The following is a 55,716-nucleotide window of genomic DNA, read 5'->3' as shown; positions in this document are numbered from 1 at the left end:
GTTGATTCAAGCGTATCGCAATGATGGCCACACGGAAGCAAACATCAATCCGCTCTACCCTGCGCAAGCTTCTGAACTTGTATCTTTGAAACGTTTTGGTTTGAGCGAAAAAGATTTGAATGCAAAATTTCAAATCGGCTCATTGGTTGGCAAAGCCGGCGCGACTCTTTCTGATATCATCGCACAGCTCAAAAAAATCTACTGCGGCACTTTGGCTTTGCAAGCGGGCGACGCTTCTCCAAAAGAGTACGCGTGGCTGACAAAAGAATTTGAAAACAACAATCACAAACTTTCTTTGGATGAAAAGAAAAACGCTTTGGCTTCTTTGACGAAGGCGGAGTCCTTGGAAAAATTCATCCACACACGTTATGTCGGAACAAAACGTTTCTCTGTTGAAGGTGCGGACTCTGTTCTGCCGATGATGGAAACTTTGGTTAACAAAGGCACGGGCTTGCAAGTGCAAGAAGTGTTCATGGGTATGGCTCACCGTGGTCGCGTGAACATGCTTGTGAATTTCTTTGGTAAAGGCGAAGAGTACGTTTTCGGAGATTTCAACGGACCTCTGCAATTGGCGGAAGCGATCGAGGATTTCGACAACGACGTGAAGTACCACTTGGGTTACGTGACTGAAAAGAAAACAGCGACGGGCTCTTGCAAAGTGACTTTGGCTTACAACCCTTCGCACTTGGAAACTGTGAACGCTGTGGCTTTAGGTATGGCGCGCGCGGCTCAAGATAAATTGGGCGCTAACGGACGTAAGAACGTTGTGCCAGTTTTGATCCACGGTGATGCGGCTTTCGCAGGCCAAGGTATCGTGCAAGAAGTTTTGCAAATGGCGGCGGTGAAATCTCACACGACCGGCGGAACGATCCACATCATTCTTGATAACCAAGTCGGCTTTACAACAAACGGCTTCGACACGCGTTCAACTCGTTATGCTTCAGATACAGCAAAGATGACATTCACGCCGGTTCTTCACGTGAACGGCGATGACGTTGAAAGTGCGGTGCGTGCGATGGATATCGCCTTGAGATACCGTCAAGAGTTTGGCAAAGATGTTGTCATCAACTTGATCTGTTACCGTAAATTCGGTCACAACGAAGGTGACGAACCTGCGTTCACGCAACCGCAAATGTACGAATTGATCAAAAGCCACGCGACAGTGCGCGAGCTTTACGGCAAAAAACTGGTTGCTGAAGGCAGCCTTGAGCAAAAGTACATCGACGACTTGTACACGCAAGCGATGGATCGCCTGCAAAACATTTACGAAGAGACAAAAAAGAATCCTCCGAAACTTAAGAACTTTAAGTTTGAAGGAAATTGGAAAGGTCTTCGCAAAGCGACTGAGGCTGATTTTGAAAAAACAGCAGACACTTCTTTTGATCTGAGTGCCCTTAAAAAAATCGGTGAGAAGATTGGCTCTTATCCGTCCAGCTTCACCCCCCATCCAAAACTCATCAAACTTCTTGAGACTCGCAAAGCGATGGGCACGGGCAAAGAGATGATCGATTGGGGCATGGGTGAGCTTTTGGCTTACGGTTCTTTGCTACAGGAAGGCACTTCAGTGCGTTTGACAGGTGAAGACGTTGTGCGTGGCACATTCACTCACCGTCATGCCGGCATGTACGATTTCAAAACGGGCAACTGCTTCTTCCCTCTTGCCGACGTAAATCCGAAAGCACAGCTTTTGGTGGCGGAAAGTATTCTTTCAGAGTACGGCGTGATGGGATACGAATATGGTTACTCTGTGCAAGATCCTCGCTCGCTTGTGATCTGGGAAGCTCAGTTCGGTGATTTCGTGAATGGCGCGCAGATCGTGATCGATCAATATCTTGCAGCCGCTGAATCCAAGTGGCAGCAAATGAGCGGCTTGGTGTTGTTGCTTCCGCACGGCTACGAAGGTCAAGGGCCTGAACACTCTTCCGCACGTCTTGAGCGCTTCTTGCAACTTTGTGCACAGAACAATATGCAAGTCTGCAACTTGACGACGCCGGCGCAGATTTACCATGCCATGCGCAGACAAATGCACAGAGACTTCCGTAAGCCTCTTGTGATCATGTCGCCGAAATCTTTATTGCGTCACCCTCGCGCTGTTTCTTCGATCGAAGATTTGGCGAAAGGCAGCTTCCAAGAAGTGATCGCAGACACGGTCGATAAAACAAAAGTGGACACGGTGGTTTTCGTTTCCGGCAAACTTTACTACGAACTTTTGGAAGAAAGAGAAAAAACGAAGAAGGATAATGTCGCACTTGTACGTCTTGAGCAAATTTATCCATTCCCTGCAAAACAAGTGACTGAGATTTTAAAATCTTACAGCAAAGCGAAAACTTTGATCTGGGCACAGGAAGAACCTAAGAATATGGGTGCATTCCAAAATGTGTACTTCAAGTTCAGCGATGTGGTTGCGAAGGCAGGTTTGAAATTGGCGTTTGAATATGTAGGCCGCCCAGAGAGATCTTCTCCTGCGACGGGCTCTATCCACAGACACAAGGTAGAACAAGCGGATATTATTAAAGCGATCTTCAACTAAACCGCGCATTGAATTGATTTTTTAAAAGAAAAGGACGTTGCAACATGAAACAAGAGATCAAAGTTCCCGCAGTTGGGGAATCCATCACGGAAGCAACTATCGGAAGCTGGACGAAAAAATCCGGCGAATTTGTAAAACGTAACGAAGTCTTGATGCTTCTTGAGACTGACAAAGCCAGTGTTGAAGTGGTTGCAGAGAACGATGGTGTTCTTACAATCCTTCCTGGCAACGATGCTGGTGCCGTTGTAAAAATCGGCGCAACGGTCGCAACGTTGGATACAGACGCAAAACCTTCTGCAGCAGCAGGCGGCGCTGAGGCAGCCAAACCAGCAAAAGCGGAAACAGCAACTCCAGCACCAAGCGCCCCTGCGGCACAACCTCAAGCGGGTGCAAATCAACATCTCTCCCCTGCTGTGCAAAGAATCGTGACTGAAAAAGGTTTGGAGCCTTCGGCCATTGCCGGAACTGGCAAAGACGGTCGCCTTACAAAAGGTGATGTCCTTGCTGCAGATGCAAGCACTGCTGGAGCCGGCAAGGCAGCACCAGCGGCAGCAGCTCCTTCAGCAAAAACGGCCGCTCCGCAAGTTTCTGCAGCGGAAGTTATGGCAGCTCGCGGCCCTTCCAAACAAGGCGACAAAAAACTTGTTCCTATGACGACAATCCGCAAGCGTATCGCAGAGAAATTGAAAGAAGCGCAAAACACGGCCGCTCTTTTGACGACTTTCAACGAAATCGACATGGGTAAAGTCATGGAGCTTCGTGGAAAGTACAAAGACAAGTTCAAAGAAAAATACGGCTTGAACTTGGGCTTCAACGGTTTCTTCGTAAAGGCTGTTGTTGAAGCTTTGAAATCCTACCCAGCTGTGAATGCTTGGATCAACGGCACTGATCTTGAGTACCATAACTACTACAACATCGGTATCGCGGTTTCTACAGAGAAAGGCTTGATGGTTCCCGTTGTGAAGGACGCGGACACTCTTTCTTTGGCTGGCATCGAAATGGCCGTTCGCGATTTGGCTTTGAAAGGCCGCGATGGAAAAATCTCTATCGACGATTTGAGCGGTGGAACTTTCTCTATCACAAACGGTGGCGTGTTCGGTTCTCTTCTTTCAACTCCGATCTTGAACTTCCCGCAATCGGCAATCTTGGGTCTGCACAAAATCCAAGACCGTCCGGTGGCCCTCAACGGTAAAGTTGAAATCCGCCCGATGATGTACGTAGCTTTGACTTACGATCACAGAATCATCGACGGAAAAGAAGCTGTGAGCTTCCTTGTGAAGATCAAGGAACTTGTCGAAGATCCTGAAAGACTTCTTCTTGAGGTATAAAGATTCGATTAAAAAAGCCCGTTTTGAAACGGGCTTTTTTATTGGCCCGCATGTTAACAGAAAATTGTTTGCAGAATAATTGATATCTCACCGATTTTTAAGCCATGAAAAAAATATTTCTATTGGCGATTTGCATCTTAACTACGGCGTGCGGTAATGAATTCGGTGAACCCTCGTTAGACAATTTATTTACGACACCTCCGCTGGAGGGTGGCATTTGGAAAACATCCTGTGGGTATACCTCGTCTGGAACATCCTTCATGATGACGACCTCTTTCTCAACCCAAGGAGAATACACTGCCACTGTAAACGTTTATTCCGACCCTATTTGTGCCGTTCCGGATTATAAACTCACGCAGACTGGGACCTATGTCATTCCGGGAGGTGTTGTTGAAAACTCCGGCATGAAGCATATCAATATGACCCTTCAGACCCTGGATATGACTGTGTTTAACGCTTCAACAGCCTCTGATTTTAATACCACTCAACACTGCGGCATCAATGATTGGACGCTAGGACAATCTCGAAATCTTTTAAACGCCACTTGTGGGGGTGAGGTTATGCCGTCAGCAAACACACCCATTTATGATATCTACTACATAGAGCCCATTAGCACGGCTTGGGGCAGCCAACCAGGGAGCCTTATGTTCGGATACAATGATGCCTCTCACGATGGAAAAACGGAGGCAACGCGCCCTGAAGTTCTTAGCGGCAACGTCGTCTATAGTAAATAAACCCGACCTTGATCGGCCTAATGCAAGGCTTCCTACGTGACCAATGATGCTAAGATAACGTATAAATCTTGGTGTATTCATACTCTACAAAGGACGCTTCTATGGCTGACACACAATTCGATCTTATTGTCATTGGTTCCGGTCCCGGTGGTTACGTGGGCGCGATTCGTGCCGCGCAATTGGGTCTTAAAACGGCTGTTATTGAAAAAGATAAAACTTTCGGCGGTACATGCCTTAACGTTGGCTGCATTCCATCCAAAGCTCTTCTTGAAAGTTCCGAGCACTATCAGGCGGCACAACATGATCTTGCCGCGCACGGTGTGAAAGTCGCAAAAGTCGAATTGGATTTCCAAACGATGATGTCTCGCAAAGACAAAGTTGTTAAGCAAAACACAGAAGGCATTGCGTTCTTGTTCAAGAAAAATAAAATCACCTCGTTCCAAGGCTTCGGCAAAATCGTCGCTCCCGGCAAAGTGGAAGTGAAAGCGGAAGATGGCAATACACAAGTTCTAACAACAAAGAATATCATGATCGCGACTGGCTCTGTACCGGTGGAGCTTCCTTTCTTGAAATACGATGAAAAGCGCATTGTTTCTAACACAGGTGCCCTGGCTCTTTCACAAGTGCCGAAGACAATGATCGTTGTCGGTGGCGGCGTGATCGGACTTGAACTGGGTTCTGTGTGGCAACGTCTTGGCGCGCAAGTGACAGTCATTGAGTACACGAATCGTTTGGGCGGTCCGATGGATCAAGACTGCATGAATGTTCTTAAGAAAAATCTTGAGAAAGAAGGTATGAAGTTCCTTCTTTCAACAAAAGTTACGGGCTCCAACGTGCAAAACAACGGCGTAGAGGTCACTTATGAAGCTCTTGCCGATGGCAAAGCGGCCTCATTGAAGGCCGATGTTGTTCTGGTTTCTACAGGTCGCAAACCTTTCTCAACAGGATTGGGCTGTGAAGAAATGGGAATTCAAAAAGACCAACAAGGTCGCATCACGGTGGACTCTCACTATCAAACCAACATCCCTGGCATTTATGCGATTGGCGACGTGATTCAAGGACCGATGCTTGCGCATAAAGCGGAAGAGGAAGGTGTGGCGGTTGCAGAAATGCTGGCAGGACATGCAGGCCACGTGAACTACAACACAGTTCCGGGCGTCATCTACACTCATCCAGAGATTGCCTCTGTGGGTATCACAGAAGAACAAGCAAAAGAAAAAGGTCTTGAGATCAATGTGGGTAAGTTCCCATTCATGGCCAACGGCCGCGCTCGCGCAAAAGGTTTCACGGAAGGTTTCGTGAAAATCATCGCGGATAAAAAGACCGACCGTCTTTTAGGCGCTCATATGGTGGGACCGAACGTCTCTGAATTGATTCATGAAGTGATCGTTTGTATGGAATTCGGTGGAAGCAGCGAAGATCTTGCGCGTTCATTCCATGCCCACCCGACTCTCAGCGAAGTCGTGCGTGAAGCCGCACTGGCCGTTGAAAAACGCCAAAGACAAATGTAATTTTCCCAAAAAAGGGAGCCACAAGCTCCCTTTTTTATTTTTAGTTACAGAGTGATTGTAAGACCGTCCATCCGGGTTTAACGGCGGGCTCTGCCGGAGCTTCTTCCGCCATCGGTTCATACTGATTGATCAAATCATTTTCATAGCGAAGGCAGTCTTTGCGTTTGAAACTTTTTTCCTGAGGAATAGATTCTAAAACAGAAACTAAAAGATCCATGTGAGCTTCGTCCTTAGCGCCTTGCGGGACGCTGTTTTCGCGAAGAGATTTGATTTCTGACAGAACTCGATTGAGAGCCGTATAGCGTTGCCGGTTGTTCTTCGATTGTGCGACCTCTTTTTCCAAGAGCTCTGCATAGCTATCCACTTGCTGCCGCACGCTGCGAGGACTTCGAATAGCGTCGCTACTCGGTATCGCTCCATGAGCATCCAAGACCAATAGCCATATTGCCACCGCTAAAATGGAGACTTTCATGCTCACCTCCAGCCCTTTTATCTAATGTTCACGCGACTTTTTCAATCTCGACTGGGTCTATCATCCCAATGCTGATATTTTTTTAATCAAGAACGTTGAGGAACCACATGAAAAATCTTTTTATTCTCGCAACCTTGTTATTTTCACTGGACTCTTTTGCATCTGGCAAAATGGAGATGGCTTGTATTACAGAATATCCAACTACGAGTTTCTTAATTCGCGAAGTCAACTCGACGGTTATTGTGGAAGTCTTTCACCACAATGGACCGAAATACATGCCGATCTTTGATGGCGTGGCTACGCCCAACGACGTTTCCCTGCTTGCTAAAAAAGCATCCGTGCTGACAAGTCTTCCCACGATTCTGCGCTTTGAATGGCCCCGCTCAAAATGCGCCATTCAAAATGGCCTTATCATGAACTGTCTGGGTTCTACCGAAGCACAGGATATCAACGGCCACAAAGTAAAAGCCTGGAGCTTCCATTCCTCCGAAACGGTAGATACAAGTTTCGCGGGAAAATATCTTTCTTATAAATTGGCTTTGGATTTGGACATCGACGGCCAAAGTTATTCAGTGCCGATGAAGTATCAGGAAGCTGAGTGTGCTCCTGATGTTCGTTTGGCCTCGAAAATTCGAGGCCTCTAAAAATTACTTACAGATAAGATCAACAATGCCTTGAGCCTTTTCCACGAAAGGCTCTTTTTGGTCCTTGGCGTAGGACTTCATCATTGAATTCACTTCTTTCTTATATTCGGGACATTGAGCCGCTTTAAAATCCTTCTTTTCCGGAAGATAAGACAACGTATCCATGAAAAGACTCATGTTGATTTCTTTTTCTTCCGCTTGACGAGGATTCTTTGCGCGCAAGTCGCTCAATTCCTTATAACTTTGCAAAAAAGCATCATAGCGTTTATCCGCATCTTTTTCTTTTTTAAGATCGGATTCCATTTTAGTGATCTTTTTTTGAAACTCAGAATAAACGTCCACTTTCGCTTTTGCAGCGACCGCCACAGACCCTGCAAAAATGGAAGAAACGATTACAGTTCTAAGAAGTGATTTTCCGTACATGTGCCTTCTCCCAATCCTTTATCCAAAACCGTCGCCTGAGCTTTCACCGCCGCGATATACACAGAGTCTTTATATGCAAACATATATTCAGCCAACGTCAACGGTTTGCCTTTTTTATTCATCGCTTTAACACGCGCTTCGCCTGTTTTTGCTTTCATTTGATCGCGCTCAGGCCAATAGTTCATATTGAAATCCGCTTTCGTAATCGGATACTTTTTGATCGTCGCAAGACGATACTTCAACCATTCACGATAGAAAACTGCAGGACGACCCGGGCCCGCGTTGTAAGCCATCACAAAAAGCATCTCTTTCACCGTTTCGATATCGTAAGAACCGATCCCCGCCTGCTTCATAAGCTCTTCAGCACTTTTGAAGTTCGGATCTTTAGAATCCGCTGACTTGTTAAACGCATTGTTCGCGTTTCTTTTTGTCGAGTGATAGAAGATTCCATAGTAAACCAAACTTCTAAGAGGGTTTGGCGGCGTTGAAATCGCATGGCAACGGTTCGCATCCGCTGTCATGATATCGTCCGGAGAACTTGGAACTGCGCCCGGGAACGACTTCAAACGCTGACAGGATTCTTTCGTGCTATTAAGGATACGGCCTTTAAAATTGTTGAAGTTTTGAGCCACGTCGACAAGGGCTTGATCTGTGAATTGGCCGATACCACCGTCATTCACAAGACCGAACGCATTGACGTGCAAACCGCTTTCGTTAGAAAGTTTGGGCGCAATAAATTTCGCCGGCACATCCAAACAATCGGCAACATCAATCAAAGAGTTGTACACCAAGTTCACATAGTCTTCAGTCACACAAGCTTTGTGACCGTAACGCTCGGGCGTGCCATTCGCGTCTTTGTCGCACTTTGAAAACAAATGCGGGTCGTGTTTGTAATCTTTCAGATCTTTGACGTCACGCTGTTCTTTGGGACCTGCCGTACGGTTGTGCTCAAGATCGGCTTCTCTTTTCTCTTCAGGAGTGCGGGCGCGGTCTCGCCAAAAACGTCTCATGATATAAAGAGCACACTTACGAGGCAAAATGCTCGCGGTTTTTGAATAATCTCTCGGTGCAGAGAAAAGACCTTTTGTGTCGGCCTTTTTAAACGCCACGAACTTATCTTGCAAATAGTTGCGCTCGGGTCCGCAGTCTTCAGGTTTTTCAAAACTCAAGATGTTCGGTTCACCGCCAAATTGGCAGGAACAACTCATGTCATCTTTTGGCGTGCTCAAAGACACCAAAGACTTATTTACCTTGTTCAACTGTTGAATGACTTGTTCTTCTGCGGAAGAAGCCAACTCGCTGCTATCGGGAGAGTTATAAGCGCTGTACACGCCGAACATCGCAAACGAAGCGAAACAAAAGAATGTATAAAACCAAAAGGATGCCCTAGAGTGCTTCACCGATTTTCTCCTTTTCCAATTCTTATCAACTCCTTATCTGTTTATTTCACTGAAAACTGAAGGTCCTAAAGTCCAGATTGGCCGGTTCCGATAAGTCTCATGTGAAAACATTTATTTTAGGACTCTTCATAACAGCAGGACTTTTGAGCGGGTGTTCCGACGTAACACCACAAGTGACCATGCTACGAAGTAAAACTCCTGCGGCAGGAGATTCAACTTTACGTACGAGTCTTAGCGTTGAAAATGCCGTCGCCAGCACCGCGCAAACGGCCGAAGGGTATCAGCTTGAGATTTCTGTTTCAAAAGAGGACACGGGGAAACCTCGTCGTTCTGCCGGTGGCTACAGTCTTATTTTGAACTCTCACGTCCAATAAATTTCGAACAAATTTTCTACAAATAACTTCGGATTTATACGAATCATTCCGAAAAGATAAGGGAATGAAACCGAGGAACTTTGCGTCTTCTCTTTTACTACTCTTTTTCTTGATGGTCTCGCAAGCAGAGGCCTCTGGTTATCATGTGAGTGGAAGAATCTTAAAGCCCGACGACACACCGTTTGACAACTCCGCCGTCAGTTTTCTTCTTTCGGTTACAAGCCCCGATGGGCAATGTACACTTTATCGCGAGCAGATCATAAACGTGAATCTGGCTGAAACAAAGGGACGATTTAGCTTATCGCTAGGTTCAGGCACGCGCGTTTTCCCGACAAGCCCGGTTGCGACAGTTGAAGCCGTTTTTTCCAACAAAAGTCTTCTTAACTGTGAGGGCGGTACAACGTACACCCCGGCTCTTTCTGACGAACGACTTTTAAAAGTTTCTTTTTTTGACGGAGCGAATTGGCAGAGTTTCTCTCCAGACCATGTGATTAAGGCCGTCCCGTACTCGACGGAAGCCAAAGAGGCGCAAAATGCTTCGCAAGTTTCCGGTTATACAGCCCCAAACCTTCTTCGAGTTGACGGCGGCACAGTGCCGTCTCTTACCGTTGCGGAAGCGACGCAGTTAATGAACTTAGCCAATGGCAGTTCTTCTGCTTATTTAAAAAATGAAACGGATCCGACCGTCGCGGCGTTTGCAAAACAACCGCTTCCCGCTTGTAGTAACGGAAATATTCTAACTGCAAATGGATCAACACTTTCATGCGTGCCGGCTCCGGCCGCGGCTTCACCACTTCCGACCGGAACTGCCAATCAGTTTTTAAAATATGACGGTGCAAATTGGATCAGCTCTGAAATCACGATCGGGAATATTACGGGACTGGCGACAAGTCTTAATAACAAAATTGACGTCTCGCAAATGCCGGCATCGTGCGGAGCAAATCAGACTTTGGGTTTCGTCTCTGTGACAAATACGTGGCAGTGTAACAACATCAATATCAATTTAAGTGGCGACGTCACGGGCGCGACGGGAGCGACCACTGTCACAAGAATCCAAGGCGTGCTCGTAGACACTGTTGCTCCGTCGACAGGTCAGGTTCTAAAATATGATGGTGCAAAATGGAAAGCGGCGGCTGACACGACTAACGCGGGAACGGTTGTCTCCGTTGCTGCGGGTACGGGTCTAACTGGCGGTACGATCACAAACTCAGGCACGCTCTCTCTTGCGAACACCTCCGTAACACCGGCGACTTATGGCGGAGCGACCATGGTGCCTACGATCACCGTGGATCAGCAAGGTCGGATCACAGCAGCAAGCAATACTTCGATTTCATTCCCCACATCTCTGCCACCGAACGGAACGGCCTCGGGAGATTTGGGCGGCACTTACCCATCCCCGACAGTCGCGAAAATTCAAGGTAAGATGGTCGACGTTTCTGCGGGTTATGCCGATGGCGACTCGTTAGTTTTCGACGGCGCAAATCAAAAATGGGTCTTGCGCAAAAGAGGCTGTGATTCAGGTTGGCTGCTCGTCGATCGCGGCTCGCAATTCTGTATCAAGAGACTGGGAATGACAGGAAACTTCACACAGACATTAGATAACTGCTCCGCCAACAAAGGAGATCTTTGCAGTGCGGGCCAAATTATCAATGCTTGTAAGAATGGAAAAATGACTGTGGGTGAAATGACGTTCATCAATGCCGTCTTCGGCGGAGCGACAGCAACAGCCATATCTTGCGACACAGTCGGTGGCGCTTACGGAGTGAACGAGTACACTATTACGAACACTTACATGCAGTACTGCTGTCGCCCTGTAAATAATAATTAAAAACTATAACTGATTGCTAAAACCGTATTTGCTCCACCCAAAAAATAGAAAACGGAACGCAAATCCGCGCTTTCTTCCCGGGAAGCACTATAAAAATTGGCCGCCGCAATCAAAGCGTAGGTGGCCACGCGAATCCAGCGACGTTTTCTTTTTTCTTCACGATCCTTGAAGAGATAGCGCTGTAAAACTTCGTTTTTCTCCGCCAAAGACAAAGACGATCCGTCAATGGCGTAAAAGAACGAATCGACCTCGTTCCCCGTCCAATAATAGCTGGCCCCCAGGCCCATCGCCGCCAGACCTACGTTCGAAGTGATCGCAAAAATCGTGCGGCTGAAAAGTTCTTCCGATTGATAATACCCGATAGTTCCGCCGACCGCTGCCACAGCGCCGGAAATCATATAAGCCAAACCCATTTTTTCGTCTTCGTATTGTTGCTCTAAAACAAAATGACGAAACTCATTCCAGTTCGGTGATCCGTCGTAACTCACTTCTCTTTCAAGAGCCCAGGATGGGGAAACGACCCACAAGATAAAAAGAAAAATGCCGACCAACTTCACAGCGTCGCTCCTAGCTGAATAAAGACGGCGCGACTCTCGCGTTCTTGTTCACTCCAGTATGTAAGGCCACCGGTAAAATGTTTGTAGCCAACAAGAAAACCTGCAGAGTGATCGTACTCCGAAACACTTAATACCGCCTGCAAAATCCCCAATTGATAGCTAAAGGCCGCGCGAAATGCGTCGCGGGCATTCTTGGTTTCGGAGTTCACTTCAAACTGAATTCCGACTTCAAAAAGTCCCAAAGGAACGAGCGGTTTAACGGAAGCGCCCAGCAGACCTTGAGGAGTAATAGGATACTCATCGGATTTTTCACTCGTGACTCCCCACTGCGAAAGCATCGCGGAAATCTGCGGTTGCCATGCGAGATTTTCCCACGCGTACAAGAAACCGGGCTCCACATAAAAAAGTTCTTGAGTGCGAGTGCTAAAAAGTTCCGCTTTATCTCCTGCAAAGGCTTCACTGACGGCGAAGTACTCGCCGATAAATTTGACGTGCGTGTAACGCAATTGCAGTCCCGCATAAAAGTTATCATTAACGTAAGACCCGATTTGGCCTTTCACGCTTTTTTCTTCAGCGATCACCATGTCCATCATCGGCAAAGCAGGATTTTCAATTCGTGTGATAGACACCAAACGATAAGGCTCGACAGACACACCCCAATTAGAACTTTGAAAAGAAGCTTCTAAAGAAATCTCGCCGTCTATGGAATCTCTTCGCGCAAGCAAACGCGCCACCGTGCCCTCTTCGTCATGGCCATTTAAAAGATTTTCGGAGTCTTTGATATTTTGGATGTCGCTTCCCAAAAAAAGATCGAGGTCAAAGCGCGGTTTACGCTCTTTTGCAATAGCCGCCGGATTACAGGGAAGGCCTCTTTGCACGCTGTCCAGAGTGTAACAAGCGCTTCCCAAAGAACGAGAAAGAAAACGCGTACTCCCCTCGCGCAATACCGGAGACAACGTCGCAGCACTACACAGAGAGCTCAAAAACAAAAAAGGAAGACATTTCAAAAACACGTCTCCTCCTCAGGCCAGGAAATGTGTTGGGCTTCGTCTTTTAGTTTTTGCAGATCTTGCTGCCACTGCTGCAATACCGCCCGTTTTTCAGGAAAAGCGATTTGCAAATCTTCGCTGAGAACACGCAGTCCTTCGACAATTCGAAGTGACCACTCCACATAGACTTTTAGATCTTCAAGGCAAACGCGACGCTTCTCTTTTATTTCCCAATTCTGCATTCCCTCTTGTATCGACGACTTCAGTAAAATCACACGCAAAGTGGCGGCATAAAGACGAGCGCCAGGAGCTTTTTCTTCCTGCAAAACTTTAAGGGCTGCGTGAATATCGCGACGACCGCTTTTTGCCAAGGCCGGGATCTTTTCCCAGTGTGCAGAAAAGCGAGAGACTTCTTTCAATAATTCCCGCGTTTGTTTGTCGAGCGGCAGAGACGACAACGAAACTTGTTTCACTTCAAAACTTCTGACGGTAACAAAAGAATAGATCTCTTGAATCTTCACTCCGGCTCGAGCTGCCAATGCGGATGCCAAAGCCAGCTTCACGTGAAAATGAGGATCCTTTTGCACAAGATCTTCAAAGTAAGAAATGGCTTCATCGTTTCTTCCCTGATCCATCATCGCAAAACCTTGCGACAGAAGTTTTTCGCGAGTGACGACCTCTTCCTTCGGCTGACAGCTCGAAAGCAGAAAAATGACCACGATAAGAGGGATTTTGAGACGTTTTTGCATAAACAAGGCGGATACTAACGCTATGCATTGGAAAATTCGACAGAGCACGCAATGCAGTAAAAAGAATTCATTGATCCTTACTAGGGAGCAATATACCCCTGCGATCGTGTAACACTTCCAAGGAGAGTGACATGTTTCGTCCCGGTTTATTCTTAATCTCCCTACTTCTCGGCTTCTCGGCACAGGCGGCCGTTTGGTCTGACGTCAACGCGTGGTCCCCTGCTTACGAAAATCGTTTTGCGGAATGGGTTCGCACAGAGTGGCGCACGGATTTCTTTTCGCGCAAGACTTTGCCGAACGGACAAAACAATCCTTATTATGGTTTGCGCGTCGACTGCGCTGATACCGTTTATTCTATGCGTATTGTTTTCGCCTATGAAAATCGTTTGCCGTTTGTCGCACAAGATCCGACGTCTTCAGGCAAAACTCTTTCAAATAAAATGAGCCGTTGGGACAGCAAAAGCGAGATCGAACGCGTTCGCAATTTCTTGGTATTCATTTATCAAACAATGAGCACGCGTTCACTTCCGAACGATACATATCCTATCGCCATCAGCCGCGACACAGTTCGCAGCGGCGCTTTGATTCTGACGACAAAAAAGAATCACCACTCTTGGACAATTAAAGAAATTCTTTCTATCGGTGTACCGCACTTGGTTTACAACTCTGTTGTCGGCGCCACTTCAGGTTTTGGTTTGCAAGAACGTCAGTCTTGGCCAAATCCAGAATGGGTGTTTGAAGGCGATTTCTCTCCTGCAGGCCACGCGGGTCTGCGCGGTTGGAGACCGGCAAGTCATATCAACAAACCCGTTTGGGAAGTTCCGGGATATAGCGAGGAGCAATATCGCGTTCCATTGAACAAATGGAATCGCTACGTGCAAGGCCGTTTGGCTCTTCGTCAAGAGACCGACAACCAAATGATCAGTCGTCTGCTTAAGATGAGCTGCGTGGGCTTTACGGAGCGCATTCCTTCGGTGAATGAGGGTCTTGCCTACATTAAGAAAAATTCCCGCTGCATGGACTATGCGACTTACGACACGTACTCCACCCCTAACAGAGACCGTCGCGTTTATGACGACTTGATGTCTTTGCGTCGTGCTTATCGCGAGATTCTGCACATCAACGGTGGCAATCAGTTGAGTGCTGAGATTGTTGCTCAATTGAACAAGATCTTCCCTGCGATCCAACAGTCTGCAGCCAATGAAGCTCGCATGATGACAGCTCAAGGCGTTTCTTCTGCGTCCGTTTGCGTGACTGAATATCTGCCTGGCCGTCGCATAGACTTGGCTGAATTCAAACGCCGCATGTTTGCGGGACTTATTTCCAACAATCCACATGAGACTGCGGAATATCGCTGGGGCGAGGCGCGTGGGCCTTCGCAGCGTGCAAGATCATGTCAATCATGGGACGCTTGGAGTCCGGATCTTAAAGATTAAGAGTATAAGGAACTATGAAATCGATTTCTTTTAAAACGTGGATTACTTGGGCCCTTGTCCTTTTCGGGTTGGGCCTTCTTGCGGACTATTACTTCTTGCATATTTTGTTTCACCAAAAGCAAGCAGCGATCAACGGCGCGGTTGCACAGGACGTACAAACTCCGGAAGAGGATCAAGAGTCCAGCGAAGCCGACGATTCTTTCTTGGGAGAAAAAGGACAAGCTCCGGAAGCGTCTGCAACAAACAAAGACAATTTCTTAGAGTCCTTGCAAAAATGCGCGCCTGAAGTGGCAGCACAGGCCATTGCGACTCCCGAAGCTCTTATTGAATATCTGCAAAAAAGTGTCGGCGTTAAAACAGAAGAAATTTCTTTAGAGAATTATCATCTGACTTTGGCGGACGGTTCAAAACGCCGTGTGCATGTGATCACTTCCGATAACAGCAACAGCCCCAACACGAAAGAAATCCGCTTTTTCAAATTAGATGAAGAGGGTTATCCCGAGCGTTTACCTCTTAAAGGCAATGAAACTGTGGAGTCTCTGCTCGCGCAGGGAACAGTCACAAAGCACGAAGCTAAGTCCCAATTGCTTCTTAAAGACGGATCTACGGTCAGTTTGGAAATGCACGACAAGAAAGTTTTCGAGTTCCAATTCAACAACCACGGAAAACTTCTTTCTTGCCGATTCAAAGACTGCCATTGCCCTCAGCCCTAGGTCCAGGGAACTATTAAGTTACGGTCACACTGTTTCAATCCACAGAGCCTCTGTTAAGATTTCTATAAAGGAGTGTTAACAGATGGCAAAAGACGGGTCATTTCTGCACTGCCGGAATTTGTGGGTTTACTACGTTCTCTTCTTTTCCGGTTCTGTGGTTCTCGTTTATCAGTCTTACAATTGGGATTTTGTCGGAGATTCTGTCAATTTCCTCTGCCTGCTTTTTTTAGTGAACGGCTTTCTCGCTAAAAAACCTCTGCATATCCTGGAAAATTCTTTCTTAATGACCTTGGGGTATATCCTTCCGCTTCTTATTCGCAACTCCTTGAAGCTCTCTTACACGGAAGCCCCTTCGATGTTGCACTTTTTAAAATTAGGAGCGATCTCGACAGGAACGACTTTCGCTTTGGGCTGTGCCTTTACGTGTATCGGATTTCTAATTGCACAAATGAGTCTGCGCGCGATGCAAATGAGTCGCAGCAAAATCACGACAAACGTTTATCACGAAGATTAATCTCCGGTGGTGCTCTTTAATTGCGCTTCTTCAAAACGCGACTGCTCGGCCATCACGAGTTGGGATATTTCTCTTTTTAAATCATTGAACTCCGGAGACGCCGGGTTGCGCGGACGCGGAATATTGACGGTGATATCTTTCTTCACAGTTCCCGGGCGATAACTCATCACGATGATTCGGTCGGCCAGATAAATGGATTCCTCAATGGAGTGCGTGACAAAGACAATTGTTTTCTTCACTTGGCTCCAGAGCTTTAAAAGCTCATCCTGCAGGCTTCTTCGAGTCAATGCATCCAAAGCTCCGAAGGGTTCATCCATTAGCATAATCTGTGAATCTAAAGCGAGAACCCGTGCGATAGCAACCCGTTGCCGCATTCCGCCCGAAAGATCTTTAGGATAACGATCGCGAAAATCCGAAAGCTTCAGCATCTGCAATAACTCGTTGAGTTTCTTTTCTATCTTTTCCGGTGCGTCTTTGCGAAGCTTCAAGCCAAAAGTGATATTGTCTTCCACTGTCATCCACGGAAACAACGCGTATTCCTGGAAAACCATACCGCGATCAGGCCCCGGAGCTTCAATCACTTTTCCTTCGACCCGAACGGTTCCTTGCGTGGGTAATGAAAATCCCGCGATCGCATTAAGCAATGTCGACTTCCCACAACCCGACGGTCCTAGCAAACACAAAAACTGACCCTGTGGGATTGTAAAGTCGATATCTTTCAGAGCCACCACGTCCTGCCCCTGGCCCTTAAAAACTTTATGGACGTGATCAATTTCAATCTGGGATTGCGTATTCATTCCAGACCTCGATGCCAGCGCAAAAGATAATTGTTAAGACGGCTCACACCTGTATCAATCGCTAAACCTAAAAGACCGATGGAAAACATACCCGCAATAATTTTGTCGGACCAAAAATATTCCCGGGCTTCTAAGATACGATAGCCAAGACCGTTATTAACGGCGATCATCTCCGCCACAATCATACAGATGAAACCCGTTCCTATACCGATGCGCACGCCGCTGAGAATGTAAGGCATCGCTGCCGGAAGAATAATCTTAATAAACATCTGCGTGCGCGACGCCCCCAAATTGCGAGCGGCCCGCACGTAAATATTGTCGACGGCTCGCACTCCGACGATTGTGTTCATCAGCACCGGAAAAAAAGCGCCCAGAGCGATCAGAAAAACAGCGGGAGGATCGCCCAAGCCAAACCACAAAATTGCCAGCGGAATAAAAGCAATAGGCGGGATTGGACGAAGAACTTGAATCAACGGATTCATGTAGTCGTAAATATGAGTGCTGCCGCCCATCAACAGACCGAGCGGCAAAGCCAGTCCCGCACCAATTAAAAATCCAACGGCCACACGATAGAAACTTGAAATCAAATCGCGAATGAGTTCGCCGGAAAACATCCAGCCGGCATAGGAACTCACTTGCGGATCATACGCTTCCGTCGGAAGGAGATAATGATACCACCTGATCACGACGGCGGAGGGAGAAGGCAGAATCTGCGGATTCACAAAGCCAAAACGGACGACCGCCTCCCACACAATGATGATAAGAGCCGGTACCCAAATTCCTTTTAATGTCGAAGCCCAATTCATCTTCAACTGAACTCTCCTAAGGAACTCCTAAAGATTTTTTCGCTTCCGCCAAAAGATCCAATTTCACCCAGTCTGTTGCTTTAGGCGGATTTCTCATTCTGCCGACGCCATACTTCACCATAAAATCCGTGGTGATTTGCATGTGCTCCACCGTCAAATCATAAGTGTAATCGGCGTTATCCATTGCATCTTTGAAGTCTTGCGGAGTGATTTGGCCCTTGAACATTTTTTCAATGACGTATTTCTGCGCAAGATCCGGTTTTTCGATAAATGTTTTTGTCGCCTCGACGAAACATTTCATAAAGCGCTCGGCCACCGGTTTCTTCTTGTTGTACATATTTTCCGTCATTACGAGAGTTCGGATAGGTTCCCCCATAGGGGTGTCGTAGGGTTTAACGAGTTCCACACCGTAGCCTTTGTTGATCGCCTGGGAAGACTGCGGCTCGCTCTGTGACATGGCATCGATATTTTTAGATTGTAAGGCTTGATTCAAATCGGCAAAAGCCATGAAGACAATCCGCACATCTTTGCCAGGCTGATCTGACCAAGTAAGATTGTGTTTCGCAAGTTCAGCGTAAAGAAGAAGTTCTTGGGCACCTCCCCGCGCGACTCCCACTTTCTTGCCTTTCAATTCTTTGACGGATTTTATTTTTAAGTCGGTTCGAACCACAATGCGGGCTCCGCCCTTAGCAAAACCGGCGACGGCATAGATGGGCGCGCCCCCGGCTCGGCCCGCGATGGCAGCGTCGGCGGCACTGGCAGCAACGTCGATTTCACCTGCGATAATTGCTGGAACGATGTCGAGACCTTTGGCAAAGACGCGCTCTGTGACTTTCAAATTATATTTACTGCAGAATTCGGATAAATAACTGATGGCTCCGTAATGCGCGAACTTTAAGTTCCCGACCCTGACGACGTCAGGTCCTTGCGCCTTGGCGTCTAGATTTAGAATCGACAATATTAAGAGAAAGAAAAAACTCAGAAGAAGCTTGGAATGGCGTTGACGAGCATGTTGCATAAAACGGCCCTCCTCTCGTGTCACCTTCATGGAACTCCTGAATACCTCGCCTCGCAATAAGTCTTATAACAAGCTCCGGCAAGTGGTTTTCGGCAAACAGTGAGAGATAACAAAAAAAGAGAAGATGAAATTATTGAAACATGACTCTGAGTCGCGAAGTAGAAAACAATTTTCGACACAAAGGAGTCGAAAACCATGAGAAAAAAACAAACGCGCAAAGCCAGTGGAAAAAAGAAAACCGTCACAAAGAAACGTGCTACATCGGGTAAGAAAGGCACGGCTCTTAACAAACTAACGGCAAAATCTCGCACAGCTTCTAAGAAAAAAGTGGCTGCGAAAGGACCTGCGAAACCACACAGAGTTCAACCGCAAAGAAAAGGTGCTGAATCCATCTCTGAAGCGCAACAACATGGCAATAGTCTTACGGTGCAACCAAAAATGAAAGTGACAAACCGCAATTCTCTTCGTGCGGCGGCTCCGAAAATCAAACCCAGAACAAAAGTATCTTCCCCACAAAATCCGCTGAATCCTCAGGGAAGACACTAGACAATACAAAAATGCCAGGAAGGCATTTTTGCGCGCAAGCCCCGACGGGGCGAGGGCAGAAGCCCGAAACAAAAAATGGGCTCTTTTAGAGCCCATTCTTCGTTATGACTGATTGAGTTTAGTCTCGGTCGTTTAAATCCAAAGACTCTTAACGCCTCTTTCAATCGCTACTTCTTTTGCAAGTTCATAACCGGCATCCAGATGTCTGAACACACCCATTGCTGGATCTGCCGTCAAAACTCTTTCCAAGCGGCGCGCGGCTTTCTCTGTACCGTCTGCGACGATGACTTGGCCGGCGTGCTGAGAGTAACCCATGCCTACGCCACCGCCATGGTGCAAGCTGACCCACGTTGCGCCACACGCTGTGTTTACAAGAGCATTGAGAAGAGCCCAGTCGCTGACTGCGTCTGAACCGTCTTTCATCGCCTCCGTTTCACGATTTGGTGATGCGACCGAGCCGCAATCCAAATGGTCGCGCCCGATCACGATCGGCGCTTTGACTTTGCCTTCAGCAACAAGCTTGTTGAACATCAAGCCGGCTTTCGCCCGCTCGCCGTATTCAAGCCAGCAGATACGCGCTGGCAAGCCTTGGAAAGCAATGCGCTCTTCCGCCATATCCAGCCAGCGAAGAAGGTCTTTCTTGTGCGGGAAAAGCTCTCTCATCGCATTGTCAGTCACTTTGATATCGTTTGGATCACCAGACAAAGCCACCCAGCGGAAAGGACCGCTGCCTTTGCAGAACAACGGACGGATGAAAGCCGGTACGAAACCAGGATAATCGAAGGCATTCGTAACACCTGCTTCGTAAGCGCGGGCACGCAAGTTATTACCGTAATCAAAAGTCACAGCGCCGCGATCTTTCATCGCCAGCATACCGCGCACATGTTTCGCCATCGCTGCATAGGCCGCATCTAGATAAGCTTTTTGATCTTTCTCGCGGAAAGTTTTCGCAGTCTCGACTGTATAACCTTCAGGGATATAACCAACCAAAGGATCATGCGCGGATGTTTGATCCGTCAAAAGATCAGGAATGAAATTCTTTTCCAACAACTGGTGAATGACTGTCGCCATATTGCCAAGCAACGCGACGGACTTCGCTTCGCCTGCTGCCGTGTATTTGCGAATGCGTGCAATGGCATCATCAATATCCGTCGCCACTTCATCCACGTATTTTGTTTCAAGGCGTTTTTCGATACGAGTCGGATCGACCTCAACAGCCAGCACGCACGCTCCGGCGAAAACTCCGGCAAGAGGTTGTGCTCCGCCCATTCCACCAAGACCCGCTGTCAAAATCACGCGGCCTTTAAGGTTGCCGCCAAAATGTTGGCGACCGGCTTCAACGAAGGACTCATAAGTTCCTTGGATAATGCCTTGAGTTCCGATGTAAATCCAAGAACCCGCTGTCATCTGACCGTACATCATCAGGCCTTTTTTATCGAGTTCGTTGAAAACTTCCCACGTCGCCCACTTCGGAACAAGGTTCGAGTTGGCAAGCAAAACGCGAGGAGCATCTTCGTGAGTTTTAAGGATGCCAATCGGTTTTCCCGATTGCACAAGAAGAGTTTCGTCGTTTTCAAGATTCTTTAGAGCTTCAAGAATTTTATCAAAGCTTTCCCAGTTGCGAGCCGCTTTACCGATACCGCCGTAAACGACAAGATCTTCTGGGCGCTCCGCCACCATAGGGTCCAAGTTGTTTTGAATCATTCTGTAGGCGGCTTCTTGCAACCAGCCCTTACAAACCATTTTGTTTCCTGTTGGAGCTTTTACCACGCGAGACATTTTACTCTCCTACCACTCAAGTTCGCCCACAGTGTTTTGGACGACGTTAATAAGTTCATTGGAATTCATCATTGCTTTGATCGCTTCCACATCTTTCGAGAAGATGCGATCTTCTTTTGCGAAAGGCACTGTTTTACGAATGTGCTCAAAAGCGGCCTTCACCGCAGCGTTTGGTTTTAGCGGAGCCAGCAAGTCCATCGCTTGACATGCTGAGAGCATTTCCATCGCCACGACGTTTTCCGCATTTCTTAAAATCTGCGCAAACTTTCTTGCCGCGATCGTGCCCATGGAAACATGGTCTTCTTTTTCCGCGGATGTCGGAATGGAATCCACGCTCGCAGGATGCGCCAAAACTTTGTTCTCGCTCACCAAAGAAGCCGCCGCGACTTGCACGATCATATGACCTGAGTTCAAACCGCCATTCGGAGTTAAGAACGCCGGCAATTCACTCATCTGTGTTGAAATCATTTTGGAAATACGGCATTCGCTGATGCTGGCTTGTGAAGAAATCGCGATGCCCGCGAAATCCATCGCGTGGGCTACCGGCATCCCGTGGAAGTTCCCGCAGGAAAGAACCTTGTTCGCTTCGGCAAAAACCAAAGGATTGTCCGTTGAAGAGTTCGCTTCCGTTTCCAAAACTTTGACTACGTAACGAAGAGCATCTTTCGCCGCTCCATGAACTGCTGGCATACAGCGAAGCGAATACGCATCTTGAACACGGGGATCGTTCACAGCGTGGCTTTCCGCGATCTCACTTGTCGCGCCCATAAGTTTCATTAAGTTGCGCGCTGTTTTCGCCTCTCCCGGATGAGGACGAGTCGCCGAGATTAAAGGATCAAAAGCTTTGCGCGTCCCACGCAAACCTTCTAGAGACATCGCTCCAGCCAAGTCTGCCATCCACAAAAGACGTCGAGCTTCCCATACTGAAAGGAGACCGATGGATGTCATCACCTGACAACCATTGATCATGGAAAGACCCTCTTTCGCTTTCAAATCCAATGCTTGGATATTTTTTTCTTGAAGAAGTTTTTGCACAGGAACGGCTTTACCGTCTGCTCCCCAAGCTTCGCCCTCACCAATGATTGCCAATGCCAAGTGCGAAAGCGGAGCTAGGTCACCGCTGGCTCCCACGGAACCTTGCGACGGTACCACAGGAATAATATCGTTATTGAGGAATTCCAAAATTTTCTCAACCACCAACGGACGAATGCCGCTATGACCTTTCGCCAAAGCATTCGCACGCAAAACCATCATCGCGCGCGTTTCAGTTTTTGTGAATGGTGCGCCCACACCCATCGAGTGAGAGCGGATGAGGTTTCTTTGCAACTGTTCGATTTGTTCGTCAGAAATACGCACGGAAGAAAAAGCACCAAAGCCGGTATTTACACCGTACATCACTTCACCGCTGGAAATGCGGCCTTCAATGTAATCGCGAGATTGTTGCATCTTCGCTTTTCCAGAAGCAGAAAGCACCGCTTTTATTTTCGGATTATGAGCAATTTCGTAAAGACTTTCGAGCGTGATATTTTCACCAGTAATTTGCATATTTGCGGATTCTCCTGAAAGTCCCGCATCCTAGCGCATTCACTCTATTTTAGGCAAAAGGTGCCTGCTTCTTTTTTCTGGCAATACCGTGTCACAAGGCCCGCAGAGAGCGATTTTGCGGAAAACTGACGCAGCATAGCCAGAAAAAAGAAGCAGGCACCTTTTCAAAAAAAAAGGGAGTTGCTGGAACTCCCTTTTTTTTAGTTTTTTGTCTTGCTCGGAATTAGAGTTCTAAAGGAAGAGATACGGAAAGGACGTAGGATTTATTTGTCATATCTGTTCCAAGATCGACTCCACCGCGCTCTGTGAACTTTTCGTCCAAATATTCTAAGTTCAGAGAAATAAATGGAAGACCCGTGAAGCCCACGCCTACTTTGTAGCTTGTGCCTTTAAGCTTTCCAGTGTCGTCTAAGTCAACTTCATTGAGAAATCCGTAACCAACCCAACCTCTCAAAAGAATTGGAAGATCGATACCTACAACGCCATAGACGGAAGTTCTTTTTGCATCCTCATCACTTCCTGAATCTGGTTTGAATTTAGCGCTCACGCCCAACGTCCCATCAAGAGCAGCCCAGAACATCACAGGGGATGCATAACCTAAACGCAAACCCAGTTGAGTACCTTCGATTTTTCCGTCCTGATCTTTGGTCGTTCCCATTTCGTAGCCAAGGTAAGGCTCTACCAACAAATCAGCATGTGACACAGTCGAAAAGCCAAGTACTACAGCAAATACCGCTAAAAGCTTTTTCATGAAGTTTCTCCTTTTGTAACCCATATAAATTAGGGATTCGTTTAAAATTTTGAAAGGACTCTCGGGATCGGTCAACGAATCCTCTCTCGACACAGACCTCGCGCTGGACCTTCGGCCTCTGGAGGGCTTATGTTACGAAACTACAAAGACGACAGAGAATTCTACGAATCTCTTCCCAAAAAACGTATTGGGGCCGGCGCGCTGCTCTTCTACAAGCAGGACCTTCTTATTTTGCAGCCGACCTACGCCACAGGATGGATTTTACCGGGTGGGACCGTGCAAGGCGAAGAATCTCCTTTAGAGGCGCTTCATCGCGAGATCTTCGAAGAACTTGGCATTACCATCGAGCCGACCCATCTGATCTCTATCGACTATATTTCCAATCAAGACGTCAAAGGAGAATACATCCAGTTTCTTTTTGGCGCCAAGGAGCTCTCTGAAAAACAAGCGCAAGCTATAAGTCTAGACCCTTACGAATTGCGCGATTACAAATTTGTCGACCTTGAAGCGGCGTTTGTCATGCTCACTCCCCTCGTTGCCAAAAGAGTCGCAAGCACTTTGATGGCACAAGCCCGGAGTGAGGGCGCCGTATATTTGGAAAACGGACGCTTGCTCGAAACAATGACGATGCAGACGCCCGCGAAACAGGTTGAGCGCAATCCCGATCCATAAGAAAACTCAATGAGAGGATTTACGTATGCAAAAAAAAGAAATCGCTATTGCCTTCCTAAAATCCGCTGCTGCCGGTGACGTTCGCAACGCTTATGAAAAATACGTGGCTGCCAATTTCATTCATCACAATCAATACTTTAAAGGCGACCGCGAAGCCTTGATGCATGCGATGGAGGATGCGCACAAAGCGACACCCAACAAAACTTTGACCGTCAAAAAAGTGCTGGAGGACGGCAATCACGTCATGACTTTTTCAGAAATTATTCGCAGCAACCATAACTCTGCCACGATCGCGGTGATTCATATTTTCCGTATCGAGAACGATAAAATCGTGGAATTGTGGGACGTGGGACAGGAAGTTTTGAAAGATTCTCCCAATAAAAACGGAATTTTCTAGAAAGTGAAATCCCCGATGACTTTTCTCGCGGGCCAGGGCATAGTCTCGCACCGCGAGGAGAGATTATGTCAGAGCAGCGCTTTATCGACATCGAAACCAAAATCGCTCATCAAGAGTATATGATCGAAGAACTAAACCAAGTTCTTTACGAACAACAGAAAACCATCGACAAACTCGAAGGCCTTCTGACAACTTTAACAAAAAGACTTGAAGGTCTCGGCGACGGCGACAACGTTCGCGGACCTGGCGAAAAACCGCCCCATTACTAAACATCCAAACTGTCTTCCTTCTTGCGCGGAGGCGTCGGTTCTTCCGCAGGTCGCTGTTCCGGTGAAAGATTGTTTTTGGCGGGGCCATTCAAAACTTCACCGTTTTTGTTGAAACGAGAGCCATGCACGGGACAATCCCACGTTTCTTCAGCTTCATTCCAGCGCACAACGCCCCCCATGTGAGGACAGGTCGCTGACAAACGCTGAAAGCCGCCATCTTCATTGCGAAGCACGGCCGTTTTCGTAAGACCTTCGGAAATCACGCAGCCTTCGCCGGGCAACAACTCTTCCAAATCTTTATTGTCACCACTGGATATCCAGTCGCGATACTGAACACTGTTTTGAAAGTTTTCGGAAATGAATCGCGTGATACCACGCCAGTTGAAACGGCGGGGATCATAAAGATCGGCCCATGGATGCTCTCCCGCCACAATAAGATCCGAGATAATCATAGAAGCGATAGCTCCATGAGTGGTCCCATTGCCAGAGTCCCCCGTGGCGATGTAAACGTTGTCATGGTCGCCTGGATTTCGACCAATATAAGCGAGCCCGTCCATGGGCTCTACGATCTGCCCCGACCAGGAGCTGACAACCTCCCCCTCAATCCTAAGGCGCCGAGCGGCCCAGTCGCGCAGTCTTGAAAAACTGTTTTCAGGATCACTGATTTGGCCCACCCGATGATCCTCACCGCCGACAAGGACGACGTCGTAGTCTTTCAGAGGATCTGAAGCAAAACGCACATAGTGATACGGATCTGTCGTATCCCAAAAAAGTGCGGGCAAGCGACGTTCACGCGGAACTTTAAGACCGATCACGTACGTTCGATAAGCAGCTTCCTTTATGTGAACGGTCATCCAATCGTTGATAGGCACATTCGTTGCGACAACAATATCTTGGCAGGAAACGCGATGCCCCTCGGAGGTTTCGACGTAAGCGGAAAGTCCGCCTTGAAATTTATCGCCTTTAGTTTCCGGAAAAATCAAACCGCCTCTTTTGCGAATATTCTCGCACAATCCCAACATAAATTTCGCCGGATCCATTTGAGCTTGTCGAGGAAAACGCAAGCACTGTCCCGCTTCAAAGAATTCCTCTTCGGGTTCAGCAACTATAGAAACGTCAAAACAACCGGCGTCTAAAGCCGCCGCCTTTTCCCGCTCCAAATAACGCTTGTCATGTTCTTCGGCTAAAAAGAGGTAACCGTTAAGACGTTTAAATCCGCACTCAATGCCTTCGGTGGCGACAATGTTTTCGATCAGATCGACAGCGGCGGCATGACTGCTGTAAGCCAGACGCGCGCCTTCGCGGCCGTGAGTTTTTCGCAGTTTAAAGAAGCGGTCATCAAGCGCGCTTACAAGATGAGCTGTGGAATGAGCTGTCTCATTAAAGCCAAGCGGATCTTTATCGATGACGACGACTCGACGGCCCTTTTGCAGCAGGCGATACGCAGTCATTAAACCTGCGATACCTGCCCCGACCACACAGACATCCGTAGAAACCGATGTTGCGAGTGGAGGAAAAGTAGGAAAAACGGTCGTCTCTTGCCACAAGGAATGCGTGTGTTGCTGAGCATGTGCCATAATCTACCCTCTGAGCACATCCTTTATTTCCAAGGAAGCAGACTCAAGGGAGAAAACGTTTTTCTGAGTATATACAAGATAATTTACTTAAGACTAGCAATCGCGGTTTTATAATCACGACCGAAAACATAACTGCCGGCAACGAATACATCTGCCTCATGGCAAAGCTTCGCCGTCTCGGCATTAATACCGCCATCGACTTCAATCAGACAATTCAATTTTTGATCGCGAATTTCTTGGCGCAAGATCGAAATCTTTTCAATTTGATCGTGCATAAAACTTTGCCCGCCAAATCCCGGCTCCACAGTCATTACTAAAACCAAATCGCACAATGGAAGCAATGGCAGCACTTCGTTCAAAGAAGTGCGAGGTCGCAATGTGATGCCGGCTTTTGCGCCCAGCTCCCGAATGCGTTTTAGAACACCCGCTGAATCTTTTGTCGCTTCAACATGAATCGTAAGATAGTCACTGCCCGCTTTGATGAATTCTTCAACATAGCGTTCAGGCTCTTCGATCATTAGATGCACATCCAAAGGCAACGGCGAAACTTTTTTCAGAGCTTTCACCACTGGAATTCCGATTGTGATATTCGGCACAAAATGTCCGTCCATCACATCGACGTGAATCCAATCCGCTCCCGCTGCCGCTACGGCCTTGATCTCTTTTTCAAGATTCGCAAAATCCGCCGACAAAATAGAGGGAGCGACAAGCTTAGACACCGATTTTATCTCCGACTTTAAGAGGATGTCCTTTCAAGAAGTCTTCCACTTTCATACGATTGCGGGACTCTGGCTGGACTTCGTAAATTCGCAAAATACCTTCGCCCGTCGCGACGGAAAATGAATCATCATGCACGGACGTGATCGTTCCAGGCTCGGCCGTTACGATACCGGCAACGGGTGTGCCTTTATGCAGTTTCAGTTTTTTGCCTTGAAGCAAAGTGTACGTGCCAGGACCGTAGACGAATCCGCGGATCTTGCCATCAATGGATTTCGCCGAGGCGGACCAGTCGATCAAGGATTCCATCTTTTCAATTTTTTTAGCGATGGTGACTTCCGCTTCGTTTTGCGGGACCGGCGCCAAATTTCCACGCACGTAATCCATCAATTCGACACGCAATAAGTCAGCACCTAAAAGCGCCAATTGATCATGCAGTTCTAACGCGTTCATCTCGGGAGTGATCTTCACACGGCGAATACCGATGATGTCACCAGCATCCAGCTTCTTCACCATCTTCTGCAAAGTCACACCGGATTCAACATCTCCTGCTTCAATCGCGCGCTGAATGGGAGCCGCCCCCCGCCAACGCGGCAGAATCGAGCCGTGCACATTCACGCAGCCGAAACGAAACGAATCCAAAAAGCTTTGCGTAAGGATCTGTCCAAAGGCAACGACCACGCCGACTTCAGCACCCCAGCTCGCAATTTCATCAAGAATAAGCTGATTGGCTTTTAAAGACTCCGGAGCGAGAACTTTCAGTCCATGCGCCTGCGCAAGAGTTTTCACAGGACTTGGAGTCAATTGCAGCTTGCGCCCCGCGGGACGATCAGGTTGAGTCACAACTCCGACAACCTCAAAGTGCTCGTCTTCAAGAAGAGCTTTCAAAGAGGTCACGGCAAATTCAGGAGTACCTAGAAAACAGACGCGGACCTTGCTCACACTTCCAACTTTTCTCTATCTGATGAGTCTCCAGCTTCCTCCGCCTTTTCTTTCACAGGGTAGCCGTACTTTTTGATCTGATTTTTGATTTTGTTGCCTTTAACGAAACTCAAGTGATCGATGAACAATGTGCCTTCGAGATGATCCAATTCGTGCTGCATGCAAATCGCAAGAAGACCGTCGGTCTTCACGATAAACTCTTTGCCGTTCACATCGTAGGCTTTCATTTCGATATAGTTATAGCGCTCGACAGTTTCGTAATAGCCAGGGATCGACAAGCAACCTTCATCAAAAGTTGTTTTGCCTTCGCCTTTAACGATTTGTGGATTGATCAGAACCAGAGGTTGCGGAACTGCTTTTTCTAGTTCCGTCATTTCTTCGTACTTGTAGCGTCGACCTTTGTCGTCTTTAGGACGCGTGTCGATCACGACCATGCGTTTTAACTCACCTACTTGCGGAGCTGCCAAGCCGATGCCATTCGCGTCATACATTGTCTCGATCATGTCATCGGCGAGCTTCTTCAGCTCGGGACCAAAGGTTTCTACCGGTTGCGAAACTTCGCGCAACTTCGGGTCAGGGAATGTGAGGATTTTCATGATCATAGGAACCTCCGGGAGGCCTCCATTATATCAACGTTTCAGCCTTTTGAGAAGGACCAAGGCCAAGATCGACATCACAATATTGGGGGCCCATGCTGCGATATATGGCGGAACGGTTCCATGCTGCCCTAAAGTGATTCCCGAGGAATAAAATACATAATAGGCAAAGACCAAGCCCAGACAGATCCCGATATTCAGCATCGTTCCGCCGGAACGGGCCCTGCCGACACTAAAAGGGATGCCTAAAAGACACATCACCAACCCGGCAAAAGCAAAGCTGATTTTAGCGTGATAGTCGACCTCGTAAGCCACCGTATCCAAGCCGGCATTTTTGTTCTTTTCGATAAAGTGCTTGAGTTCTTTTTGTGACATCATATCGGCCGTCTGCCCTGCGCTTTGCAGGTCTTTGGAGTCCTCGGCCATCACGATATTCTTTTTCTTAAATTGACTTGTTAAAGGAAAGCTTGAGTCCTTCGAAAAGACCGTCACGGCCCCATGCTCCAGAAGCCATTGCGCCCCTTTGATCTCCACATCACGCGCGGTGATCATTTGCACGAGATCCCAGGCTTCATTAAAGAAATACATCGTCAGTCCCTGAGCACGATCTCCTTTGGCATTCAACGTCTGAATATTAAAAATAGAATTTTTCGAGCGATACCAAATCTTGTCCGTCTTGATCGTGGAAAAACGATGCGGCTCTTTTTTGATGTCGTAATAGAAAATATAATTCTTTTCTTTCATTGTTTTCGGCAGCACCCGGTCGGTCGCCCAATACCCCACCGCCGAAACCATTACGACCCACGATAAAACCGGCAAAGAAATGCGCAGGAGGCTCATCCCGCTGGCAAATAACGCAACGAGTTCATTAGCTTTGTTCAAGCTAGAAAGGGTCAGAATCGTGCCCATTAAACAGGCGACCGGAAGAAGTTTCTGAATAATCTCTGGAAAAGAATACAGATAGTAGTTTAGGAGAGCTGTCGTCGTAACGCCCTTATAGTTCACCATCGTGGACATGGCATCCACAGCGGTAAAGATCGTCAAAAAGACCAAAAGCCCGCCGATGAAATAACCCCAAAATAACCATGATGTATATCGATCGATTCTGTTCACGCTTTAAGTTTCCTTGACTAGTTCGCAAATTCCTATTTTACTTTCATTATGGCTTTACGCGTCTTACTTGCAGATGAGAGTTCCACAATCAAAAAAGTAATGCAACTGGCATTGTCTGACTTCGGTGTCGAGGTCAAGGCAGTTCCCGTAGGCCTCGATGTCTTATCTGTCACCAAATCCTTCAAACCTGAGATCATCTTCGCCGATGTTCTTTTGACAAAACGCTCAGGTTACGAAGTTTGCGCGGATATCAAAAACGATCCTGAAACAGCTCACATTCCTGTTGTTTTAATGTGGAGTGGTTTCATGGAAATCGATGAAGCCAAAGCCACAGAATGCCGCGCGGACCGTCGTCTTGAAAAGCCTTTTGATGCCGATCACTTGCGCTCCATTGTGACAGATCTTGTCCAAAAAACAAAATCGAATCCTATCTCTAATTTTTTAAGCTTCCCTGAAATGCCGGAGTTTGAAGAAACACCGACAGAGCAGAGCGAAGATATTTACGCAATCCCTGAAGCTAAAGAAGAAGGCTTTGCGGCTCTTCCTGAAATCGAAAGCGCGGAAGCCCATCCTTTAGAGGTTTCCGGCGAAGAGTTTTCAGCGGTTCCTTTGACAACGCCGAAAGCGGAAGACGAACACGATGAAGGCGGATGGGCGCACCAAGATCTCACGAAATTCAAAATCAATTTGCCAGAGACGGAATCCAACGATTTCGCGTCAAAGTTTGTGATTCCGCAAGATGATGAACTTTCACAAGCGCATATCGAAATGGACGGCGATTTTGAAGAAATCAGCTTTGCCAAGCCCGAGCCTTCTGCGGGAACAAAAACGAAAATTCCTGCAGATTCTTTTGTTTCCAAAGTAGAAAAATCCGTGAAAGAGCAAATGATGGAGACGCTGCAAAAAGGAACTGCCAAAACAGCGGCCTCTAATGCTCAGCCCAATACACAATCCAAGGTGGACTTGAACGCAAATATGATGGAAAAGATTGTTCGTGAGGAAGCTCGCGAAGTGATTGAATCCATTTGCTGGAAAGTCCTTCCCGAGATCGCGGAACGTGTGATCCGCGAAGAAATCAATAAAATCCTCCGCGAAACAGAAAAGTCCATCTAGCACGCCGGGCCTCACAAGCGCGAACGTGCTTGTGAAAGAGGTCTACAGAAATGACGTTGCTTGAACTCATTCGCGCTGCCATCAAAGAAGACATGCCTCACGGCGATGTTACGACAGAATCTTTAGCTCTTAAACCTCGTCCCGGTCGCGCCCGCTTGAAAGCCAAGGAAGACATCGTTTTATCTGGCGCGATGGCTTTTGAACAATCCATGCAAGCCTTAGAGCCAAGCGCCCGCGTGAAGTGGCATTTCGAAGAAGGCGACGAAGTTCTAAAAAATCAAATCATCTGCACGATTGAAGGCGACCTTGTACAAATCCTGAAAGCCGAGCGTGTCGCTCTGAATTTCTTGGGTCACTTGTCCGGGATTGCGACACACACGCGTCGCTTCGTGAAAGAGATCGCGGGAACAAAAACAAAAATTCTCGATACGCGCAAGACGACTCCAGCCTTTCGTGAACTGGAAAAGAAAGCCGTCGTTCACGGTGGCGGCGTCAATCACCGCATGAATCTCAGTGATGCTATCTTGATTAAAGACAATCACATTTCCGTTATGGGCGGCATCAAACAAGCTATCACGCGCGTTCGTGAGCACAGCCAATTGCCTATTGAAGTTGAAGCTCGCACTTTAGAAGAAGTCAAAGAGGCCGTTGAAATGAAGGCGCAACGTCTTCTTCTCGACAATATGGATAATGAGACACTTAAGAAAGCCTTGGCGATGATCCCGGCGGAAATCGAAACCGAAGCCAGCGGCAATATGAACCTACAAAGAGTTCGCTCTGTCGCAGAGATCGGCGTGAATTATATTTCTGTCGGCGCTTTGACTCACTCGGCTCCCTGCGCGGACGTCAGCCTTGTATTTCAGTGGGAGGACTAATGACAGACACTCCTTTGGCGGATATTCGCATCGGGCAAATCACTTCGCAATGGGCGGAGAACAACCATCTTTTTGTTTCTTATAAATCGCAACAAGACAGCACCAATGCTTTGGCGAAAAGCGAAGCGTTTGAAGAAAATCTTTTGCAAGAGTCTTTATGTCTGTATCTGACCGATCATCAAACAGCGGGCCGTGGGCGCGGAAAAAACACATGGTTGGATGCGCAACCAGGCAGCTCACTTCTTTCTTCCTGGTCTTTCTTGTTAAGTGTAAAACCGCAGCCAACGACGGCATGCCTGGTAGGCTTGGCGGTCTATAGAGCTTGCACGGCAACGTGGCCGTTCCTGCCCTGGAATCTTAAAGCTCCGAATGATATTTACATTGGTGATAAAAAAGTCGCCGGCATTTTGCTTGAGACCTTGGTGCAAGGTGATGACGTGCGCTTGATCGTGGGCTTCGGCTTTAACGTCACGGCGTCGCCGGAACTTGAAACAGCGACCAGCTTGATTGAGTCTTTGCCGACAGGTGTTCCGCTTTTAGGTCAGGACTATCTCGCTTTCTTGGATCGTTTTCTGTTTGAATTGACAGATGCCGTTTCTCATTGCGAGGAACAACTCAGCCCTACGGACCAGCTTTCTCTTTTGATGGCGCTCAACTTTCATCCCCTGTTGAAAGAAAAGTACACAGGATTGGAAGCCGATGGCAGCCTGCATATTGGCGATAAAAAAATCAGCTGGATGGATTTGTAAGGAGGTTCTATGGCAACGACATTCACTCCTTTTCCAGACATCGGTAATGACTGCCCCGATTTCAACCTGCTGGGTGTCGACGGAAAGTCGTATGGTCTTAAGAATTTCCCCAAAGGATCGCCTTTGGTTGTGATGTTTATCTGCAATCACTGTCCTTACGTGAAAGCGGTTGAAGACCGCCTGATTCAGTTAGGTCACGATTTGCAAAAGATGAATGTTCCCGTGGTCGCGATTTGCGCCAATGATGAAGTCACTTATCCGGAAGACTCTTTTGAAAATCTGAAAAAACGCGCTGAGGAAAAAAAATATCCTTTCATTTATCTGCAGGATAAAACGCAGGATGTGGCAAAAGCCTTTGGCGCCGTTTGCACGCCGGATTTCTTTGTTTATGACAAAGATCACAAACTTTCCTACCGCGGTCGCCTGGACGATTCTTGGAAAGACGAAAACAAAGTCACGAAACGTGAGCTTTTCGAAGCTGTTAAAAAATTAAATAACGGAGAAAAACTCTCTGAAGATCAAACGCCTTCTATGGGCTGCTCAATCAAGTGGATTTAATATGAATATTATGAAGTACGTATTGTTGTTTATCGGTGTGATGTTGATTTCTTTCGGGGTCTTCTTGGCCACTTATCTGGGCGCTTTTAAAGGCGTGGACATCAGCGAATCCTCGCAAGGGCCTTTTAAAACAGTTTTTATTGAACATGTCGGTCCTTATCACAAAGTGAACAAGGTGATCGAACAGGTTGAAAAGTACATGCAATCTCAGGGTGCACCTTGCGGCCGTACTTTTGGTGAATATTTGGATGATCCGCAAACAGTGGAAGAAGCGCGCCTTCGCTCGAAAGTCGGCTGCATCGTGGAAACAGTTCCTGCGAACCTTCCGGAAAACCTTCACGCGGGCGAAATTCCTGCAAAAAAATATGTGGTCGCGGTTTTCACGGGTTCCCCGGGCATTGGCCCCTTGAAAGTCTATCCGCGCGTGAACGACTACATGCTTGAGCGTAACTTGAAACAAGAAGGTGCTGTGATTGAAATCTACGAGATTCACTCGATCACAGAGAAAAGCGCTATGACCACAACATATTTATTCCCGGTGCAATAGAATGAAGAAGTTCGTTGGCTCTCTGCTTGGTTTTGTTGTCATCAGCTTTTCGGCGCAAGCCAACGACGCTTCTTGCCTTCCTTGCAGCACCAGCAACGAAGGTCTTTCTAAAATGGCCATGAACACGATTCTGCAGTCTCCAACGTGTCTGAAGCGCGCCGGGGATGAGTCGAATGAAGCCATTGTGGAAAAAAACAAACTGACGGATTTTGAACTTCTGGCGCGACTGACTTTCGCTGAAGGTATTTCCACAAACATGGAAAAATGCGCGAAATACGGCGCCTCCGTTTATGAAAGCATTGCCTGGGGCGTGCACAGCCGGGTCGAGCTGGCAGCGAAAAATCCTCGTTACGCACAAAGTTTTGGCAAAGGCTATCGCGGCGTGATTTTTAAGAAAGCGCAATTCAATCCGGCGGTTTCTAAGAAATCATCTTACTCGAAACTCTTCCTCTGCCCGACAGAACATCCGAAATGGAAAACGTATTGGCAGCATGCAACAAGTGCCGCTAACAAAATTCTTGTGGAAGGAAAGAAAAGTCCTTTCACAAAAGCACCAACACATTTTTATTATCCGCAAAGTTCGCAGGCCACTCAGCCGCCTGTGGCGTGGGCCGACCTGACAAAACGAAAAGCCCAAAAAGCTTATCTGAAAGGCGTCAAGATTGACGGGAACGCATTCAGCAACGAATGCGTTCAGTTTTTCGCTTATTAGTTGATATCGTACTCAGCTGTCACTTCAACGCGCACTTTGATTTGCCCTGGAGCTACATCTGTTGAAGCCGCCTCCATGACTGCCGACTTCATTCCGAAATTACGAAAGACCGGCGATGGTGGATTGTTATTAGACGTCATGTGACTGATACGCGAAACGCCTTTCACTTTCACACCCGCCGCTTTTGCGATTTCTTCCGCTTTCATTTTCGCTGCGCGAACCGCATCGCCGAGCGCCGCTGTTTCGACTTGATTTCTTTTGTCAGAGTCCCAAGTCAGGTTGTTGACGTTGACACCTGAATCCATTGCCTTCTTTTCTGTGACCAAAGAATCCAGGAAAGCGCCCGCGTCCTCGACCTTACGAAGAGTGACCACCAGACTTTGGCTTACGCGGAAGCCGATCATTTTATTGCGACCGGTTTTTTGTTCGTACTCGTATTCGGGATTCAGAGCATAGTTCTCGGTTTGGATGTCTTCTTTTTTGATTTTAAAATCATCGAAACTTTTTTTAACGGCTTTAAATTGATTTGCTGCCAATTGTTGGGCCTGTTTGGCCGTTGCAGCTTTGCTCCAAACTTCCACGTTCAAGTGAACCATATTGGGGTCGAGTGATTTTTCCGCGACACCGTTGACGACGATCAACTTGTCTTCCGCATGGGCCCCGCTAGCCAAAAGAGAGATTGCCACTAGAACCGATCCTAAAATTCTTTTCATAAGATGTCCTTTCCAAGGTTCACTCGGAAAAGCGTAAACCATTCACCCCGGCAGGTAAACGAAGTTTCAAACTAACGCCCCGACTTAGGATGGACGCGCCGACTCCAATCTTGCGCTTCGGAAGAAGATGTCTCGATAATAAAACTCTTTAACAAGGAGTCTTCATGAAGAAGCTAATTCTTATCGGAACAGCTGCGGCGATTTTATCTGCAGGCTGTGCATCAACTAAAGAAAACCCTAACACGGCAAAAGGCGCAGGTATTGGCGCGGCGATCGGCGGTCTTGCAGGTGCAGTGATCGGGCATCAAACAGGCAAACGCAACGAAGGCGCTTTGATTGGTGCTGCTATCGGTGCGGGTCTCGGCGGCGCTGTCGGGCATCGCATGGATCAACAAGCAAAGGAATTGGCGAAAATCGCTGAAACAAAAAGAACAGAACAAGGCCTTATCACGAAATTGAAAAGCGACATTCTTTTCGACACAGGCAAATCTGATTTGAAACCGGCGGCAGCGACGAACATCAATGAGCTGGCTGCGATCATGAAGAAGTATCCAGAGAACGTACTGACGATCAAAGGTTACACAGACGATACAGGTGCGGCTGTTGTGAACAACCCACTTTCTCAACATCGCGCGGATGCTGTTCGCAGACAGCTTGTGGCGGCAGGTATTCCAGCAGGAACTGTCACAGCCATCGGTATGGGCTCTATGAACCCTGTGGATCCAGCGAAAACAAAAGAAGCTCGCGCTAAAAATCGTCGCGTGGAAATTGAAATCACTGTCGACGAATCCAAAGTTCCTAAGAAATCTTAAACTGGATCCTTTAATTGTTGATGGCAAGGGCTTTGCCTAATCCCTTGCCATTATGTCTCTTGCTTGTCCTTATTGCCATCAACAAAACTCCTCTTCCGAATCTCGTGATATTATCGTTTCTCACGGAAGTTTTCTTCGCCAAAGCGATCAAACCCGTCAAAGTCGATATTTCTGTAAACCGTGTAAAAAGCATTTTTCTCTGGCTACTTTCAGTCCTTGTTACCGCCAACGAAAAAGACATCTGAACCCCAGGCTTTTTGAAGTTTTTGTGAGTGGAGTTTCGCAGCGACGTGCGGCTTTTATCTTTAGAGTAAATCGCAAAACCGTGATTCGGAAATTTATCTTCTTAGGACTAGCTTCTTATCATTATTTGCTCGAAGACCGAAAAAGGTATCCCGTATCTACCGAAATTGAATTTGATGATCTTGAAACTTTTGAGCATAGCAAGCTTAAGCCTTTGTCCGTTATTGCTGCCATAGAAACTGGTTCAAGAAGGATAATAGGTTTTAAAGTTGCACGGATGCCGGCAAAAGGACTCCTTGTAAAACGATCTCTTAAAAAATATGGCCGTCGAAAAGACGAGCGTAAAAGTAAGCGAATTGAGCTTTTTAAAGAATTAAGACCTTATGTTTGCGAAAATGCTCTTATAAAATCCGATGAAAATCCGCACTATCTTCCGGATGTCGCGCGATTTTTTCCCAAATGCCGTCATAAAGCATACAAAGGACAAAGAGGCTGCGTAGTTGGGCAAGGAGAGCTTAAAGGCGGAGGATATGATCCTCTTTTTAGTTTAAATCATTCCTATGCCATGTTTCGAGCCAGCGTAAATCGGATCTTTCGAAGGACTTGGAATACGACAAAAAAGCCGGAAAGATTAAGTCTGCATCTAGCGATGTACGCTCTTTATCACAACCTGTTCTTGATTCACAATCCAGCGAGATAATTCACTGAGGAGCAAACCAATCACAGCCTTTGCGAGGGTGAGTCTCTGCCTACAATTAAAGGGACCAGTTTTATTTATCCACAGAGAAAAACTTATCTAGAGCCCCGCCACACTGGGAAGCCGACACAGGCTTGGTGAGCACAAGCATATCTTCAAGGGCTTCACCGTAAACACGCCGTAAAATATCCTCATCGACTTGCGACACCAGAATAATAGGACAGTGGTGAAAACCGCGGGCGGCGTGGCGAAGAACATCCAGTCCTGTCTCCACTCCCATCAAAAAGAAATCCGTTACAATCAAAGCGTACGGAGCATCGAATTTGATGGAAGCAGAGAGCATTTGTTTGGCTTCTTCCGCGCTCATCGCCCAATCCAGGTGATATTCCGTAAACTGCTTAAGCAGTACGAACTCCCAAAGGGGTCTGAGCGCCAAATCATCCTCAACGATCAAAACTCTATTTTTCATAAGCTTCCTTGCCTGACGTTCATTAAGAAGCGGTTTCTATCTTGCGCGACAAAGTCCATTTACTGATACGATCCATAGAGTCTTTATTGGCTTTTTCCAGCGCAACAAAAGGACTTCTTGCCGTTCCAACAGCTGTGAAGGAAAGGTCTCCGGAAATCAGGTCAAAGCTGACAAAGTAGTCGTCGCCATCATAATCAACGACCATATTCACAAGACTGTCTGAAGGAGCCGAGGCGGTCACCTTTTCAAGAGACCGACCACAGGCAATCAAGAACTGGGTTTTATCTGTCGGGGTCATTTCTTCATTTTTAATTTCAACATGGGTCATAAACGTGCTCCTTTATTTTAGAGAAGGCTTTTAATAACTTCCTTGCAAAGACGCGACGAGAGGGGCTTTTGCAAGTACACCGGTAAAATCGACGAAGACGTGCGGATGTTATTGATGATGGAATCGAAACTTCCTAAGGTCATGCTACTGACAAACACGAAGTGTCCCGAAACTTCACCAAAGCGAGTCCACAAGTCGATTCCTGTTTCATCACCTTCCAAAAAGATATCTGAAATCACCACATCATAAGGCTGTTCGACATGGAAAGAATGACGAAGCAAAGCTTCCGCTCCGGCTTCGGTCGGCTGATAATCCACTTCTGAATTGGGAAACGTCGTCTTAATAATATTTTCCCAAAGTGGCCATTGCGACTCATCATCTTCCACGACCAAAAATTTATAGGGGGCTGTCGTATTCAACGCACCCGTAAAAAAGTTCTGCATTTCGTTCTTATTTTCTAAAACTGTCTCCATAGACAACCTCCTCACCACTGAGATCATCATGAAAAGCCGCTTTTGCTTTTGGCGCTAAAATGGTTTGATGAAATCGCAAAACACTGCTTAAATTTCCTATATGGCTAAAATACTGTGCGTCGAAGACAGCACTGAGTTTTTTATATATTTGACTTCCGTCCTGAAGAATCACTCTTTGACTCAGGCGGAGTCTATTAATGATGCTTTTAAATTGATTCAAACCGGTCGAGAAAGTTTTGATCTTATTCTTCTGGATATTTCGCTGCCTGACGGAAATGGCATGAAAATCCTGCCGGAATTAAAAGACGCTTTTAAAAATAAAAACATTCCTATCATTGTTCTCAGCACCGACGACGACGTGATCAGCAAAGTCGCGGCCTTCGGAATCGGCGCGGATGATTATATTTCCAAACCGCCTAACTCCAGCGAATTGCGCGCTCGCGTGGATGCTCGGTTACGAACGTCGCAAGCTTATGCGCAAAATGCTTCGCAAATCCAATTAGGAGATCTCTTTATCGATTCCAACAGAATGTGCGTTGAGCATCACTCAACGCAAAAAGGAATCGTGCAGATCGAACTCACGCCTTTCGAATTTAAAATTCTCAAAATTCTTTGCACCCATCCCGGTCAGGTTTACAGCCGTGAACAGCTGATTGATCAGGTTTGGGGCGTTGGCAAATACGTGACGGAGCGGACTGTGGATGCTCACGTCAGTCATTTACGTAAGAAAATCAACGAGAGCTCCGTCAAAGTAGAGACTGTCTTGAGCGCCGGTTATAAGGCAACTGTGAAGACAACCTAGAGATAGGTATTCTTGTTGGAAAAAATCTTATCCAAATGGTTCGACAATTCTCGGGCTTCTCGCATATAACCGTGAAGCTCTTCGGAATGTAAATTCAACGCAAAAGAACCGCGCAGCTGAAAGCTTAATTTCTTGGACTTTTCTCCGAAACCTTTGAAACCCAGCATCGCCGCGGACCCCGCCAGCTTGTGGGATGTTTTCCAGATCGGCTCCACTTCGCCGGCGTCTTTGCTGTGCTCCAAAGCGGGAATACTTTCGTGAAGCGTCTGGCTGAATCGCGCAAGAATTCGCAAAACCGTCGTCGGCGTCGTGTCTTCCAGTAAGTGATCAAAGGCATGCGCATCAAAATCCTCCATACTAAGAAGACGACTGCGTACATCTGCCAAATCTTTTTCCGCTTCCATATTTATTCTCCTTTTAAAGCAGACGCTATCGCCTCCATTATGTACTGAATTTAAATTGGTTTGAAGAAACCTTCAAACCCAATTAACATTGAATCCACAGGCCTTCTTCAGTATGGATCTAATGAAAACGTTCGATCTCAAAAAGTTATTCATTTTGGCACAGAATGCTTTTAAAAAGGGCTCTAAAGCTTTTTTATTCATTCCCATTCTGACGTTTGTCCTTGGCCTGTCACTGTCTCAATATATTTACAGTAAGATGCATGAGCGCGAAATCAGCGATCAGCGGGCCGAGTCTTTTAAAAAATCCAAAGAATATCTGCAGTCCTTGGATCTCTTGATTTCCAATAGCATTCTGCGCATTCAGTCTTATGAAGAGTACTTAGGCACACGGCCTAGCGATTATAAGAAAGACAGCGCCGTATTGGCGCAGTCACTTCCCTACACTATCTTTCAAAAGTTTTCGATTGTTCAGCTGATTTCATGGCGCTCCAACGGCGATATCAAACTTAAAATGATATCGCAGATCAAAACACCGACATCGTCCCTCCCCCTTGTTAAAGAAAATTCGATGAGTCGCGAGATCCGCGCTTCCATCGAAGAACTTTTTGTTCACAAAGGTTACAGTCAGGCGGTTCTTCATGAACACAATGGAACGCCGCTGATCACTTATATTTTGCAATCGCGCGCGCATGGAAAAATATTTTTTGTATTTACAGCGCCTTTGATTGCCCTTTTTGAAAAAACAGATCTGCGTCCTTCGGAAACGATTGATATCGAAGACAGCAAAACCGGCTTTGCGTGGACGGTGGCCTCTGACGGCGCAAAGAAGACAATTAAAGCCAGCAGCAGAAAAACGGCCGACGCCGATGGCCCCGCTTTACAAACCCTGAGTCTTGGCGATCCGGAACAAGCGGCTCTGAAAGTTCAGTTTCACTTTAACTACATTCAGGACGGCGATCGCATTAAGCCCTCTTTAATTACGGGACTTCTAAGCGTCTTTATCACTCTGATTATTTCTTATCTTTTCTGGGTGCTTGTCACACAAAACAGAGTCGTCAGTCGTATGGTCATTGATAAGACGCACGATCTGGAGAAAATCCACCAGGAGCTGCAAGAAGCGCTTATCACAAAAACCCGCTTTCTGGGCAATATCAGTCACGAAATCCGCACACCGCTAAATCTTATTCTAGGGATGATTGATCTTTGCGAAGAAAAAGATACCGACAGGAAACTTCGCGATTATCTGAGCAGCATGCGTTCATCGGGAAATCATTTGCTTTCGATGATTGAAGACCTTTTGGATCTTGCGAAATCAGAAACTAATGAAATTCAATTACAGCCGCGAAACTTTCATCTTCTGCACTTCCTTTCCGATGTCGCAAAAATTTCCGGCCGCGATTGTGCGAAAAAGAATTTACGCCTTTACGTGGAATTCGATTTTAATCTTCCGACGCTTGTGAAGTGTGATCCCAGTCGCCTTCGCCAAATCTTGCTCAACCTACTTCGCAATGCCTGTAAGTACACCAGCGAAGGCCACGTCACACTGCGTGCCTCGGTGTTGAGATCTCTGACTGAAAATATCCAAACGCTGCGTTTTGAAGTAGAAGATACCGGCATCGGAATTCAACATGACAAACTCCAAAAGATTTTCGATGCCTTCTTTCAGGTGGAAAATTCTTATGCCTTTTCTGAAGGTGGCGTCGGTCTGGGCTTAGCTATCGTGAAAGAGCTTGTGCGCAAACTCGAAGGTCGCTTGAGTGTTCAGTCCGTTCCCAAAAAAGGGTCGCTCTTCCAAGTCGATCTGGATATTGAGGTGCTGGATCCGAGTCACTCCATTGAATATTATCGCCCGCCTGACAGTGCCATGCGCGAATTTATTCTGATCTCTTCCGACATGCTTTTGGAAAAATCAACGAAACCTCTTTCAATGCATTCGTCGGTCGTTTTCACTCAAATCCCAAGCGTGTCTGAAGTTCCTCCGGCGGAGACAAGCAAAAATCGCTGGTACCTGCTTGATACAATCGGCTCGGAATTTTCGAAAGCGGACATAAAAAAACTGGCGCATGCGGGGAATATGATCTTCTTAGGACACAAAGAAGAGCTCTTGGAAAAATACCCGGGGCTGTCGGCGCCGGTGATTGAATCTTCTCCCCTGCTTTTAAGTGAAGTTTTAACGGCCTCTGGCTTTCTGGGTAAACGCCCGCATAGAAAAGAGCATAAAGATCCTGTGGCTGCGGATGGCACTTCTGTTCGATCAAATATTCCGAACGAACTCAATGTTCTGGTCGCGGACGACGACATGGGAAATCAAGAACTCTACAAAGCTTACTTTGAAGGAAAAAGCTGGTCCGTTCACTACACCATGAATGGAGAAGAAGCTTTACAGAGCTATATGAAGAATCCTTGCGACGTTCTGATTCTTGACGTGCGCATGCCTGTTATGGACGGCTTTGAAGCGGCAGAGCGAGTGCGCGCGTATGAAAGCGAAAAGGGCCTGCCACAAAGACCGATACTGCTTGTAACGGCGGATGCCTTGGAAGAAACGATGAAGAAGGCAGAGACCATTCCCGGCCTCAGCTTCCTTACAAAACCCATCCGCAAAAGCACGCTGATGGATTCGCTGACGACAGCTATTTCAAAAGATTTCGTGCGATCTCAAGGAAGCGAGCTTCCGTAACTTCCGGCGGCCAAGGAATGATCGGGAAATCAAACGGCTCTTCTTCGCCGATATTCCAAGATTTTAAATCTTTCGTGATTAAGTCGCGCACTTCTGTAGCGAGCAAACGACGGTCGATCTGTTTCACGACTTTAGGAAGAGGAAACTCAAGATTGAATTTTTGCGAAATGGCCCAATGAATGCGTGACTCGATAATTTCAAAATCTGGCAGCAAAGCCTTAACCGGCGAAACAAGATCGCCAATATACGCCTCTGTCGCATCATGAAAGAGCATGTGCAAACCGATCTCTTTCGTCGGAGATACTTCCGCACCCAGGCAAGAATGTTGACCCACGCTATAAAAGAAACGCGTGTGCCCGTTAAAACGAGCCTGACGAGCCAATGCACAAGCGATGTCTTCAATCTTCACCGCATCCGGATCTGGATTAAGAATACTAAAACGTTTACCTGAAAGAGTGATCACCCAGGATTTCTCGATAATTTCAGGCTTGTTCAATTTTTCTGTGAGCAGGGGCATTTCCAATTTCATGGTTGGACTGAGTACATGAAGATGCTGGGAGTTTCATGCCTTTTCTTCGTGAAACAAGGCGTTAGGTGGAATTTTCCTGAACAGTTATCCTCACGAAGCCAGCCATTTACGGGACGGTAACTTGAGCCCTTGTCTTGTTGCACTCAATAGTAGGCCCGCTCTCTTTGCGCATAGAGAAGACAAAAATCTTTTTACTATTTTAGGAGAATTTTACAATGAAACGACTTTTGACTCTTTTGTTAGCCATGGCTTCTTTTTCCGCAGTTTCTGCCTCCGCTTCTGACGAAGGCCCTCACGCTTACGTGCACAATTATTCTCGCGCTTATTCTTCTGATATGTCGTGGGACGAGATTCTGCGTAACCCAATTCTGCAACCGAAAGCTCCGACGGTTTATATGGGCCGTTCGATTGACTACATGTTCGTGTGTGTTGACGGAGATCGCTTGCGAACACTCAAGCCTGTTGGCATTACGGAAACACGCACTTACGGTGACCGCCAGGAAGTTGTTGAAGTGGACCGTCAATATCTTTCCACGCCGATCAATTACAAACACACTGTCGAGGACTGCTTCTGGAATACGAATCAGCGCATTTGTAAAGACGTCGTGGTTAGAGGGTCTTATCCTCTTACGGTCAGCATTCCTGTGTACCGCCATCTCTTTGCCAACAAGAACGACCGTCTCGAGTATCTCTTTAGAAAAACTTACACGGTGCCTTCATGCGACGACTCTGTTCAGCCGCACTAAGAATCTCAATTTGTTCTCAACAAGAGGAGACCCCGAGTCTCCTCTTGTGCTTTTTTAGGGAAACTCTTATTTAGACGCCATGCAAAGACGTGATTTTTTAAAGACCGGTGTTTCCCTCGCAGCTCTATCAACTCTTCCTGCAAAATCCTTGGCGCAAGGATCGCAATGGGTTTCTTCGAAACTCACAGACGATTTGCCAATTGCAAAAGTTTCCGCGGATGAGCCAAACAGTCTTGATTTCAACGGCGACAACATCGACCGCCCGCACGACATTCTTTGGAATATCGACGGTTACCTTGAGAAAAAAGGCGGAGAGCCTAAAGTCACGGAAGAGCTTGACGTCGTTGTCGTTGGCGGCGGTATCGCGGGTCTTTGCGCCGCTTATTATTTGCGCGGAAAGAAGTTCGCACTGCTTGAACAAGATACGCGCCTTGGTGGAAATACCAAAGGCGAACTCTATAAAGACGCTTGTTACTCTATCGGCGCTGCCTATCTTGCAGAGCCCGATGAAAAATCCGATCTTGCGAATATTCTTCGCGACCTTGGCATTTGGGGGAAAGCTCGTAAAGAGTCCGGTGAAGACACGACCGTTTTTTACAACAAGACTTTCACAAAACCTTTCTGGGAAGGCCGCACTTCTCCTGGTAAAGAAAACGATTTCAAAAAACTTCATAAGCGCTTGGTAGAGATCTACAACGAAGCGGACTTTAGCTTCGAGGGCGACTTCGCCAAAGAATATGACAAGTTGACGGTGGATGAATGGATCACGAAAGAGTTCGGCGATCTTCACCCGCATCTTCGTGAATACATGCAATTGTACGGCTGGAGTTCTTTCTGCGGTTCGACGGATGAGCTTTCGGCATTCCAATATCTCGGTTTTATTTCTTCTGAAACTGGCGCTCTTCTCGCTTACCCGGGCGGAAACGCTTACGTCGCGCACAAGATGGCGCAAAAAATCCGCTCTGTGAGCGGAGACAATTCGCTTCGCTCCGGTTGCATGGTTTTGCGCGTAAAACACGAAGGCGATTCTGTGACGGTGGTGTACGAAGACGGCATGGGCGCTCTTAAAAAGATCCGCGCTAACAACGTGATTATGGCGTGCCCGAAGTTTGTGGCTCGCCGTCTGCTTCCTGAAATGCCGAAAGAGCAAGCCGACATCGTTCATATGCTGCCGTATCGCGCTTACTTGGTCGGAAACATCATCACAAAAAATCCAATTCAAAGCCCCAGCTACGAACTTTATTGCCTGCAAGGCAAAGTCCCGCCTTCACCAACGCCAATGAACAGAGGTGATCGCAGTTTCACGGACATCTGCTTCGGCACTTGGGGCCAGCAAGATCAAACTCAGCATGGCGTGCTGACTCTTTACCACGGTATTGCTTACGATGGTGCCCGTCAGTTTTTGTTCAACCCGGTTTCGCACGACAAATACAAAACGAAGTACTTGCAAGACATCCAACCTGTTTTAGAAGCGATGAAGCTTTCACAAAACGACATTCACGGCATTCGCATGACTCGTTGGGGGCACGCGCTGCCGATTTCACGCGCGGGAATGATCGTCGAAGGCACGGCAAAAGCGGCCGCAGCTCCGGTAGGCACACGAATTCATTTCGCGAATCAGGATAACTGGATGACACCGTGTTTTGAGGCTTCACACCAAGCAGCTCTTGAAGCCGTATCGTCTTTGAAGTAATCTTCAGAGATGAACGAAAATAAATCGGGATATGTCTTTCTGATGGATTGTGCCGACTTTGGGGAAGCCCAGGTCATTAAATCCTATTTGGAATCGCACGGTCTTCACCCCCGCGTTCGCGACGAACAAACTCGCGGTGTGGCTCCCCACTTCGGTCAGCTTCTTGGCAAACTCACTTTAGAAATTCCAGAATACGAGTACATGGAGGCGTCGCAAGCTCTCGAGAATAAAGAGACGCCTCGTTTGCAAATCGTCAGCGAAGAGCCTTTGGAAGCAACACAAGCTTTGGCAAAGAAAGCTCTTCTGAATGCGATTCTGGGCTGTGTTTTTATTCCGGTTCTTTGCAATTTGTATTCTATGGCGCAAGGCTACCGTGTCCTTAAAACAGAACAGCCATTAAGTCGTGTCAGCCGCAACCGACTTTTGTGGGCGATTCTTTTTAATTCCATCGCCTTTTTCGTCTGGCTCACGATCGGGCCGAAGTATTTTTTTAACAACTTATAACACATCTGTTTTTTCGCAAGCAGGGACGCCGTAACTCAAACATACAACTCGCGTCGGCTAGTCTGAGTTCATGCACAGACGCAGCTCTTTGGCTCTTTTCATTTTCTGCGCGCTCTTTCCATTCTCAGTGAATGCATACAATGTTGTGGGTTTTGACTATGAGCCCTATTATTTTAAGTCAGGCTCTGAAGGGATTCAGGGCGCCTGTTACGAAATTCTTCAAAAAATTTGTCAAATGGAAGAGGCTTCCTGCAAATTCAAAATCGTGAACCTGCGAGAAGCCCTCTCTCGTCTGAAATCCGGAGAGGCCGACATCGGATGTCCTTTAGGCCCCTCCCCGCAGCGCGAGTCCGCTTTGTTTTACAGCGATAAGGTCTTTAAAACGGGGTATTCTTTTTTTGGCTTACCTGAAAAAGTACGGAAAATAAAAAGCTATGATGATCTGGCGGGAATGTCTATCGGCGTGATCTCGCCTTCGATGACCGAAGTCAGCTTACAGCGCGTGCACGAGTTCACCGACAAAAAATTTAAAATTCTTCCGGAGACTTCAGTCACCGTCACTTTGCGAAAAGCTGAAAATAAAAACTATTCGGCAGTCTACGCCAATCGCGACGTGGCTTTGGCTTGGATTGAAAAAACGAAAAGCGCGTTGGTTGAAGTTCCTAAGCTGGGGGAAGAAACCTATTACAGCATCGTCTTCTCGAAAAAATCTGTCGCCATGGCGCAAGTTCGAAGAATCAATTCGCACCTTGAAGAGCTTCGTAAAAATAATTTTCTGCAAACAGTTTGTGAGAAGTACAAGCTGACTTTAAGCACTCCGGTCAATGCGCCGGCGCCGGCTCGAACACCATCGAAGCCCCTCCGGCCCTAAAGAAGTCTTTAGTAATATTTATCCAGGAAACGGAAGTACTGATCTTTGAAAACGTCCAATTCCATTTTTTGATCTTGGGAATCAAACATTTCGGGAATTTTTAGTTGAATTTTACCGTCGACTTTTTTGTATTCGAGGAATTTAGTGAAGAGAACTTTGGCGTCCTCCCCTGTGCGCTCGGAATAATACGGCACAAAGAAGCTTTCGATTTCTGCCTTATCGGGAAGAAACCCCTCAACCAAGTTCAGCTGATTCACAAAAGCGCGCGGGCAATAAAACAGTCTCAGCTTCGCGCATTTGATCCGATGGATCCAGTTCTGAAAATTGCGGATCCCCAACGAGTTGATCGCTGTCAGATCTTTAAGATCAATGTTCAAATCAAAATTGGGATTAACCTCAACACCGTCGAGAGCCGACGAGTATTCATTCAAACTGCCCTTAAGCAGAATGGTCGTGCATTTATCGCTGATACTGAATGAAAGTTGCAATGCCATGGGTTCTTTAGAATATGGCAGAATTTCGGCCAAAGTAAAAGAGACGTCCAGCCAAGAAACTGAAAAAAAAAGAAAGCCATGGCTTTACGACCATGGCTTCTTTTTTGGAAAACGGATTTCAATTTATAGATTAAAGTCCGCGAATCAAGTTCAACGCACTTCCCGCACGGAACCATTTCAACTGTTCCGCGTTGTACGTGTGTTTCAACTCGATAGACTCTGTTGAACCATCTTTGTGTTTGATGTTCATTTTCACGTTTTTGCCTGGAGCTAGATCTTTAAGATCTACAAGGCTGACATGATCTTCTTCTTGGATCTTGTCGTAGTCTTTTGGATTTACGAAAGTCAAAGCTAGAACACCTTGTTTCTTCAAGTTGGTCTCGTGGATACGAGCAAATGATTTCGTGATAACCGCAGTACAGCCCAAGAATCTTGGCGACATTGCCGCGTGCTCACGAGAAGAACCTTCACCGTAGTTTTCATCACCGATGATCACCCAGCCTTTTTTCGCTTTTTGGTAAGCACGAGCGACCTGAGCGAATTCCGCTGTTGTTCCGTCCAACAAGTTTTTACCTTTACCGATTTCACCTGTGAACGCATTGTCTGCGCCCAACAACATATTGTTAGAGATGTTGTCCAAGTGACCACGGTAGTTCAACCACTTACCGCCCGGAGAGATATGGTCTGTCGTACATTTGCCTTTTGCTTTTGCAAGCACGAGATTGTCGACGAAGTCCTTACCATCCCATTTTGTGAACGGAGAAAGAAGTTGCAAACGCTCTGACGTCGGGCTGACAGCCACTTGCGCCTGAGCACCCGCTGGCTTTTGGTAACCTTCTGTATCAGGGATAAAACCTTGAGCAGGAAGTTCCGGTGCGACGGGAGCTTGCAATTTGATTTTACCTTTTGGTCCTTCCAACTCGTCTGTGGCAGGGTTGAAGTCCAAACGGCCCGCAAGACCCAACGCCATTACGATCTCGGGAGATCCGATGAACGCCAGTGTCTCTGGGTTCGCGTCGTTACGAGCGCGGAAGTTACGGTTGAAAGAAGTTACGATTGTATTTTTCTCGCCTGTTTTTACGTCGTCACGTTTCCATTGACCGATGCAAGGACCGCAAGCGTTCGCAAGAACTGTCGCGCCGACTTCGTTGAACGTCAACATTTGACCGTCCCGTTCAATAGTCTTTTGGATCTGTGTAGAGCCCGGAGACACAAGGAACGGCTGATTCATTTTCACGCCGATTTCCATCGCTTGTTTCGCGACGAAAGCCGCACGGCCGATATCTTCGTAAGAAGAGTTCGTGCAAGAACCGATCAACGCTGAAGAGATCTTCAAAGTGTAACCTTTTTCAGCCGCTTCTTTCTTCAAAGCAGAAATCGGACGAGCCAAGTCTGGAGTGTGAGGACCTACAAGGTGAGGTTCCAAAGCGGACAAATCGATTTCGTAAACTTCGTCGAAGTATTTGCCAGGATTTGCAACAACGTCCGCATCCGCAGACAAGATGTCTTTGTGACCGTCGGCGATCTTCGCCAACTCGTCACGGCCTGTGGATTTCAAGTAGGCTGCCATTCTGTCATCGTAAGGGAATACAGAGCATGTCGCGCCCAATTCAGCGCCCATGTTTGTGATTGTCGCTTTACCAGTACAAGAGATGGAGTGAGTGCCTTCACCGAAGTACTCAACGATTTTATCCGTACCACCTTTTACAGTTAGCATTCCGCAAAGTTTCAAGATCACGTCTTTGGCAGAAGCCCAACCGGAAAGTTTTCCTTTCAAGTGAACGCCGATCAATTTTGGATTTTTAACTTCCCAAGGAAGTCCTACCATCACGTCAGAAGCGTCAGATCCACCAACACCTACTGCACACATACCCAAACCACCCGCATTCGGAGTGTGAGAGTCTGTCCCGATCATCAAACCGCCCGGGAAAGCGTAGTTTTCTAGAATAACTTGATGAATGATACCGGCGCCAGGTCTCCAGAAGCCGATGTTGTAACGAGAAGACGTTGTCGCCAAGAATTCGAAAACCTCTTTGTTCGAGATGTTCGAAGCGTTCATGTCGGCGTCTTTGCCTTTGTAAGCTTGGATCAAGTGATCGCAGTGAACTGTTGAAGGAACGGCTGCTTCGTCTTTTCCAGCAAGCATGAATTGCAATAAAGCCATTTGTGCAGTCGCATCTTGCATCGCCACACGGTCTGGTCTGAGAAGAAGAAAGCTCTCACCACGAACCAATTCTTGATTTTGTGGATCATCCAAGTGACCGAACAAAATTTTCTCCGCCAAAGTCAAAGGGCGGTTCAAACGATTGCGAACGACAGCCAATCTTTCTGCTGTCTTCTTGTAAACGTTCTGCACCATTTCAGGTGACGTTTCGATTTTAGAAGCCATTGTAATTGCCTTTCTTTGAAGAACGCCCCATCCTAATGAAAATCAGTTGAAAGCTCAACGTTTCCACAGGTTTGTGCGAGGCATAAATGGACTTAAGGCTTTTTAAGAACATAGTGATTCTCACAGGTGCGGGGATCTCTGCAGAGAGCGGCATTCGCACGTTTCGCGACCAAGATGGACTTTGGGAGGAGCATCGAATCGAAGATGTCGCCACCCCCGAGGCCTTCGCCCGCAATCCCGCTCTGGTTCAGCGCTTTTACAACCTGAGACGGGCCCAACTGCAAGACCCGAAAATTCAACCAAATCCCGCCCATTTAGCGCTGGCAGAGTTGGAGAAAAAGTGGGAAGGCCACTTTCTTCTCGTGACCCAAAACGTGGATAACCTGCACCGCCGCGCGGGCTCAAAGAACCTGCGCCATATGCACGGCCGCCTCGACAAAGTTTTTTGCCTCTATTGTGACGAACACTATGAATGGCTTTTAGACCTCGACGTAGATCAGAAATGCTTAAATTGTGGGCGCACGGGAGGCGTTCGCCCCGACATCGTGTGGTTCGGCGAGATGCCCCATCACATGGAGGAAATCTATGAGGCCTTGGAAAAGGCCGATTATTTTATTTCAATCGGGACCAGCGGCAATGTTTACCCCGCTGCCGGTTTCGTGCGCCTGGCCTGGAAAGCTAAGAAAATAGAAATCAATCTCAAAGACACCGAAATCTCTTCGGCCTTCAGCGAACACTACGTGGGCCCCGCTTCCAGCGAAGTCCCACGTTTCATCAAAGAGTTCTTCAGCTCGGAGGAGTGATTACCAACCAGAGTAGCAACGGCTGGAAGTGATGACCTGGTCGGCGTCACGAACCATGTACAAGCAGCTTTCGTATGCCATATGAAGTTGTACGCGCACGTGAGGAATCACATCCCCTTTTGGTGTGATCACGCGCGAAGGTTGCGCTTCGATATCCAAAACTTTTGGCAATGTGCAAAGCTCGTCGATGGAATATTCTACGTGAGCCGCCACCGTTTTAATCGCCGTCATGTAACGATTTTTCGTTGCGTATTTTTGACAGTTGTCTTGCTGAGCAAAAGCTGTCGTTGAAAGAATCAAAGTCAAAGATGCAAGAATGAAGCGCATTGTTTTCTCCTTTTAAAAATCGGAGGAAACTTAAAGGCTTCTTTCGCAAATTCCAATGCAATTTCAAAAAAACAGGAAATCGAAAATGCATTGAGAATCAATAGCCCGGCGCTCCAGCTTCCGGCTCCCCTTCTTGCTCTTGAAAAAGCCGCAAGAACTCGCCATAACCTTCTTTTTCAAGATCTTTCACAGGAATAAAACGCAGGGCCGCTGAGTTCATGCAGTACCGTTTCCCTGAAGGCGAGGGGCCATCGTTGAAAATGTGACCCAGGTGATTATCCCCGTGTTTACTGCGCACTTCCGTGCGAGGTAAAGACAGCGTGCGATCCAATTGGGTGATGATAAATTCAGGATTCAAAGGCTTCGTAAAACTAGGCCAACCCGTTCCCGAATCGTATTTATCTTTCGAACTAAAAAGCGGTTCTCCTGAAACGATATCAACATAGATTCCAGGTTCCTTGTTATCCCAGTATTTATTGTTGAAAGGACGCTCGGTCCCTTCCATCTGTGTGACTTCGTATTGCAAGGGCGAGAGTTTGCTTTTTAATTCCGACTGCGAAGGTCGATGAAAATCATGGAAGTCCTTCATAAGTCCTCCCTTCTCGCCTCATCATACTCCTCGAAAGAGAACCCGTTCAGGTCCAGTGTCGATTATCAATGCCTTAGAATGCTTACTCGACTTCACCGGCGGCGATGACGTCACTGATCACTTTTTTACCGTGTTCGACGTTGGTTCTCATGACTGCCGGTGTTTTCAAAGAGCCCAACATTTCTTCGGGTGCGAAGCTCATGGTTTGGAAGATCTCAAAGGTTTGCGCGATGTCCGTTCCGTGATCGCGACGCAAGCTTGGCGGGACCATCTCAAGAAGCCTTGTAATTTCTAGTGAAGCGCCGCCCGCGCCCGCAACTTCGCCAAGGACGGTGTAGAAGATATTGGTCATTTCAACGCCCACTTTGCGATAGTCTTGTTTTGCAAGGGCCGCATCAACGACTTTGTAACGTTTTTGCACAAGCTCTTTCAAAGTGCGGCGACGGCGTCCCCAGCCAAACATGCGCTGAGCTTTCACCAGAAGACCTGCTAAAACGCTCGCGTAAATCAAAGCCCAAAACCACGGACGATAGACAACGCTGGCTTCCGCCGCCGGCTGCCATGTCATGATCGGATCTGGCAAACGATTTTCCACCACTTTAGGTTCCGCAGCTTTTTTAACATCGGCCAGACGCGAAGAAGATCCCACCGGAGCATTCGGATTGTTCACGACTTTCAGGGTGATTGCGGGCGCCGTTCTTGTGTAATACTTGCTGGTTTGCGGATCAAACATGCTGACATTCAAAGCGGGAATGGTCATTTCACCCTCTTGTCGAGGAATCAAAAGAACTTCGAATTCTTTATAGCTGCGACCATTTTTAAAAAACTTCGATTCCGATTTCGTGTCGTATTGTTCAAGACCCGCCGGCAATGTCATCGCCGGCAGATCAATCAGCTTGGCATTTCCCGCACCTTCAAAACGCACGCGAAAACTGAACGGCTGATTCACCGGAACGGATTGATGCTCAACGCTTGAATGAAGTTCAAATTGTCCAACGGCTCCCGTGAAGTCGGAAGGGCGACCTTCCACCGGCAAAGGTTTCACCTTGATCGGAACACGCGCTGAACTTTTCGTGTATTCATAAGGGCGGCCGTAAAAACCAAAACCCTGCGCCGGCAAACGCACGCGCGATTTGATTTTGTATTCATCAATCGTCGCTGTCCCCGGTTTAATCGGGAAAAGAGCGTGCGATGCTAAAAGAGCTTTTTTCCAAGGAACACCGTTGACGATCTCTTCGCTGAACTGAATGGAAGGAACTTCTTCGATGATCTCTTTCCAAAAACCTTTCAAACTTGGAAACTTCAAACGATCTAAAGTTTCCATCTGACCGCGCGTATAGATATACCAGTTCACAGTGACCTGTTCGCCTTCGTAAACTTCGGTCTTGTCCACTTCAACGGAAATAAAAAATGCTTCATTCGGATTTGTCGGCAGACTGCGAAAGGCGGCTTCCGGCAATCCCGTTGCCGAAGGCCATTGCGGCTCATCGGGAACCATCTGTTGCATTTGTTGTTGCAACAATTTCTGTCTTTGCCGAAGAAGCTGATTGAAAATCTCCTCTTCCGCGTTATCCATGTCTTCAAAAGGATCGTCGAAGCCTGGCATTTGCCCAGGACGCTTTTTCGCTGGCGGAGGAGCTCCGCTGCCAGGCGCACCCACTTTGATAACGATCGGTTGCGTGCGATGAACCTTGCCATCAACGACGACTTCAAAAGACGAAACACTTAAGGCGCCCGGTCTTTTCGGACTCAACATATAATGAAATTCTTTGCGGCGCTGAGTTTCGAACTGCATTCCTGAAGGCGTGTTCACAAGTTTTTGCGCCACCGCCGTTGATTGCCAGTTATTCAAAAGATCAAACCCGTCCAAATCCGGAATACGCGGGTCTTGGATGTTGACCTCATCGGTTGAAACCACCGCCACTGTTAAAGTGAAAGTGTCCCCCATTCCCATTTCATTGCGATCGACGGTTGTTTGTACGGTCGTGTTCGCCTGAGCAAAAAACGTCCAAAACAAAATACTCAGAAAGAACAGAAAATTACCAGTCTTTATCACGAGGCTGCTCCTTCACTTCTTTACGATTGTACTCAGCACGGATTTTTTCTTCCTGCTGTTTGAGCTCTCCCAGAATCTTTTTTACGTCGCCTTCGGAAAGCTCTTGTCCTTTGAAAGGACGAGGCTTGTATTTCGGCGACTGCTGAACCTGCTTCGGTTCATCTTTCTGCTCTTGATCTTTTTGATCCTTTTGATCTTTCTGATCTTGGCCTTGTTGATTCTGTTGTTGCTGACCTTGATTGCCTTGCTGTTGTTGGTCTTTATTCTCTCCGCCGCCTTGTCCCTGTTGGTTCTGCGTGAGGAGTTCAATATTGACCTTCACTTCATTGGATGACGGAATGACTTCCAATGCTTTTTGATAAACTTCCAAAGCTTCGTCGATCTTTTTGGCTTTCCCCAAAAGTTGCGCGCGATTGAATCGAGCCATGAAAAGAAGCTCGCCGTTTTTTTCTTTCTCGGCCAAAGCTTCGGCTTCTTTGTAGGACTGTAAAGCTTTTTCGGCCTGTTGTCCGCCTTCAAACGTCAAACCCAAATTTAAATGCAATTGCCCTACGAAAGGATCGTGGCGAAGAGCTTCAAGATATTTATCCATCGCCGTTTGGAAGTTTTGAGCTTTGAGCGCTTTATTCCCTTCGCGGTTCGACTCCAACGTCTGCAAATGAGGTCGACCGGGACCGCATCCTGCAACAGACAAAAAGACAATGACAGCCAGGGAGGTTGAAGTTACACGCATCATGATGGAGGCACCTCGTAACGGCCTTTCCAGAATCTAAATCCGGCGCGGCGTTCCCCTAAGAACAACTCAAGAAGAGCTAAAATTATTCCTATCAACAAGAACGTCTGAAATCTTTCTTCGTATTGGGTTGCCACGGTCGAATCAAACTGTGTTCTTTCGAGCTTGCTGATGTCTTCAACTAACAATTTCGTTTGATCTCCGCCAAAGGTAGCGAAATAGAAACTGCCTTGGCCTGCTTCCGCTAATGCTCTCAGCGCATCACCTTTGACCGTCGTAAGAACGGTCTGACCCTGGCGATCTTTTTTATAACCTTTAAGGAAACCCATACCGTCGCGAACAGGAATCGCGCCGCCCTTTTCAGTTCCGTAAGCCAAAGTGAAAATGCGAATGCCTTCTTTCGCCATTTTTTGCGCTTCATCTAAAGCACCCTGCTCGTGGTCTTCACCGTCAGAGGCAATCAAGATCACACGCGTGACTTTGACAACTTCATCCGTTGAAACCCCGCCGCGCTCGAAAGCTTCCTTCGCCGTTTTCAAAGCATCAGTAAAGTTCGTCCCTTGGGAGGAAACAGAGCTTGGTTCTAAAGATTCCAGATACATTTTAATGGCGCCAGGATCATTCGTTAATGGGGAAAGAAGTGCTGCCGAACCGGCGAATGCGACCACGCCGACTTTATTGCCCGGCATAAGGTCAATCAAACGACTGAGCTCCACTTTGGCTTGCGCCAAGCGCGACGGTTTCACATCTTCGGCCATCATACTTTCCGAAACGTCGACGGCGAAGATAATTTCCACACCTTCACTTTTGACTTCTTGCTGGCTTTCTCCCATTTGCGGGCGTGCCAGAGCTAGAACAAAAAAGAACACTGCTAAAACCTGCAATGTTGTTTTGATTTTGCGTTTCTTCGAAGACACCGAGCTTGAAAGAAACGGATAAAGACGCGAACCAATCGCCTCTTGCATTTGTTTGCGTGAGCGACGATCAAAGAAAAATCCGATCACAATAATAGCCGGAATCAGCCAAAGGTAATTGAAGGCGGCGATGTTTTCAAATCTGAACATTACGGCACCCTCCTTAACCAAGAACGGCCTAGGAGCAATCCCGCCAGATAAAGAATAATTCCCGTCACCAAATACGGAGGGAATTTTTCGGTGTAGTTGGTGAACTTATTCACGTCGATTTTCGTTTTTTCGAGACTATCAATGTCGTTAAAGACTTTCTTAAGAGAGCCTTCATTCGTCGCACGATAATATTTTCCGCCGGTCTCGGACGCCATTCTTCCTAAAAGATCGTCATTCACGGCACTTTCGAAAGGCTGATAAGTTTTGATTTTCTGGCCAAAAATATCTCGCGTATACACCGGAATGCGCGTTGGCCCGTCTTTACCGATACCGATCGAATAAACTTTGATCCCGTAACCCTTGGCAATTTCAAGACCTGTTTCAGGATCGATCGTGCCAGAGTTGTTCTCTCCGTCCGTCATAAAAATCATCACGCGGCTTTTTGCTTGGGAATCTTTCAAGCGACCTGCAGCATTGGCCATCGAAACACCCAATGCCGTTCCATCTTTGATTTTCGCACTGGAGGCAGACGTGATTTCATTCACGCGCTGAAGAATCAACTGGTAATCCAAAGTCGGCGGCACCAATGTAAACGACTCACCGGCGAAAACCACAAGACCGATACGATCGGAACTGCGGCCTTCGATAAATTGTTTAATAGTCTCTTTCGCCGCCTCCAAACGATTCAGCGGCTTCATATCTTCGATCAACATGCTATCCGAAACGTCGAGGCAAATCACAATATCAATACCTTCGACATTCTTACGGATCTTCGTGTTCATCGTTTGTGGGCGCGCCAGTGCCATGATGACGAAAACCAACCCCGCTGCTTTCAAAGCCGTCGGCACGTGCATAAGACGCGTGCGCAGTGAGGGCGTTACCGTCTTAAGAAGCTCCACAGAACCAAACTGCAGCGTCGGCGTTTTTTTTTTTTTTTTAAAAAAAAAAACCCCCGCCCCACAAAACAAAGGAACAAAAAAACAAAAAAACCCAAAAGAAATAATAATATAATAAAAATA

Annotated in this window: 60 protein-coding genes (1 of these 60 only partly in view); 29 read left to right on the top strand and 31 right to left on the bottom strand. The window is 47.2% G+C overall.

The features are described 5' to 3' along the window. The 4 genes from QJS83_RS00300 to lpdA all read left to right on the top strand — a co-directional run. Window positions 1-2,530, top strand: the 3' portion of a protein-coding gene (locus QJS83_RS00300; protein WP_284606808.1) for a 2-oxoglutarate dehydrogenase E1 component. It extends 173 nt beyond the left edge of the window; the window shows 2,530 of its 2,703 coding nt (coding positions 174-2,703); its start codon lies beyond the left edge, outside the window; the stop codon is at window positions 2,528-2,530. 44 nt (window positions 2,531-2,574) lie between these two features. Then, window positions 2,575-3,858: a 2-oxoglutarate dehydrogenase complex dihydrolipoyllysine-residue succinyltransferase gene (gene odhB, locus QJS83_RS00295; RefSeq protein ID WP_284606807.1), complete on the top strand. Its 1,284-nt coding sequence runs from the start codon at window positions 2,575-2,577 to the stop codon at window positions 3,856-3,858. 260 nt (window positions 3,859-4,118) lie between these two features. After that, window positions 4,119-4,592, top strand: a complete 474-nt coding sequence (locus QJS83_RS00290; RefSeq protein WP_284606806.1) for a hypothetical protein — start codon at window positions 4,119-4,121, stop codon at window positions 4,590-4,592. A 101-nt stretch (window positions 4,593-4,693) separates the two neighbouring features. Next, a complete protein-coding gene (gene lpdA, locus QJS83_RS00285; RefSeq protein ID WP_284606805.1) occupies window positions 4,694-6,103 on the top strand; it encodes a dihydrolipoyl dehydrogenase in 1,410 nt (469 codons plus the stop codon). A 40-nt stretch (window positions 6,104-6,143) separates the two neighbouring features. Here the strand turns inward: lpdA and QJS83_RS00280 are convergent, their stop codons facing one another. Then, entirely contained in the window at window positions 6,144-6,575 is a 432-nt protein-coding gene (locus QJS83_RS00280; RefSeq protein WP_284606804.1) for a hypothetical protein, read from the bottom strand. 107 nt (window positions 6,576-6,682) lie between these two features. On the opposite strand from QJS83_RS00280, the gene QJS83_RS00275 reads away from it, so the two are divergent. Further along, window positions 6,683-7,219, top strand: a complete 537-nt coding sequence (locus tag QJS83_RS00275) for a hypothetical protein (RefSeq protein ID WP_284606803.1) — start codon at window positions 6,683-6,685, stop codon at window positions 7,217-7,219. 3 nt (window positions 7,220-7,222) lie between these two features. Here QJS83_RS00275 and QJS83_RS00270 read toward each other — a convergent pair whose 3' ends face one another. Next, the gene (locus QJS83_RS00270; protein ID WP_284606802.1) at window positions 7,223-7,642 is read right to left on the bottom strand and encodes a hypothetical protein; all 420 of its coding nucleotides are present in this window, start codon (window positions 7,640-7,642) and stop codon (window positions 7,223-7,225) included. After that, entirely contained in the window at window positions 7,612-9,042 is a 1,431-nt protein-coding gene (locus QJS83_RS00265) for a hypothetical protein (RefSeq protein ID WP_284606801.1), read from the bottom strand. Before QJS83_RS00265 ends, QJS83_RS00270 begins: the two co-directional genes overlap by 31 nt. Window positions 9,043-9,143: 101 nt before the next feature. Here QJS83_RS00265 and QJS83_RS00260 point away from each other — a divergent pair, with 101 nt between their 5' ends. Both QJS83_RS00260 and QJS83_RS00255 read left to right on the top strand, forming a co-directional pair. Further along, window positions 9,144-9,416, top strand: coding sequence for a hypothetical protein (locus tag QJS83_RS00260; RefSeq protein WP_284606800.1), 273 nt, complete (start codon window positions 9,144-9,146; stop codon window positions 9,414-9,416). Window positions 9,417-9,480: 64 nt separating this feature from the next. Then, window positions 9,481-11,244, top strand: a complete 1,764-nt coding sequence (locus QJS83_RS00255; RefSeq protein ID WP_284606799.1) for a hypothetical protein — start codon at window positions 9,481-9,483, stop codon at window positions 11,242-11,244. On the opposite strand, the gene QJS83_RS00250 is transcribed toward QJS83_RS00255, so the two are convergent. The 3 genes from QJS83_RS00250 to QJS83_RS00240 are packed head-to-tail and all read right to left on the bottom strand — an operon-like array spanning window position 11,241 to window position 13,539. Further along, complete coding sequence (locus tag QJS83_RS00250; protein WP_284606798.1) at window positions 11,241-11,801, bottom strand: hypothetical protein; 561 nt, start codon at window positions 11,799-11,801, stop codon at window positions 11,241-11,243. The genes QJS83_RS00255 and QJS83_RS00250 overlap by 4 nt on opposite strands. After that, a complete protein-coding gene (locus QJS83_RS00245) occupies window positions 11,798-12,814 on the bottom strand; it encodes a hypothetical protein (protein ID WP_284606797.1) in 1,017 nt (338 codons plus the stop codon). The genes QJS83_RS00250 and QJS83_RS00245 overlap by 4 nt, the downstream gene beginning before the upstream one ends. Next, on the bottom strand, window positions 12,805-13,539 hold the full coding sequence (locus QJS83_RS00240) for an outer membrane protein assembly factor BamD (RefSeq protein ID WP_284606796.1): 735 nt from the start codon (window positions 13,537-13,539) through the stop codon (window positions 12,805-12,807). Before QJS83_RS00240 ends, QJS83_RS00245 begins: the two co-directional genes overlap by 10 nt. Before the next feature lie 131 nt (window positions 13,540-13,670). Here QJS83_RS00240 and QJS83_RS00235 point away from each other — a divergent pair, with 131 nt between their 5' ends. From QJS83_RS00235 to QJS83_RS00225, 3 genes are all read left to right on the top strand, one after another. Then, entirely contained in the window at window positions 13,671-14,975 is a 1,305-nt protein-coding gene (locus QJS83_RS00235) for a hypothetical protein (RefSeq protein WP_284606795.1), read from the top strand. Between the two features lie 14 nt (window positions 14,976-14,989). Continuing rightward, the gene (locus QJS83_RS00230) at window positions 14,990-15,688 is read left to right on the top strand and encodes a hypothetical protein (RefSeq protein WP_284606794.1); all 699 of its coding nucleotides are present in this window, start codon (window positions 14,990-14,992) and stop codon (window positions 15,686-15,688) included. Between the two features lie 82 nt (window positions 15,689-15,770). Continuing rightward, entirely contained in the window at window positions 15,771-16,202 is a 432-nt protein-coding gene (locus QJS83_RS00225; protein ID WP_284606793.1) for a hypothetical protein, read from the top strand. Here the strand turns inward: QJS83_RS00225 and QJS83_RS00220 are convergent. The 3 genes from QJS83_RS00220 to QJS83_RS00210 are packed head-to-tail and all read right to left on the bottom strand — an operon-like array spanning window position 16,199 to window position 18,823. Then, window positions 16,199-16,999 (bottom strand): ABC transporter ATP-binding protein, encoded by an 801-nt coding sequence (locus QJS83_RS00220; protein WP_284606792.1) that lies wholly within the window; start codon window positions 16,997-16,999, stop codon window positions 16,199-16,201. The two genes, QJS83_RS00225 and QJS83_RS00220, sit on opposite strands and share 4 nt — an antisense overlap. Continuing rightward, a complete protein-coding gene (locus QJS83_RS00215; protein WP_284608802.1) occupies window positions 16,996-17,805 on the bottom strand; it encodes an ABC transporter permease in 810 nt (269 codons plus the stop codon). Before QJS83_RS00215 ends, QJS83_RS00220 begins: the two co-directional genes overlap by 4 nt. A 16-nt stretch (window positions 17,806-17,821) precedes the next feature. Next, complete coding sequence (locus QJS83_RS00210) at window positions 17,822-18,823, bottom strand: ABC transporter substrate-binding protein (RefSeq protein WP_284606791.1); 1,002 nt, start codon at window positions 18,821-18,823, stop codon at window positions 17,822-17,824. A 195-nt stretch (window positions 18,824-19,018) separates the two neighbouring features. Here QJS83_RS00210 and QJS83_RS00205 point away from each other — a divergent pair, with 195 nt between their 5' ends. Beyond that, window positions 19,019-19,369: a hypothetical protein gene (locus tag QJS83_RS00205; RefSeq protein ID WP_284606790.1), complete on the top strand. Its 351-nt coding sequence runs from the start codon at window positions 19,019-19,021 to the stop codon at window positions 19,367-19,369. Between the two features lie 132 nt (window positions 19,370-19,501). On the opposite strand, the gene hutU is transcribed toward QJS83_RS00205, so the two are convergent. From hutU to QJS83_RS00190, 3 genes are all read right to left on the bottom strand, one after another. After that, window positions 19,502-21,148 (bottom strand): urocanate hydratase, encoded by a 1,647-nt coding sequence (gene hutU / locus QJS83_RS00200; RefSeq protein ID WP_284606789.1) that lies wholly within the window; start codon window positions 21,146-21,148, stop codon window positions 19,502-19,504. A 9-nt stretch (window positions 21,149-21,157) separates the two neighbouring features. Next, the gene (gene hutH, locus QJS83_RS00195) at window positions 21,158-22,693 is read right to left on the bottom strand and encodes a histidine ammonia-lyase (RefSeq protein WP_284606788.1); all 1,536 of its coding nucleotides are present in this window, start codon (window positions 22,691-22,693) and stop codon (window positions 21,158-21,160) included. A gap of 223 nt (window positions 22,694-22,916) precedes the next feature. Next, on the bottom strand, window positions 22,917-23,444 hold the full coding sequence (locus QJS83_RS00190) for an outer membrane beta-barrel protein (protein ID WP_284606787.1): 528 nt from the start codon (window positions 23,442-23,444) through the stop codon (window positions 22,917-22,919). A 129-nt stretch (window positions 23,445-23,573) separates the two neighbouring features. Here QJS83_RS00190 and QJS83_RS00185 point away from each other — a divergent pair, with 129 nt between their 5' ends. The 3 genes from QJS83_RS00185 to QJS83_RS00175 all read left to right on the top strand — a co-directional run bounded on the left by QJS83_RS00185 (window position 23,574) and on the right by QJS83_RS00175 (window position 24,782). Next, window positions 23,574-24,116 (top strand): NUDIX domain-containing protein, encoded by a 543-nt coding sequence (locus QJS83_RS00185; RefSeq protein WP_284606786.1) that lies wholly within the window; start codon window positions 23,574-23,576, stop codon window positions 24,114-24,116. A gap of 25 nt (window positions 24,117-24,141) precedes the next feature. Next, the gene (locus tag QJS83_RS00180; RefSeq protein ID WP_284606785.1) at window positions 24,142-24,513 is read left to right on the top strand and encodes a nuclear transport factor 2 family protein; all 372 of its coding nucleotides are present in this window, start codon (window positions 24,142-24,144) and stop codon (window positions 24,511-24,513) included. A 65-nt stretch (window positions 24,514-24,578) separates the two neighbouring features. Further along, window positions 24,579-24,782 carry a SlyX family protein gene (locus QJS83_RS00175; protein ID WP_284606784.1) on the top strand — a complete coding sequence of 68 codons (204 nt, stop codon included), beginning with the start codon at window positions 24,579-24,581 and terminating at the stop codon, window positions 24,780-24,782. Here QJS83_RS00175 and QJS83_RS00170 read toward each other — a convergent pair. From QJS83_RS00170 to lptG, 5 genes are all read right to left on the bottom strand, one after another. Next, window positions 24,779-26,359, bottom strand: a complete 1,581-nt coding sequence (locus QJS83_RS00170) for an FAD-dependent oxidoreductase (RefSeq protein WP_284606783.1) — start codon at window positions 26,357-26,359, stop codon at window positions 24,779-24,781. The two genes, QJS83_RS00175 and QJS83_RS00170, sit on opposite strands and share 4 nt — an antisense overlap. A gap of 83 nt (window positions 26,360-26,442) precedes the next feature. Next, window positions 26,443-27,078 (bottom strand): ribulose-phosphate 3-epimerase, encoded by a 636-nt coding sequence (gene rpe / locus QJS83_RS00165; RefSeq protein WP_284606782.1) that lies wholly within the window; start codon window positions 27,076-27,078, stop codon window positions 26,443-26,445. Beyond that, window positions 27,071-28,018 (bottom strand): methionyl-tRNA formyltransferase, encoded by a 948-nt coding sequence (gene fmt / locus QJS83_RS00160; RefSeq protein ID WP_284606781.1) that lies wholly within the window; start codon window positions 28,016-28,018, stop codon window positions 27,071-27,073. The genes rpe and fmt overlap by 8 nt, the downstream gene beginning before the upstream one ends. Then, window positions 28,015-28,620, bottom strand: coding sequence for a peptide deformylase (gene def, locus QJS83_RS00155; RefSeq protein WP_284606780.1), 606 nt, complete (start codon window positions 28,618-28,620; stop codon window positions 28,015-28,017). The genes fmt and def overlap by 4 nt, the downstream gene beginning before the upstream one ends. A gap of 27 nt (window positions 28,621-28,647) precedes the next feature. After that, the gene (lptG, locus tag QJS83_RS00150) at window positions 28,648-29,727 is read right to left on the bottom strand and encodes an LPS export ABC transporter permease LptG (protein WP_284606779.1); all 1,080 of its coding nucleotides are present in this window, start codon (window positions 29,725-29,727) and stop codon (window positions 28,648-28,650) included. A 48-nt stretch (window positions 29,728-29,775) separates the two neighbouring features. Between lptG and QJS83_RS00145 the strand changes: the two genes are divergently transcribed. Genes QJS83_RS00145 through QJS83_RS00120 form a run of 6 tightly spaced genes read left to right on the top strand, consistent with a single transcriptional unit; the run spans window position 29,776 to window position 34,281 of the window. After that, window positions 29,776-30,840 (top strand): response regulator, encoded by a 1,065-nt coding sequence (locus QJS83_RS00145; protein WP_284606778.1) that lies wholly within the window; start codon window positions 29,776-29,778, stop codon window positions 30,838-30,840. Between the two features lie 50 nt (window positions 30,841-30,890). Further along, window positions 30,891-31,715, top strand: a complete 825-nt coding sequence (nadC, locus tag QJS83_RS00140) for a carboxylating nicotinate-nucleotide diphosphorylase (protein ID WP_284606777.1) — start codon at window positions 30,891-30,893, stop codon at window positions 31,713-31,715. Further along, on the top strand, window positions 31,715-32,464 hold the full coding sequence (locus tag QJS83_RS00135; protein ID WP_284606776.1) for a biotin--[acetyl-CoA-carboxylase] ligase: 750 nt from the start codon (window positions 31,715-31,717) through the stop codon (window positions 32,462-32,464). The genes nadC and QJS83_RS00135 overlap by 1 nt, the downstream gene beginning before the upstream one ends. A 9-nt stretch (window positions 32,465-32,473) precedes the next feature. Beyond that, on the top strand, window positions 32,474-33,022 hold the full coding sequence (locus QJS83_RS00130) for a thioredoxin family protein (protein WP_284606775.1): 549 nt from the start codon (window positions 32,474-32,476) through the stop codon (window positions 33,020-33,022). Window positions 33,023-33,032: 10 nt separating this feature from the next. Further along, on the top strand, window positions 33,033-33,569 hold the full coding sequence (locus QJS83_RS00125) for a GyrI-like domain-containing protein (protein WP_284606774.1): 537 nt from the start codon (window positions 33,033-33,035) through the stop codon (window positions 33,567-33,569). A 1-nt stretch (window position 33,570) separates the two neighbouring features. Next, the gene (locus tag QJS83_RS00120) at window positions 33,571-34,281 is read left to right on the top strand and encodes a cell wall hydrolase (RefSeq protein WP_284606773.1); all 711 of its coding nucleotides are present in this window, start codon (window positions 33,571-33,573) and stop codon (window positions 34,279-34,281) included. Here the strand turns inward: QJS83_RS00120 and QJS83_RS00115 are convergent. Then, window positions 34,278-34,994 carry an SIMPL domain-containing protein gene (locus QJS83_RS00115; RefSeq protein ID WP_284606772.1) on the bottom strand — a complete coding sequence of 239 codons (717 nt, stop codon included), beginning with the start codon at window positions 34,992-34,994 and terminating at the stop codon, window positions 34,278-34,280. The genes QJS83_RS00120 and QJS83_RS00115 overlap by 4 nt on opposite strands. A gap of 164 nt (window positions 34,995-35,158) precedes the next feature. On the opposite strand from QJS83_RS00115, the gene QJS83_RS00110 reads away from it, so the two are divergent. Together QJS83_RS00110 and QJS83_RS00105 are read left to right on the top strand one after the other, a co-directional pair. Continuing rightward, window positions 35,159-35,806 carry a YiaD family glycine zipper/OmpA-like lipoprotein gene (locus QJS83_RS00110; RefSeq protein WP_284606771.1) on the top strand — a complete coding sequence of 216 codons (648 nt, stop codon included), beginning with the start codon at window positions 35,159-35,161 and terminating at the stop codon, window positions 35,804-35,806. A gap of 52 nt (window positions 35,807-35,858) precedes the next feature. Continuing rightward, on the top strand, window positions 35,859-36,749 hold the full coding sequence (locus QJS83_RS00105) for a hypothetical protein (RefSeq protein WP_284606770.1): 891 nt from the start codon (window positions 35,859-35,861) through the stop codon (window positions 36,747-36,749). 70 nt (window positions 36,750-36,819) lie between these two features. On the opposite strand, the gene QJS83_RS00100 is transcribed toward QJS83_RS00105, so the two are convergent. From QJS83_RS00100 to QJS83_RS00090, 3 genes are read right to left on the bottom strand one after another with little or no spacing between them, the layout of a single operon-like run. Continuing rightward, on the bottom strand, window positions 36,820-37,215 hold the full coding sequence (locus QJS83_RS00100; RefSeq protein ID WP_284606769.1) for a response regulator: 396 nt from the start codon (window positions 37,213-37,215) through the stop codon (window positions 36,820-36,822). Window positions 37,216-37,237: 22 nt separating this feature from the next. Next, complete coding sequence (locus QJS83_RS00095; protein WP_284606768.1) at window positions 37,238-37,543, bottom strand: hypothetical protein; 306 nt, start codon at window positions 37,541-37,543, stop codon at window positions 37,238-37,240. 17 nt (window positions 37,544-37,560) lie between these two features. After that, a complete protein-coding gene (locus QJS83_RS00090; RefSeq protein WP_284606767.1) occupies window positions 37,561-38,016 on the bottom strand; it encodes a DNA-binding transcriptional response regulator in 456 nt (151 codons plus the stop codon). Between the two features lie 100 nt (window positions 38,017-38,116). Between QJS83_RS00090 and QJS83_RS00085 the strand changes: the two genes are divergently transcribed. After that, window positions 38,117-38,818 (top strand): response regulator transcription factor, encoded by a 702-nt coding sequence (locus QJS83_RS00085; RefSeq protein ID WP_284606766.1) that lies wholly within the window; start codon window positions 38,117-38,119, stop codon window positions 38,816-38,818. On the opposite strand, the gene QJS83_RS00080 is transcribed toward QJS83_RS00085, so the two are convergent. After that, a complete protein-coding gene (locus QJS83_RS00080; RefSeq protein WP_284606765.1) occupies window positions 38,815-39,222 on the bottom strand; it encodes an Hpt domain-containing protein in 408 nt (135 codons plus the stop codon). The two genes, QJS83_RS00085 and QJS83_RS00080, sit on opposite strands and share 4 nt — an antisense overlap. A 121-nt stretch (window positions 39,223-39,343) precedes the next feature. Between QJS83_RS00080 and QJS83_RS00075 the strand changes: the two genes are divergently transcribed. Continuing rightward, complete coding sequence (locus tag QJS83_RS00075; RefSeq protein ID WP_284606764.1) at window positions 39,344-41,899, top strand: hybrid sensor histidine kinase/response regulator; 2,556 nt, start codon at window positions 39,344-39,346, stop codon at window positions 41,897-41,899. Here the strand turns inward: QJS83_RS00075 and QJS83_RS00070 are convergent. Next, on the bottom strand, window positions 41,853-42,428 hold the full coding sequence (locus tag QJS83_RS00070) for an HD family phosphohydrolase (RefSeq protein WP_284606763.1): 576 nt from the start codon (window positions 42,426-42,428) through the stop codon (window positions 41,853-41,855). The genes QJS83_RS00075 and QJS83_RS00070 overlap by 47 nt on opposite strands. Before the next feature lie 215 nt (window positions 42,429-42,643). On the opposite strand from QJS83_RS00070, the gene QJS83_RS00065 reads away from it, so the two are divergent. The 4 genes from QJS83_RS00065 to QJS83_RS00050 all read left to right on the top strand — a co-directional run bounded on the left by QJS83_RS00065 (window position 42,644) and on the right by QJS83_RS00050 (window position 46,242). Continuing rightward, window positions 42,644-43,174 carry a hypothetical protein gene (locus QJS83_RS00065; RefSeq protein ID WP_284606762.1) on the top strand — a complete coding sequence of 177 codons (531 nt, stop codon included), beginning with the start codon at window positions 42,644-42,646 and terminating at the stop codon, window positions 43,172-43,174. A gap of 79 nt (window positions 43,175-43,253) precedes the next feature. Further along, on the top strand, window positions 43,254-44,867 hold the full coding sequence (locus QJS83_RS00060; RefSeq protein ID WP_284606761.1) for an FAD-dependent oxidoreductase: 1,614 nt from the start codon (window positions 43,254-43,256) through the stop codon (window positions 44,865-44,867). 9 nt (window positions 44,868-44,876) lie between these two features. After that, window positions 44,877-45,371, top strand: coding sequence for a hypothetical protein (locus tag QJS83_RS00055; protein ID WP_284606760.1), 495 nt, complete (start codon window positions 44,877-44,879; stop codon window positions 45,369-45,371). A gap of 70 nt (window positions 45,372-45,441) precedes the next feature. Then, window positions 45,442-46,242 carry a substrate-binding periplasmic protein gene (locus QJS83_RS00050; protein WP_284606759.1) on the top strand — a complete coding sequence of 267 codons (801 nt, stop codon included), beginning with the start codon at window positions 45,442-45,444 and terminating at the stop codon, window positions 46,240-46,242. A gap of 8 nt (window positions 46,243-46,250) precedes the next feature. On the opposite strand, the gene QJS83_RS00045 is transcribed toward QJS83_RS00050, so the two are convergent. Together QJS83_RS00045 and QJS83_RS00040 are read right to left on the bottom strand one after the other, a co-directional pair. Then, a complete protein-coding gene (locus QJS83_RS00045) occupies window positions 46,251-46,736 on the bottom strand; it encodes a hypothetical protein (protein WP_284606758.1) in 486 nt (161 codons plus the stop codon). A gap of 130 nt (window positions 46,737-46,866) precedes the next feature. Continuing rightward, entirely contained in the window at window positions 46,867-49,125 is a 2,259-nt protein-coding gene (locus QJS83_RS00040; protein WP_284606757.1) for an aconitate hydratase, read from the bottom strand. An 86-nt stretch (window positions 49,126-49,211) separates the two neighbouring features. Between QJS83_RS00040 and cobB the strand changes: the two genes are divergently transcribed. Then, window positions 49,212-49,928: a Sir2 family NAD+-dependent deacetylase gene (cobB, locus tag QJS83_RS00035; RefSeq protein WP_350159071.1), complete on the top strand. Its 717-nt coding sequence runs from the start codon at window positions 49,212-49,214 to the stop codon at window positions 49,926-49,928. On the opposite strand, the gene QJS83_RS00030 is transcribed toward cobB, so the two are convergent. The 6 genes from QJS83_RS00030 to QJS83_RS00005 form a co-directional block, all read right to left on the bottom strand. Then, entirely contained in the window at window positions 49,929-50,255 is a 327-nt protein-coding gene (locus QJS83_RS00030) for a hypothetical protein (RefSeq protein ID WP_284606755.1), read from the bottom strand. 97 nt (window positions 50,256-50,352) lie between these two features. Further along, window positions 50,353-50,844, bottom strand: a complete 492-nt coding sequence (msrB, locus tag QJS83_RS00025; protein ID WP_284606754.1) for a peptide-methionine (R)-S-oxide reductase MsrB — start codon at window positions 50,842-50,844, stop codon at window positions 50,353-50,355. Window positions 50,845-50,926: 82 nt separating this feature from the next. Then, window positions 50,927-52,900 carry a BatD family protein gene (locus QJS83_RS00020; RefSeq protein WP_284606753.1) on the bottom strand — a complete coding sequence of 658 codons (1,974 nt, stop codon included), beginning with the start codon at window positions 52,898-52,900 and terminating at the stop codon, window positions 50,927-50,929. Beyond that, window positions 52,884-53,636: a tetratricopeptide repeat protein gene (locus tag QJS83_RS00015; protein ID WP_284606752.1), complete on the bottom strand. Its 753-nt coding sequence runs from the start codon at window positions 53,634-53,636 to the stop codon at window positions 52,884-52,886. The genes QJS83_RS00020 and QJS83_RS00015 overlap by 17 nt, the downstream gene beginning before the upstream one ends. Next, window positions 53,633-54,697 (bottom strand): vWA domain-containing protein, encoded by a 1,065-nt coding sequence (locus QJS83_RS00010; RefSeq protein ID WP_284606751.1) that lies wholly within the window; start codon window positions 54,695-54,697, stop codon window positions 53,633-53,635. The genes QJS83_RS00015 and QJS83_RS00010 overlap by 4 nt, the downstream gene beginning before the upstream one ends. Further along, window positions 54,697-55,665, bottom strand: a complete 969-nt coding sequence (locus QJS83_RS00005; RefSeq protein WP_284606750.1) for a vWA domain-containing protein — start codon at window positions 55,663-55,665, stop codon at window positions 54,697-54,699. The genes QJS83_RS00010 and QJS83_RS00005 overlap by 1 nt, the downstream gene beginning before the upstream one ends. Window positions 55,666-55,716 lie beyond the last annotated feature (51 nt).

This window comes from Bdellovibrio sp. 22V (assembly GCF_030169785.1).
Classification (GTDB): domain Bacteria; phylum Bdellovibrionota; class Bdellovibrionia; order Bdellovibrionales; family Bdellovibrionaceae; genus Bdellovibrio.
The sequence above is the reverse complement of the archived record's forward strand: the minus strand, read 5'-3'. Positions and strand labels throughout refer to the sequence as shown.

Excerpts from the sequence above, each read along its gene's own strand:
- odhB (WP_284606807.1), top strand. The coding sequence starts at position 2,575 with ATGAAACAAGAGATCAAAGTTCCCGCAGTTGGGGAATCCATCACGGAA.
- QJS83_RS00290 (WP_284606806.1), top strand. The coding sequence starts at position 4,119 with ATGATGACGACCTCTTTCTCAACCCAAGGAGAATACACTGCCACTGTA.
- lpdA (WP_284606805.1), top strand. The coding sequence starts at position 4,694 with ATGGCTGACACACAATTCGATCTTATTGTCATTGGTTCCGGTCCCGGT.
- QJS83_RS00280 (WP_284606804.1), bottom strand. The coding sequence starts at position 6,575 with ATGAAAGTCTCCATTTTAGCGGTGGCAATATGGCTATTGGTCTTGGAT.
- QJS83_RS00275 (WP_284606803.1), top strand. The coding sequence starts at position 6,683 with ATGAAAAATCTTTTTATTCTCGCAACCTTGTTATTTTCACTGGACTCT.
- QJS83_RS00270 (WP_284606802.1), bottom strand. The coding sequence starts at position 7,642 with ATGTACGGAAAATCACTTCTTAGAACTGTAATCGTTTCTTCCATTTTT.
- QJS83_RS00255 (WP_284606799.1), top strand. The coding sequence starts at position 9,481 with ATGAAACCGAGGAACTTTGCGTCTTCTCTTTTACTACTCTTTTTCTTG.
- QJS83_RS00240 (WP_284606796.1), bottom strand. The coding sequence starts at position 13,539 with ATGCAAAAACGTCTCAAAATCCCTCTTATCGTGGTCATTTTTCTGCTT.
- QJS83_RS00235 (WP_284606795.1), top strand. The coding sequence starts at position 13,671 with ATGTTTCGTCCCGGTTTATTCTTAATCTCCCTACTTCTCGGCTTCTCG.
- QJS83_RS00230 (WP_284606794.1), top strand. The coding sequence starts at position 14,990 with ATGAAATCGATTTCTTTTAAAACGTGGATTACTTGGGCCCTTGTCCTT.
- QJS83_RS00225 (WP_284606793.1), top strand. The coding sequence starts at position 15,771 with ATGGCAAAAGACGGGTCATTTCTGCACTGCCGGAATTTGTGGGTTTAC.
- QJS83_RS00220 (WP_284606792.1), bottom strand. The coding sequence starts at position 16,999 with ATGAATACGCAATCCCAGATTGAAATTGATCACGTCCATAAAGTTTTT.
- QJS83_RS00215 (WP_284608802.1), bottom strand. The coding sequence starts at position 17,805 with ATGAATTGGGCTTCGACATTAAAAGGAATTTGGGTACCGGCTCTTATC.
- QJS83_RS00210 (WP_284606791.1), bottom strand. The coding sequence starts at position 18,823 with ATGCAACATGCTCGTCAACGCCATTCCAAGCTTCTTCTGAGTTTTTTC.
- QJS83_RS00205 (WP_284606790.1), top strand. The coding sequence starts at position 19,019 with ATGAGAAAAAAACAAACGCGCAAAGCCAGTGGAAAAAAGAAAACCGTC.
- hutU (WP_284606789.1), bottom strand. The coding sequence starts at position 21,148 with ATGTCTCGCGTGGTAAAAGCTCCAACAGGAAACAAAATGGTTTGTAAG.
- hutH (WP_284606788.1), bottom strand. The coding sequence starts at position 22,693 with ATGCAAATTACTGGTGAAAATATCACGCTCGAAAGTCTTTACGAAATT.
- QJS83_RS00190 (WP_284606787.1), bottom strand. The coding sequence starts at position 23,444 with ATGAAAAAGCTTTTAGCGGTATTTGCTGTAGTACTTGGCTTTTCGACT.
- QJS83_RS00185 (WP_284606786.1), top strand. The coding sequence starts at position 23,574 with ATGTTACGAAACTACAAAGACGACAGAGAATTCTACGAATCTCTTCCC.
- QJS83_RS00180 (WP_284606785.1), top strand. The coding sequence starts at position 24,142 with ATGCAAAAAAAAGAAATCGCTATTGCCTTCCTAAAATCCGCTGCTGCC.
- QJS83_RS00175 (WP_284606784.1), top strand. The coding sequence starts at position 24,579 with ATGTCAGAGCAGCGCTTTATCGACATCGAAACCAAAATCGCTCATCAA.
- QJS83_RS00170 (WP_284606783.1), bottom strand. The coding sequence starts at position 26,359 with ATGGCACATGCTCAGCAACACACGCATTCCTTGTGGCAAGAGACGACC.
- def (WP_284606780.1), bottom strand. The coding sequence starts at position 28,620 with ATGATCATGAAAATCCTCACATTCCCTGACCCGAAGTTGCGCGAAGTT.
- QJS83_RS00145 (WP_284606778.1), top strand. The coding sequence starts at position 29,776 with ATGGCTTTACGCGTCTTACTTGCAGATGAGAGTTCCACAATCAAAAAA.
- nadC (WP_284606777.1), top strand. The coding sequence starts at position 30,891 with ATGACGTTGCTTGAACTCATTCGCGCTGCCATCAAAGAAGACATGCCT.
- QJS83_RS00135 (WP_284606776.1), top strand. The coding sequence starts at position 31,715 with ATGACAGACACTCCTTTGGCGGATATTCGCATCGGGCAAATCACTTCG.
- QJS83_RS00130 (WP_284606775.1), top strand. The coding sequence starts at position 32,474 with ATGGCAACGACATTCACTCCTTTTCCAGACATCGGTAATGACTGCCCC.
- QJS83_RS00125 (WP_284606774.1), top strand. The coding sequence starts at position 33,033 with ATGAAGTACGTATTGTTGTTTATCGGTGTGATGTTGATTTCTTTCGGG.
- QJS83_RS00120 (WP_284606773.1), top strand. The coding sequence starts at position 33,571 with ATGAAGAAGTTCGTTGGCTCTCTGCTTGGTTTTGTTGTCATCAGCTTT.
- QJS83_RS00115 (WP_284606772.1), bottom strand. The coding sequence starts at position 34,994 with ATGAAAAGAATTTTAGGATCGGTTCTAGTGGCAATCTCTCTTTTGGCT.
- QJS83_RS00110 (WP_284606771.1), top strand. The coding sequence starts at position 35,159 with ATGAAGAAGCTAATTCTTATCGGAACAGCTGCGGCGATTTTATCTGCA.
- QJS83_RS00105 (WP_284606770.1), top strand. The coding sequence starts at position 35,859 with ATGTCTCTTGCTTGTCCTTATTGCCATCAACAAAACTCCTCTTCCGAA.
- QJS83_RS00100 (WP_284606769.1), bottom strand. The coding sequence starts at position 37,215 with ATGAAAAATAGAGTTTTGATCGTTGAGGATGATTTGGCGCTCAGACCC.
- QJS83_RS00095 (WP_284606768.1), bottom strand. The coding sequence starts at position 37,543 with ATGACCCATGTTGAAATTAAAAATGAAGAAATGACCCCGACAGATAAA.
- QJS83_RS00090 (WP_284606767.1), bottom strand. The coding sequence starts at position 38,016 with ATGGAGACAGTTTTAGAAAATAAGAACGAAATGCAGAACTTTTTTACG.
- QJS83_RS00085 (WP_284606766.1), top strand. The coding sequence starts at position 38,117 with ATGGCTAAAATACTGTGCGTCGAAGACAGCACTGAGTTTTTTATATAT.
- QJS83_RS00080 (WP_284606765.1), bottom strand. The coding sequence starts at position 39,222 with ATGGAAGCGGAAAAAGATTTGGCAGATGTACGCAGTCGTCTTCTTAGT.
- QJS83_RS00075 (WP_284606764.1), top strand. The coding sequence starts at position 39,344 with ATGAAAACGTTCGATCTCAAAAAGTTATTCATTTTGGCACAGAATGCT.
- QJS83_RS00070 (WP_284606763.1), bottom strand. The coding sequence starts at position 42,428 with ATGAAATTGGAAATGCCCCTGCTCACAGAAAAATTGAACAAGCCTGAA.
- QJS83_RS00065 (WP_284606762.1), top strand. The coding sequence starts at position 42,644 with ATGAAACGACTTTTGACTCTTTTGTTAGCCATGGCTTCTTTTTCCGCA.
- QJS83_RS00060 (WP_284606761.1), top strand. The coding sequence starts at position 43,254 with ATGCAAAGACGTGATTTTTTAAAGACCGGTGTTTCCCTCGCAGCTCTA.
- QJS83_RS00055 (WP_284606760.1), top strand. The coding sequence starts at position 44,877 with ATGAACGAAAATAAATCGGGATATGTCTTTCTGATGGATTGTGCCGAC.
- QJS83_RS00050 (WP_284606759.1), top strand. The coding sequence starts at position 45,442 with ATGCACAGACGCAGCTCTTTGGCTCTTTTCATTTTCTGCGCGCTCTTT.
- QJS83_RS00045 (WP_284606758.1), bottom strand. The coding sequence starts at position 46,736 with ATGGCATTGCAACTTTCATTCAGTATCAGCGATAAATGCACGACCATT.
- QJS83_RS00040 (WP_284606757.1), bottom strand. The coding sequence starts at position 49,125 with ATGGCTTCTAAAATCGAAACGTCACCTGAAATGGTGCAGAACGTTTAC.
- cobB (WP_350159071.1), top strand. The coding sequence starts at position 49,212 with ATGGACTTAAGGCTTTTTAAGAACATAGTGATTCTCACAGGTGCGGGG.
- QJS83_RS00030 (WP_284606755.1), bottom strand. The coding sequence starts at position 50,255 with ATGCGCTTCATTCTTGCATCTTTGACTTTGATTCTTTCAACGACAGCT.
- msrB (WP_284606754.1), bottom strand. The coding sequence starts at position 50,844 with ATGAAGGACTTCCATGATTTTCATCGACCTTCGCAGTCGGAATTAAAA.
- QJS83_RS00015 (WP_284606752.1), bottom strand. The coding sequence starts at position 53,636 with ATGATGCGTGTAACTTCAACCTCCCTGGCTGTCATTGTCTTTTTGTCT.
- QJS83_RS00010 (WP_284606751.1), bottom strand. The coding sequence starts at position 54,697 with ATGTTCAGATTTGAAAACATCGCCGCCTTCAATTACCTTTGGCTGATT.